The following is a 57,671-nucleotide window of genomic DNA, read 5'->3' as shown; positions in this document are numbered from 1 at the left end:
ATTGCTCCACGATCACGGATGGTCTGCTCGGCGATAGCGTCGAGCTCAAGGGTGCTTACTCCAACGGCTGCCGCGGCGCGCACCGCTTGGAGTGCCTCGCCGACGATTTCACCTGCTGCCTGCATGGCGTCGAGCTCACCTGGTGTTTTTGCTGGGATTACTTTTCGCTTAGACCTAAAGCCCATGGCTGTGTTTTCTTTCTGTTGTGTTCATAAAAAATCCGAGGATCGTTCCCCTGTGTGGTGTCACGGAAAACGCCTCGGATTTCAACGATATGTGGAGCTATATAAGAGCTAGATTACTTGCCCAGTGCTCCGAGGGTGCGAGCATTGATGTCCTCGATGCTGCCCTCTGCATTGATGGTGATGATGTCGTCACCATAGTGGCGGATAAGTGGTGCGGTTTCGTCGCGGTAAACCTGCAAACGGGTGCGGATGGTGTCTTCATTGTCGTCCGCACGGCCACGAGCAAGCATGCGCTCAACCACTACATCTTCAGCGACTTCGTAGTTAATAACACCGTTGAGCTCAACGCCGAATCCTTCCAGCATTTCCTTGAGGATCTCAGCCTGCTCAACAGTGCGTGGGAAGCCGTCAAGAAGGAATCCAACCTCTGCGTCGTCTTCTTGGAGGCGAGCCTTCACCATGCGCGCGGTGACGTCGGTAGGCACAAGCTTGCCGGCATCAATATAAGATTTTGCTTCCTTACCCAGTGGGGTGCCCTCGCCAATGTTGGCACGGAATAGGTCACCGGTAGAGATGTGAGGAATGCGCAGCTTTTCGGAGAGGATAGCCGCTTGGGTGCCTTTGCCAGCACCGGGAGGTCCAAGAAGTACGAGTCGCATTATTTAAGAAGTCCTTCGTAGTTGCTTTGCAGTAGCTGGCTTTCGATCTGCTTGACGGTTGTCAAAGCCACGGAAACCATAATCAAAATTGCAGTACCGCCGAATGGTGTTGATCCAGCAGAGCTTGCCCCAACGCCCAAGTCGAGAGCGATGTTAGGCAAAACAGCGATGATGCCAAGATACAGCGCACCGACGAACAGGAGTCGGTTCATCACATATCCAAGATACTCCGCCGTAGGACGGCCTGGGCGGATTCCTGGAATGAAACCACCGTACTTCTTCATGTTGTCCGCTTGCTCATTGGGGTCATATTGCACAGAAACGTAGAAGTAAGAGAAGAAGATGATAAGCGCAAAGTACAACACGATGTACTGCCATGAGGATGGCGTTTGCAGGTATTGAATAACGTTGCGCTGCCACCAGTTATCGGAAACTTCGTGGGAGCCGGAGTTGATGATCTGCGTGATCAGCACTGGCATGTAGATCAAAGAGGATGCGAAGATCACGGGGATAACGCCGGCCTGGTTGACCTTAAGAGGCAGGTAGGTAGAAGAGCCACCGTACTGACGACGTCCCACCATGCGCTTTGCGTACTGCACTGGGATACGGCGCTGGCCTTGCTCAACGAAGACCACGCCCACGACCAAGACGATCACAGCAACAAGAACCACAGCGAACACAACGCCGCCAGAAGAACTCAAGATGTTGGCGCCATCAGAAGGAATGCGAGTTGCGATACCCGCGAAGATCAGTAGGGACATGCCGTTACCGATACCGCGCTCAGTGATGATCTCACCGAGCCACATCACCAAGATGGCGCCAGCGGACATGACCAACACCAGCATGACCAAGGTCCACAGGTTACGATCTTCCTTCAGCACCGAAACACCACTGCCCAACAGCTGCTCACGGTCAGCAAGAGCAACGATGCCCGAGGACTGCAGCAGCGCAAGACCCAAGGTGAGGTAACGCGTGTACTGATCCATCTTTGCTTGGCCGGATTGCCCCTCTTTTTTGAGTTCCTCAAACTTAGGGATCACAACCGTTAGCAGCTGCACGATGATCGACGCCGTAATGTATGGCATCACACCGATAGCAAAGATCGACAGCTGCAGCAGGGCTCCGCCCGAAAACAGGTTAATCAGTGAGTAGACGCTCGAAGAGTCCGACGTCAACTCACGAAGCCGACCGCTAATCGACGCGTAATCAACACCCGGAGACGGGATCTGCGCACCGATTCGGTACAAGATGATCAACGCGATGGTGATCAGAATCTTCTTGCGAAGATCCGCATCTCGGAATGCCTGAAAAATCGCAGACACTTAGCCTCCTGGTTCTCCTACCACCCCCAAAGCGATAGGAGATGTGTGTAAACGTATGCCCTAAGCCTTAGAAAATGTGAAGCCACATTCGATATTCCGCCCGCCTACGCGAAGAAAAACCGCAAAAGCCAAGCATAGGAACGTCGTAACGCAACCACCCACCCGCTAAAACCGTGGCTGGATATATTTGACCGGTCTACCCTACCACTGCATTACACAGTTCACTAGTTACCCCACCCACGACTTTTAGGCAGCCCTAACCTAGTTATCTGATAAAATCCTAAAAAGAATTGCACAATAAATGAGATATAGACCTCTCACGGGGTTAGTTCCGTAAAATCTCACGTTTTATCGCGTACTATGTCACTGACGCAAGTACCCAGAACAACGGCTCTTTTCCAAGCCGCGGTTCTCGTAGCGCGCACTTTATTTCTTCTACTCGGATCGTTCGGCACGTACCTGCCGATAAAGAATGGAGTTGCCACTCATGGCTTCAGTAACCTTTGATGCCGCAACGCGCATCTACCCAGGCGCTACTACCCCATCGGTAGACAAATTCACCCTTGACATAGCAGACGGCGAATTTTTGGTTCTCGTCGGACCTTCCGGCTGCGGTAAGTCCACCACCCTGCGCATGCTCGCTGGCCTAGAAGAGGTCAACGACGGTCGCATTTTGATTGGGGAGCGCGACGTTACCGACATGCCACCACGCGACCGCGACATCGCTATGGTGTTTCAGAACTACGCCCTGTACCCCCACATGACAGTGCGCGAGAACATGGGCTTTGCACTCAAGATTGATAAGCGCCCCAAGGAAGAGATCGATCGTCGTGTCGAAGAGGCCGCACGCACCTTGGATCTCACCGCGTTCCTTGATCGCAAGCCAAAGGCACTGTCCGGTGGTCAACGCCAGCGTGTTGCCATGGGCCGCGCTATCGTGCGTAAACCAGAGGTCTTCCTCATGGATGAGCCACTATCTAACTTGGACGCAAAGCTTCGTGTTCAAACCCGTACACAGATTGCAGCGCTGCAGCGCAAGCTCGGCGTGACCACCTTGTACGTCACCCACGACCAGACGGAAGCACTGACCATGGGCGACCGCATCGCCGTTCTCAACTTTGGCAAGCTCCAGCAAGTGGGCACCCCACGCGAGCTCTACGATCGGCCAGCAAATGAGTTCGTCGCTGGCTTCATTGGCTCCCCCGCCATGAACTTGGGCACCTTCACCGTCGAAGGCAACCACGCAGTGCTCGGCAATGCCCGCGTACCACTGAGCGACGCAACCCTCGACGCCATCACCCCAGCCGACAACGGCCAGATCGTGATTGGCTTCCGCCCAGAGGCGCTCGAGATCGTCCCAGAAGGAACCCCGAACACCATTCCGGTAAAACTCCACCTTGTCGAAGAGCTCGGTTCCGATGCCTTCATGTACGGCAAGCTCGTTGGTGGCGGCGAACTCGGCTCCGGCACGGACGCTAACCCAGATGATGTCTCCACCGACCAGATCATCATCCGTACCGCACCTCACGCTGCTCCACCTATTGGTTCGGTTGTTCACGTCCGCATCCGTGAGGGCGCACAGCACAACTTCTCCAAGGCAACCGGCGATCGCCTGCCTGAGTAGTAGCTCACTCCCCGCATTCATAGGCGGTGTCTCAGCACTGCCCTAGCCCAGACTGCTAGGGTGTCTGGACACCGCCTCTTTCCTTATTTCCCCATACCATCCTTGGAGGTTTTGGTGTTTACTCCGCAACCGTCGATGCAGATCACCAACGGAACTATCGCCCCAGCTTTACTGCAACTGCCTTGGAGCGTTCCGCTTGAAGACTGGCCTGATGACGTACTCGCCAGCCTGCCACGCGGTATCTCTCGCCATACCGTGCGCTTTGTCAACGTTGATGGCCACGTTTTTGCCATTAAAGAAATCGGGCAAAAAGCCGCCTACCACGAGTACAAAATGCTGCGCGACCTCAATCGACTCGGAGCCCCCTCCGTTCAACCACTTGCCGTAATCACAGGGCGTGTCGACGCCACCGGTCAGCCACTCACCCCCGCACTAGTCACAGAGCATTTGAGCTTTTCGCTCCCCTATCGCGCTGTGTTTTCTCAAACGAGTGTGTCTCGCTCCATGCGCCCCGAAACAGCCACCCGCATGATCGACTCCATCGCCCTGCTGCTCGTACGCTTACACCTCCTCAACTTCTTCTGGGGTGATGTCAGCCTGTCCAACACTTTGTTCCGTCGTGACGCCGACGCTTTTTCCGGCTACCTCGTCGACGCAGAAACCGGCGATTTACAGCCACAGCTGAGCGAACAACGCCGGCTTTACGACGTAGAAATCGCCCGCGTCAACATCATCGGCGAACTTATGGATCTACAAGCAGGCGGACTTCTCCCCAGCGATGTCGACGCCATCGAAGTAGGAAACCGCATCGCCGAAAAATACGAGCTGTTATGGGAAGAACTCACCGGTGAACAAACCATCAATGCCTCCGAAGCTTGGCGAGTACAACAACGCATTGAGCGTCTCAACGACCTCGGATTTGATGTCAGCGAATTAAAGCTCAAGCCCGCCCAAGTAGAAGGCACCGAAATGCTGCAGATGCGTCCCCGCGTTGTTGACGCAGGCCACCATCACCGCGCCCTCATGCGGATGACCGGGCTGGATGTTCAAGAACGCCAAGCCCGCAGAATTATCAACGCGATTGAGACATATCGCGCGGTTAATCACAAAGAGCACATTCCGCTCAACCAGGTGGCACACGAGTGGCTCACCAATGTTTTTGAGCCCACGCTTGCCTCCATCCCCGCAGAATTCGCGTCACGCCTGCAACCGGCACAGCTATTTCATGAGATTGTGGAACACCGGTGGTATCTCTCAGAGGAATGCGGCCACGAAGTCCCCCTCCACGAGGCCACGCAAGCCTATATTCAGACAATCTTGCCCAACCGCCCCGATGAAAAACACGTGTTAGACAACAACGTCAGCTAAATAACAGCACTGAGCGCCGCCGCTACCGCCAAAAGTACTGGATAAGCCACCGCAAGCCCCAGCTGCGGTAGCGGATCAAGCGTTTCGGTAAGGGAACGTCGATAGTGCAACACCACCACGCCCAGCGCAGGCGTGATAAACATGGCTGCTCCCACGCCACCAGCGCTAAACATCATACGGTTTTCCGAACCCCACAACGCATAAAACACCAATGTAAAAGCTAAGTATCCAAAACCTAACGGAATAACACCTAACCGTGTTCCAAGGCTAAAACCAAAAATCCAGATCAAGGCTGCAATAACAACTGCAACCGCCAGCAGAATCCGAAGCCGGGACTGCGGCAACCGTTGGAAAGCCTGTATAACAATCCACGATATGAGCAACGCCCACGCAGGGTTTTGAGACTCAGCCGTCCACAATGTTTGGTGCGTTAGTACGTCATGGGGCACCTCGCTTACGACAGCGATGACGAGAATACCTACTCCGATAAAAGGCACCCCGCGTTTGATAAGTACGACTAGGAGCCAACAAACAATAGGTGCTGCAGCCCACGATACGGTTTCTAAGAGCATGCCCACTGTGAGCTTCCCCAAACTGGCATCCAGATAGCCATCATGTGTGGGTTGCACAATAACATTGCCCAGCATTCCTAATGCCAGCAGCACCAATGCTATGGCTGCAAGCGCTGTCAGGCTTAAGCCTTTACGTTTCGTTTCCACCTAATCACGCCTTTTTCACACAACAACGCCGTACCCGAGGACTTCTAGGTAGAAGCCAAGTACGGCGTTGATGAAGCTAGTTTTTATCCCTTGACAGAGCCTGCCATGGATTCTTGGTAGTACCGCTGCATCACGATAAACAGAATTGTAATCGGAATGGAAACGCAGACAGCACCCGCAGCGAATCGAGCAAACCAGTCGTAGATGTATTCCTTCTCTAGCATCTTCCACAAACCAAGGGAAACGGTGTAGTTCTCCTGAGTGCGGGCGATGGCCTTAGCAAGAACGAAGTCGAGCCATGGGGTCAGGAAAGCCACGATGGATTGATACACGATCATTGGCTTGGAGATCGGAAGGATGATCTTGGTAAAGACCTGCCACCTCGTGCAGCCGTCGAGAAGCGCTGCTTCGTCGAGGGAGATCGGGATGGTATCCATGAAGCCCTTCATCACATAGAAGCCCATGCCGGCACCAGCCGAGTACACGATGATCAGAGCAAGGTTGGTGGTCCAACCTTGGGTAAGACCCACAGCCTTCAAGATGAAGTAAATTGCAACAACGGCCATGATGCCTGGGAACATTCCCAAGACGAGGGCGATGTTCATGTACACCTTGCGGAAGCGGAAGCGCAGACGGCTCAAGGAGTACGAGACGAACAGAACAAAGACCACACTGATAACACAGGTAAAGCACGCAATGATCAAGGTGTTCATGAACATCTTGGGGAAGTTCAGCACCGAGTGATCAGTAAAGAGTTTGATGTAGTTATCAAAGCCGTATTCCTCGGGGAAGAACGTCGAGGTGTAGGGAGCGCTGTTTTTGTTAAAGCTCTCGGCTACCACCCAGATGATCGGGATTACCCACAGGATTGCGAGGATGGAGAGGAAAAGGTGAACAGCAATGTCTGTCAGACGACGGATGCGTCGTTGGCTACCTTTGATTGCAACTTTATGAGTGCTCATCACTGGAATCCTTCCTCGTTACGGTACGAACCGCTTCGGCGGTACGTGATCAAGGCGACGACAGACAAGACAATGAAGGTGAGGATACCGATCACTGCACCGACGTTGTAGTCACCGCGGTCGACAGTGAGCTTGTACAGCCATGTAATCAAAAGGTCTGTCTTACCTGCGGAAGCACCGATCGGTGATGGGTCGCCACGCGAGAGAAGGTAGATCACGTTGAAGTTGTTCACGTTCGCAGTGAACGTTGTGATGAGGTATGGGGTCATCACGAAGAACATGTACGGCAGAGTCACGTTTCGGTAGGTCTGCCACCATGTTGCGCCGTCGAGACGCGCTGCCTCATAGAGCTCGCCTGGGATGTTCTGCAAAATACCGGTGACCTGCATGATGGTGTACGGAATACCGATCCACAGGTTGATCACGATAACGGTGACACGGGCCCATGTTGCGTCGGTAAAGAATGGCAAACCATGATCAATCAAACCAGCATCGAGCAGCATGCGGTTGATAATGCCCTCTGGCTGCAACATAGAACGAAGAACCAGCAGAGTAACGAACTGCGGAACAGCAACAGAGAGCGAGAAAATTGCACGCCAGAACGCCTTGCCATAAGTGGTTTTACGCTCGATGAGCATAGCCAAGAACATACCGATGAAGTAGTTCAAAAAGGTGGCGAAGAATGCCCACGTCAGCGTCCACACCAGCACACTCGTGAACAACTTAAGGTTTACTTCACCACCATCATTAGCAAAAACTTTGGCAAAGTTTTCTAAACCTACCCAGTCAAATTTTTGAACATGCCCAGAGTCATAACTTGTAAATGCCATGCTGATCATAAAGATAAGCGGCAATATCGTGAAGATGATAATTCCAGCGGTAGGAAGTGTCATTAATAAGATAGGCGCGTCTTCATCGGTGAGAGCATACAAATCTTCTTTTAGACTACGAGCTTTACCGCGTTGTTCGACAAAAGTCTGGGCTTTGTACGCGCTACGCATAGCGAGCGTGGCAAGCCAAAGGACAACGATGAGCAGGAAAACAACGGCGACACCATCGAGGAGCAAAACGACCGAAGGCTCACTCTTCTGGTAGACCCAGAAGCCGTCAACTTTGACCCGTTCTGATTCACCGGTACCTAAACCGGGAAGTTCTTTCAGAGCTTTTACGCCCTTGGTTGCAAAGAAAACAACAGCAGCGATCTCAATGAGAAGAAACGCAATGCCTTTAGCGAACTGCTTGCGCAGTAGGTTGCCTAAACCAAAAACCAGTAACGAAGCTTTGGTAATACCGTCGCCACTATTCCACGCCTTCGACATTGAATAAGGGCTAGGAGCATCTTCGCGTTTCTGAGTCTTTTTTGTTTTCAGTTTTAAACCACCGTGTTGGCTCGCAGCTTTCATGAGCCCGCACTTCCTTCCTGTGGCTGTATATGCCGTGAGCCCAGCACTAGGACTGGGCTCACGATCTAGATGGCTCGTATGACAAAGCGTCATACGTTTCTGGAAAAACCAGAGTTACTACTTCAGAGTGGACGCCCAAGTTTCCGTCTTTTGGGCAGCATTTTCAGGTGCAACCTCTCGATTGGCAAGTCCTTTACCAAAGTTTTCTGCTGGCTCCCAGAAATCAGACATCTTCTTGATAGTTGGCTGCAGGATAGAAGCTTTTGCTACTGTCTCGAACAGTGCACCAGCTACTGGATCAGCGGTAATAGTTGCATCTGTAGAGAGAGTTTTATCTGCTGGGATAACGCCGTTCTTTTCAAAATGGGATTTCTGAGACTGAGAAGAAGCCAAGAATGCTGCGAACTCAGAAGCGATCTTTGGGTTCTTAGTGTTGGGGTTGTAGCCAATTGCTTTAGAACCAGAGAAAGCCTTCATCTGAACATCTTTGCCATCAAGTTTGAAGGTAGGCAAAGATGCCACAGCATAGTTATCGCCGAGAGCTTCTTTGACGTTGTTTGCATCCCATGAACCAGAGAACACAACATCAACAGAGCCGTTCTTCATACCGCCAATACCGGAACCATCAGCATCATTAACAAAATTAGGATTACGAACAACGTTTGCGAGGTACTTGGTTACATCGCCAGCCTTCGCACCCAAATCGATGCCTGCGTCTGCTTTAAGTCCGTCATCACCGAAGAACTTCGCTCCTGCACCAGCATAGAAAGCTGGGAAGTACCAAGAGTTAGAGATTGGGAAAGAGACCTTTGCTTTCTCCAGCATGGTGTCGAAAGACTTGACGTCGTCAGCGCTGAGCTTAGACTTGTTGTAGTACATGAACCAAGTGTTTGGCTCAATCGGTAGACCGTATGCCTTACCGTCTTGGCCGGTCACAGTAGCGGCCATCGTGTCTTCAGCTTGTTCCTTGAGCTGCTTCATACCATCATCTGACAACTCACCAACCGCACCAGAATCGAGCAACGAACCTAGCTGGTCATTGGCATATACGTATACATCAGCTGCGGCACTTGGATCTTGGTTCACCGTCTTGCCTGCATCTGCTGCAGAAACAACCGAATTCTTCCAGGTGATCTTGTAATCAGGATGAGCCTTTTCGAATTCCTTCTGAACTGACTGGAGCCATCCGTCAGCGCCATCCTGATCTTCCTGAGGACCCCAAACGGTCAAAGTTGCCTCGTTGGAGGCGCCAGAACCGGAAGCTTTATTGCTGGAGTCGGACTCGCTGGAACAGCCTGCGAGGACCAGGGTAGATGCAGCAACTACGCTGAGAATTTTCTTGGTGTGGACCATATCCACGACACCGCCTTTACAGTTAGAAAAAAGACTTATGGTTTAGCCAAAAGCCCCTAGCCCAATCCGTTGACCAGCACGGATACGTTTCAAGCTAGGTGGTAATCACCATTCAAGCTGTAAGCTTAATATTGTGTGACTAAGACCGACAAATTTTTATAGAGTTACCTAAGTCACACACTGCACTGGAATTTCATTTTACTACCTGAAAATCGCACTTTTAGCGCAACGAGTGCACCCGAACTGCAACGATATAGTGCAGCCGCATCCCCTACTTCCGATGGATATTAACAGAGCCTTAGCTAGAAATGAACCAATTCGCAGATATTTTTATCCCCACACCACTACCCCCACTACCCCACTGGTAATAACCTCATACCTCACACCGAAAAACACCTCGCGTGAGCTCAGTACGATAGAGAGCATGACGTCGAAAAGCCTTCCAACTCGCACCACGCTAAGCTCGGGAACGTTCTATCAGATTTACCCTCCTAGCTTTGCCGATTCCAATAAAGACGGCATCGGAGATTTCCGTGGAATCATCTCGCGACTCGACTATCTCAGCGACCTTGGCATCACCGGAATCTGGCTCAACGCGTGCTTTGATTCACCTTTTAAAGACGGCGGCTACGATGTGCGCGACTACACAAAGGTGGCTTCTCGGTACGGCACCCATGAGGATTTGGTGGAGCTTTTCCACCAAGCGCATTCCCGCGGAATTGCCATTATCTTGGATCTGGTTCCTGGCCACACCAGCGAACAACACCCCTGGTTTCAACAAAGTGCTGCTAGTGAATACACAGATTTTGATGACCGCTATATTTGGACTTCGCACGCATTTGAGGGTGGTGAGGGGCTAGCTTTTATTGGCGGCGAACACCCCCGCAACGGTGCGTACATTATTAATTTCTTCAAATCTCAACCTGCACTCAATTATGGTTTCGCAGAATTAACCCAGCCATGGCACCAGCCAATAGATGCCCCTGGCCCGCGGGCAAACCAAGACGCGATGGTTGAGATTATGAAGTACTGGTTATCGCAGGGTGCCGATGGTTTCCGCGTGGATATGGCGGATTCGCTTGTGAAAAACGACGGCACCTCAAAGCGGGCCACGATTGGTATTTGGCAGTCTATGTTGAGCCAAGTTCGCGCCGAGTTTCCTAATGCCATCTTTGTCTCGGAGTGGGGCACGCCTACTCAAGCGTTTGAGGCGGGCTTTGACGCTGACTTTTACCTCGATTGGCGCGGCAATGGTTACAACCTTTTGGCACGTAACACGGATACGCCACTGGAGCGGCGCAATGATGCAAGTTTCTTTAACTCTGATTCCGCTACGGGTGCCCAAGAGTTTCTCGATATGTATTTGCCGCAATGGGAGCACACCCATGAGGCAGGGCTGTTTAGTTTTATCAGCGGTAACCATGACTGCCCGCGTCTTGCACCACGCCTAAATGAACAAGAACGCGCGTTGTTCTTCTTGTTCCAGCTCACTATGCCTGGCCTTCCTTTCATTTATTACGGGGATGAAATTGGGCTTCCCTATGCGGAGATCCCTACGAAGGAGGGCGGCTATGCGCGCACGGGGTCGCGCACCCCCATGTGCTGGGATTCCCAGTTGCCTAACGGCGGTTTTTCGCTTGGCGACGCTCCCCTGTACCTCCCCATGACTGATACATCCCAGAATGTGGCGCAGCAGCGTGAGCGTGCGGATTCGTTGTTCCATCACGTACAAAAGCTCATTCAGTTGCGTTCTCAGCTGCCAGCTTTAGATGGCTTTGCTGATCTAGAGTTTGATCTTTCTCTCCTAAAGAAGCACCCCAAGGTTATGGTGTATCGCCGTACTCATCATGGTGGCGACAATGTGCTTATTGCCCTCAATGCAGGTAATAAGCCGATACGCGTCGAGCTTCAGCAGCCCCAAGCACATGAGCTTTTCCGTTGTGGTGATGTGACATATCCCGATCTCTCAGATCACAGCGTGGTTGAGTTGGGTCCTACTTCTGGTGTCATCTTGTCCGTGTAACAATGTTGTCTATGGATACTAGAGACCCCCATGCTTGGTGGCGTGACGCTGCCATTTACCAAATTTACCCCAAGTCCTTCGCTTCGTCGGGTGGACCTATGGGAACGCTTCGGGGAATCACCTCTCGGTTGGATTATGTTCGCGACCTTGGCGTAGACGCCATCTGGTTATCACCGTTTTACACTTCTCCGCAGCGTGATGGCGGTTATGATGTTGCTGATTATTTCAGCGTTGATCCGCTGTTCGGTTCCAACGCCGATGCGGAGGAGCTTATTTCTGAGGCTCATGACCGTGGCCTGCGGGTGATTTTCGATCTCGTTCCTAATCACACTTCCGATCAGCACGTGTGGTTTCGTGAAGCATTACAAGCGGGGCCTAGTTCTCCGGAGCGCAATCATTATTGGTTCCGCGAGGGCAAGGGGCCGCAAGGCTGCGAGCCTCCTAACGATTGGTTGTCTATTTTCGGCGGGAGCGCATGGACTCAGGTATGTGCGCGTGACGACGCCCCCGGTTCCCCGTGGGAGCACGATACCTCGTGGTACCTGCACTTATTTGACTCTTCACAGCCGGATCTTAATTGGTCGAACAACGATGTGGTCGAGTTTTTTGATAGCATTCTTCGTTTTTGGCTTGATCGCGGAGTCGATGGTTTCCGCGTTGATGTAGCCCATGGCCTTGCCAAGGACCCAAAGCTGCCCGACTGGCAGTTCCACTGGACAATGGTTGAAGGTGGGCACGACAGCCCCGAGGACGTTCCGCCACCACCGATGTGGAACCGTGAAGAAGTCCATCAGATCTACCGCCATTGGCGCACGGTTCTGGATGAATACCCAGGTAATCGCGCCTTGGTTGCTGAGGCTTGGGTTGATGCGACAACTGATATTGCTCATTATGTTCAGCCGGATGAGATGAACCAAGCGTTTAATTTTGATTTCCTCATCTGTCCATGGTGTTCCGAGGATCTTGGGCGTGTTATTCATACGTCCTTGGAGGCTCTTGCTCCTACGGGGTCGCCGGCGACCTGGGTGATGTCGAACCATGACGTTGTTCGCGCGTCGTCACGCTTGGGACTTAGTACCCCAGGTGCGCGCCCTAACGGTATCCGCGCTACCGACGAGCAACCCGACGCTGACCTCGGTGCGCGTCGCGCCCGCGCTGCGCATATGCTGATGTATTCGTTGCCAGGTTCGGTGTACATCTATCAGGGCGAGGAACTTAATCTGCCAGAGCACACCACGCTTGACGACGCCCTGCGCCAGGATCCCACGTATTTCCGCACCGAGCACCGCGAAGCCGGCCGTGATGGCTGCCGCATCCCCCTGCCGTGGACGTCGCAACGCCCAGGCCTTGGGTTTTCCCCCACTGGACAAACTTGGTTGCCGCAGCCAGAGGGCTGGGAGAATCGGGCAGTGTCGTCTCAAGAGTCGGATCCTCATTCCGATCTTATGCTTTTTAGGCGCATGCTGCAGGTCCGAAAGTCCTTGAACTTTGGCCGAGGTCGGCTGTCTCCTGTGTGGTTGAAGCAGGATTGTTTGGCGTACATCAATTCTGATGATGGACGTTGTGACGTGATGCTGATCGTCGCTTTTGACCAGGATGTCGCAGTCCCCGAAAGCTGGCACATCGCGTTGTCTACAGAGGAATGCCACGATGTTGTTGCAGCTAATAGTGCTGCTTGGCTGCTGCGTGAAGGAGACTCATGGCACGTATAACTTCGCTGACCGCTGTTGATTCATTCTTTTGCGAAGACGATCAGTGGCAGCATGGCACACGCCAGCGCACTGTGTTAAACGATGAGCAGCTGAGCGTGCTTATCGACGCCACCCCGTACACCACCGTTGATCGCGTCCGCGGGCACGATGTGGAACTTATCCACGGCATGCTGCGGCAACAAGGGGTGATTGTTTCAGCACAGCAGGTTTCTCAAGCATGTTATTGTGCGGGATCGGTAGCGGGGGTAAATCCTTATAACCGGATGGATATTGACATCATCCCTGTCGAGGATTCCCCAGAACCTGTACAAACATCAACGCTTAGGTGCACGCCGGAGCAGATCCAGTCGGCATATCGTAGGTTGCTTAAGCAGGCTGACCTTAGGCGCAAAACAGCGGCAACGCATGCTGCTGGAATTTTCGGCTCTGATGGTGCCGAGATTGTTGTTCGGGAGTGTCTCACGGCTCATCAAGCAGGCTGGAAAGTTCTGGGTGTGGCGATGATGTCCGAAGGTCATGATAACGCCGTCATTTTTGCCACCACAGGGCTTATCGACGCCACCGTGGTTGAGATTGCTCGGCTGTGTGGTTGTAGCACTGTGGTTTCGTCGGCGCCTGCGGTTACTTCCGCGATTGCCGACGCCCACCGTGCGGGCATCACGCTCATTGGAGCACTGGGCGATGCTACCTTCAAGCTCTACGCAGGAGCTGTAGATATGTAATTAATCGCGGTAGTTTTCGCTGCCGCGATTCAGCCATGCATATACGCCGCCGATGCATAGTCCGCCGCCAACGAGGTTGCCGAAGAAGTCGATGCCCCAGTTGTGCAGGATGTAGCCGGCGGTGAAGTATTCACTATGTGCTTCTGAACCAAAGCCTACGAGGGTGACGAGGCTAAAGTTGGCTACTACGTGTTCGAGGCCAAGGCCTACAAACATGCCGATGACGAACATCAGCCAGATAAGTTTTCCGGCGATGTCTTTAATCAGCGCGCAGCCCACGATGGCCATGTTGACCACGAAATTGGCCAGCATTGCTTCTACGAAGAGTCCCATGGAGTGCTTTTCTAATTTGTGGTCGAGCGTGACAGAGACGAATGATTCTGGGGTCAATCCGCTGTAGGCTGTCGATTGTCCGAGCAGGTAGCCGATGATTACGGCACCGACTAAGTTGCCGATGACGCAGACGATGAGCATGAGGGCTGCTTTGTGCCATGGGATCTTTTTACCGACTACGCCATAGGACATGTACATCATGTTGCTGGTCACGAGTTCTGCGTTGAGGATCACGATGGTGGCGAGTCCTACGAAGAAGAACATTGCGAAGGTGACCGAGCCGAGTCCTGGGGCTAGGTTTTCTACTTTTTGGCCAACCTGTGCGGAGAATGCGGTTCCGAGGGTCAGATAAACACCGGCGAGGATGCAGCGGGTGAAGTATCGGAGGAAATTTGTTTTCAGCAGGGCTTCTTTTTTAGCCACGGACCCAAAGATTTTGTCGTTTAGGGTCGGATTGTGCGTTGCCACTAGGGTGTTTACCTCTCATAGCGATAGCGGGGTTAAACCAACCCTTCGATAATAAAGGTCGCAGCTTACATTTCTTTAATTTTGTTATCCCGAGCACATCTTGGCATTGTGGTTTATATACAAGAAAAGCTGGCAGCTACTCATAGTGAGTAACTACCAGCTCGGTGAAGCTTAAAATTAAGCCTCGGTCACGGAGCCGCCAGCGGCTTCGATCTTCTCAACTGCAGACTTGGAGAACTTGGTTGCAGTGACGTTCAGCTTGACGCTGATCTCGCCATTACCAAGAACCTTGACTGGCTGCTTAGGGCGAACGAGGCCCTTTGCAACGATGTCAGCTACAGCAATGTCGCCACCCTGTGGGAAAGCCTTCTCGAGGTCGGAAACGTTGACGACCTGGTAGTAGACCTTTGCAGGGTTCTTGAATCCCTTGAGCTTTGGCAGACGCATGTGCAGCGGCATTTGACCACCCTCGAAAGCAGCGGAAACCTGCTTGCGAGCCTTGGTGCCCTTGGTACCGCGACCTGCGGTCTTACCCTTGGAAGCCTCACCGCGGCCAACGCGGGTCTTTGGCTTGTTTGCACCCTTTGCTGGGCGCAGGTCGTGGAGCTTAATTGGTTCGCTCATTATTACTCCCCTGCCACTTCTTCAACAGACACCATGTGGCGGACCACATTGACCATGCCGCGAACGACTGGGGTGTCCTGGTGTACTACGGAGTGGTTGATGTGCTTCAGGCCAAGAGCAGCCATGTTCTTACGCTGCTTTGGGTTAGCACCAACCAAACCCTTGTGCTGGGTAATCTTCAGGGCCATGGTTTAAGCCTCCTGTCCTGCGCGAGCGCGCAGCATACGAGCTGGAGCAACTTCCTCCAAGGTCTTGCCACGACGTGCGGCGACCTCTTCTGGGCGGTTGAGCTGCTTCAGGCCAGCAACGGTGGCGTGGACCACGTTGATGGCGTTGTCGGAGCCAAGAGACTTGCACAGAATGTCCTGAACGCCTGCGCATTCGAGGACTGGACGTGCAGCACCACCAGCGATAACACCGGTACCAGGAGCAGCTGGGCGCATCATAACGATGCCGGCTGCAGCCTCGCCCTGAACTGGGTGAGTAATGGTGCCAGCAACCATTGGAACGCGGAAGAAGTTCTTACGAGCTTCTTCTGCACCCTTTTGGATTGCAGCTGGAACTTCCTTGGCCTTGCCGTAACCAACACCGACCATTCCCTTGCCGTCGCCAACGATCACGAGAGCGGTGAAGCTGAAGCGACGACCACCCTTCACGACCTTGGACACACGGTTGATGGTCACGACGCGCTCGATGTACTGAGAGCGCTCGTCCTGCTGCTGGTTGCGACGATCATCGCGGCGACCGCCGCGGCGGTCGTTCTTCTTCTGGTTGTCGTCGGCGGAGCGTCCGCCGTCACGCCGTTCACGTCCCGGCATTACGCAATCCTTCCGTTGAGGTTCATGGAGATAGCAGTCATTAGAACTTCAGACCGCCTTCGCGAGCTGCATCAGCCAAAGCTGCAATACGGCCGTGGTACTTGTAGCCACCGCGGTCGAAGACGATAGCGGTGATGCCAGCAGCCTGTGCGCGCTCGGCGATCAGCTGACCGACCTTTGCACCCTTAGCCTTCTTATCGCCCTCAAGTGCGCGTACTTCTGCTTCCAAGGTGGAAGCAGCAGCCAGGGTACGACCAGCGATGTCGTCGATAACCTGAACATGCATGTGGCGAGAAGAGCGGTGCACGACGAGACGTGGGGTCTCGGCGGTGCCACGCAGGTTCTTGCGGATACGGTCGTGACGGCGTGCGCGAGCGATACGACGGCGGGTGGAGATATCCTTGCCCACTGGAAGACGCTTTGCGTTGTTGTTTTCGGTGTTGCTCATGCTTACTTACCCGTCTTTCCGACCTTGCGACGGATCTGCTCGCCTTCGTAGCGAATACCCTTGCCCTTGTAAGGATCATCCTTACGCAGACGACGGATAATGGCGGCGATCTGTCCGACCTTCTGCTTGTCGATACCGGAGACAGACAACTTGGTGTTGCCATCAACGGCGAACGTGATGCCTTCTGGTGCCTCGATCAGCACTGGGTGGGAGTAACCGAGAGAGAACTCAAGGTTCTTGCCCTTCAGAGCAACACGGTAACCAACGCCGAAGATCTCCATCTTGATGGTGTAACCCTCGGTAACGCCAACAACCATGTTGTTAACGAGCGAGCGGGAAAGACCATGCAAAGAACGGTTCTTGCGGTGATCGTCCGGACGAACGACGCTGATCTGGCCGTCTTCAATAGAAGCGACGATTGGCTCTGGGATGGTGAGATCCAAGGTGCCCTTAGGACCCTTGACCTCAACATGCTGGCCGTCGATCTTTACGTCAACGCCGGATGGAATTGCGATAGGTGCCTTACCTACACGTGACATGTTTCGTCTCCTCCCTTACCAGACGTAGGCGAGAACTTCTCCGCCTACACCCTTCTCGGTAGCCTGACGATCGGTCAGCAGACCCTGGGACGTGGAGATGATGGCCACGCCCAAGCCGCCGAGGACCTGTGGCAGGTTGGTGGACTTTGCATACACACGCAGACCTGGCTTAGAAACACGACGAACGCCCTCGATGGAACGCTGACGGTTTGGGCCGTACTTGAGGTCGAGGGTCAAGGTCTTGCCAACCTTTGCGTCCTCAACCTTGTAGTCAGCAATGTAGCCTTCAGACTTCAGAATCTCGGCGATGTTTGCCTTGAGCTTAGAAGAAGGCATCGACACTGCATCGTGGTGCGCATTGTTAGCATTGCGCACGCGCGACAGCATGTCGGCGATTGGATCAGTCATGGTCATAGAAGTGACCTGGCGCCTTTCTCGTTGCGGTTCCTACCCACCTTTAACGGCGTTAACCGCGCTCTTGAGGGCCACTAGCGCTCCCCTAGCTCAGTAGCTGAGGTGCTCGCTGCCTGTTATTCACGCGGTCGCATAAGGCGAGGGGCCTACAACAAAGTAGGTTTGAAAATTTACATGGTGGCCTAGATGTAGTTACCCACAAGACCAAAGAAAGAGGTTACACATCAAAAAAGCAAATCACAAGAAATCAGTCAAAATATTTTTTACACGTCAAAGCGGTCCACATCAGAACTAACCCCACCCCCATGGCGCCATCATTGAGCCGCACTACAACAAGAGCGATGACACGAGTGAGGTCTACTCCTTGGTCAAACTTGTCGATTCCAACAAGCCACCAGCGGTGAAGGAATCCAGCGATGAGTCTGCTTTGGAAAAGCTCAAGAATAAACATGAAGGTTCTGAAGATTCGAACACTTCCGAATCAGGATCATCCGCAGGCGGCTTTTCGTTGTCGAATATTTTGGGCACGCTGTCCACAGTGCTCTCGCTCATGATTGCAGCGTTCGACATTGGCAGCTTGCTGCGTGGATGCATAGAAAAACTCCCCACAATTTGGTTTCTGATTTCTCAGTCCGGATTATGGGGAGCAGTTCAGGAGCGCTCCTTATTCTATGCGATTAGAAGCGTTGCCAGTCTGGCTTATTCTCTAGCGCATAGCGGTAGTACTGAGTGTGCTCAAGTTTTGCTGCCGCTGCCTCATCAACAATCACAGTGGCATGCTCGTGCAGCTGCAAAACAGATGCTGGGCACACGGCGGCGACTGGCCCTTCCACCATTGCTTTGACTGCATCTGCTTTATTCTCGCCAAAGCAGAGCATCAGCAGGTGTCGGGCCTCGCGGATGGTACCGATTCCTTGGGTCATCACGTGGTGTGGAACTTGTGATTCGTCGCCATCAAAGAATCGAGAATTATCGCGTACCGTGTCTGGGTGCAGCGTCTTGATACGCGTACGGCTTGCCATAGACGAGGTTGGCTCGTTAAAAGCAATGTGACCATCGGTTCCGATACCAAGAATCTGAATGTCAACACCGCCTTTTTCTACGATCAGGCGATCGTATTCCTGTGCTGCTTGTCCTGGGTGTTCTGCGGTGCCGTCAGGGTTGAACACCTTCTCGTCTGGGATATCGATATGCGAAGTAAATTCCCGTCGAATGGTGCTGTAGTAGCTTTGTTCGTGTTCGCGAGGCAATCCGACGTATTCGTCGAGAGTAAATGCTTGGCATTCGGCAAACGACAAGCCTTCCTCATTGTGGCGACGAATGAGCTCTTGGTAGGTGCCTAGCGGAGTAGATCCGGTAGCAAGACCCAGGGTCTTTCCTTCACGTGCGTATTCTTCTAGGATGTCGGCGGCGATACGAGCGGCGTCGTCCTTGGTGGGGGTGATTACGATCTCCATGTTTTTCTCTTTCCTTTGAGGAGGCTTGTGGCCTTAGATATCCTCGCCTTTGATGAGCACGTGGTCGACATGGAAGTCGCCGCTGCATAGGACAAGGTCTGCGCGTTTTCCTACTTCGATGGCCCCGCGGTCGTGTAATCCGAGGATTCGGGTTCCTTCGGTTGCGGCTTTGACTACGTCTTCTATGGGGAATCCTGCGGCGACGTGTCGGCGTACTTGGTCGATCACACGTGAGGTGCCGCCTGCGATAGCGCCTTCGCTGCCGTCGGTGGTGGTCAGTCGTGCGACGGAGTCTTTCACGGTGACGGCGAGGGCTCCGAGAACGTAGTCCCCGTCTTCTTTTCCTGCTGCGCCCATCGCGTCGGAGACAAAGCTCACTCGATCCGCACCTACGGAGTCGATGACCATGCGCACTGTGTGGTCATCGAGGTGGATGCCATCGGCGACTAGTTCTACGTGGGCGTTGCCTCGAGCTGCGGCGTCGATAAGCGCTGCGGCTGCACCGGGGTCACGGTGGTGTATTGCTGGCATTGCATTAAATAGGTGCGTTGCGGTCACAGTTGCACCGGCTGCTACTGCGTAGGACAGGGCTTGTTCGGTGACTGAGAAGTCTGCGTCGGTGTGTCCGAGGGAGACGATGATGTTGTTTTCGGCGCAGAGGTCGATGATTTCCTTGGCGTGTGCGGTTTCGGGGGCGAAGGTCATGGATTTGAGCCAGCCGCGTGCCGCTCTGATCATTTTCTTGAACAGTTCTGGGTCGCCTAGGATGATCGCTTCTGGGTCTTGTGCGCCGCAGCGGCACGGGTTAACAAAGGGGCCTTCGGCGTGGATTCCGTCGATTTCACCGGCGTCGGCAAGATCCGCTAGGAGGGATAGTTGCGGCAGTAGGGTGTGCTCGGGCATGGATACTGTCGACGCAAGCAGCGTGGTCGAGCCATGTGCGCGGTGGTGGCGTGCGGCGATCACGCATCCGTCGTAGTCGGAGTTGGGGAAGGACTCCCCTGCTCCACCGTGATTGTGGATGTCGGCAAGACCTGGCAGCACGAGGGGTGGGTTATCTACTTCTGGTGCTGGTGTGATCGCTGCGATCATTCCGTTAGAGTCGATGTCTATCCGATGGTGCGGTAGAACACCGGCTGGAGTGACCAGGTCACCAATGATCTGTTTCATTCCTTGGTACTCCTTGGTTGTGATGTGTGGGGGTGTTAGTTTCCGCGGGCTGCGTTGGCAAACTGGGTGGTAACCCACGCGGTGTCGGTGATCGCGGTGCCGACGATAACGGCATCGACACCTGCAGCGAATCCTTGCTTGACGTGCTCTGGGCTGTGGAAGCGGCCTTCGCCGATCAGGAAGACCTCATCGCCTAGAAGCTCGCGGATTTCCTTGATGAGCTCGATGTCGGGGCCGTGAGTCTTTTCGCGGTGCTCGGTGTATCCGGCCAATGTGGTGGAAATGATGTCGGCACCGTCGCGGTGTGCTTGGACGGCTTCTTCGGCGGTAGCGATGTCAGCCATGGCGAGTTTTCCTTCGGCATGAACGGCATCTACTTGTTCTTTGAAGGTGGATCCGTCTTGGCGGGGGCGCAGGGTGGCGTCGATAGCAACTACGTCTGCACCTGCTTGTGCTACTGCTACTGCGGAGGCAACGGTGGGGGTGATGTACACGCCGGTGTCGCCTTCTTTGGTGAGGCCAATGACAGGCAGGGATACGGCTTCGCGTACTGCGGCGATGTCGTCGAGTCCGCCGTAGCCGCCGCAGCGAATGGCGGTGGATCCACCGTATTCTGCAGCTTTTGCCAGGAAGGCGATGGTGCGGGTGTCGCGCAGTGGGTGGCCTGTTGGGGCTTGTGCTGAGACGATCAGGCTGCCACGTACTTGGCCAATAAATTCGTTACGGTCCATGGTTTTCTCCTTCAATAGTTATTGCGTGTTATTCGATGGCGCTGTAGCCAAGGTGTGCTGCGCCGACGATCGGCGCGTCGGTGCCAAGTTGTGCTTGCCGGATGGGGATCGTGCCCAGCGGTGGAATGGCATGGGCTGCGAATCCGTGGGCAAATGGTTTGATGATGGCGTCGCCGATGTTGCCTACTCCGCCGCCGATGATGATGGCGTCTACGTCGATGGCGCTGGCGAATCCTGCGATGGTTTCGCCAGCTGCTGCAAGTGTTGCGGTGATGTAGTCGCGGGCGTGGATGTCTCCTGCATGGTAGAGCTCCATGATGAATCGCAGGTCACGGCCTGCGTGTTCGGGGTAGCGTTCACCGAATCTTTGTGCCAAGCCGGGTCCTGCGGCGAAGTTTTCTAGGAGGTCTGCGCGGCCGTCGGGAAGCCTGCCGATGAGTGCCCGTAGTTCGCCTGCAGTGTGGTGCGGGGATGCTACGAGGCGCCCGTCGCGAACAATGGCGCCGCCGACACCGGTCCCAAGGCTGACAAAGAGTACGTTGGTGTAGTCGCGTCCGGCGCCGTAGATGGATTCGCCGAGCCCCATGACGCGGACGTCGTTATGCACGGCGACGGGTAGCGAAAATTCCGCGGCGATAGTATCCGCGATGCGTGTGCCAGCCCAGCCTTGCATGGTGGGACCGGAGGAGACGACTACGCCTGTGGTTTCGTCGATAACACCCGGCGCGCCGATGCCAATGCTGGTTACTTCTGGGGTGATGATGTGGGCGATCGCGTCGCGTACGTGGTCGATCACGTCGTTGTCGGGTGTGGGTACGATGTGTCGGCTGATTACGGTGGTGGGGTCGGTGGTGTCTACGATTCCGACTGCGATTTTGGTACCGCCGATGTCGACACCGAGTGCGTGTGTCATAGGTGGGGGTGCCTTTCTATGATTCGGCTGCGTGCGCTGTTTGTTCGACGTATTGTCGGTTCTTTTCTAGGATGCTGAGCAGTGGCTGATAGTGCTCGTCGATGGTTTCTAGCAGCTTGTCGACGTCTCCTGCGCGCAGTGCTTCTACCATGTGTGCGTGTGCTTGGACGGTGTTGGAGATGTCTTCTGGGTTGGGTAGTCCTAGCCGTGGCACGACGCGGGTGTGAATTTCCCACAGTGCCATGGAGAATTCCTGCATGAGTGGGTTGGAGAGATGGTTGTTGAGTAGTTGGTGGAAGAGGAAGTCTTGGCGTTCGAAGGATTCTCCGCGCTCAAACTGGATTTTCATTTCTTCCACGATTTGGTCGAGCTTAGGGGTTTCGCGCCCTTTGTAATAGGCGGCGAGTTCTTGGGCGTTGCTGCGGTCGAGGGCGATGCGCATGCCTACTACGTGTTGGAGGTTTTCGATCGCGGATTTTTCGTTGAGTGTCAACCTGAGAACCATGCCGTTGACGAGTGGGGCCATGGACATTTTTCCGACGTAGGTGCCGTGTCCGTGGCGGATTTCTACCACGTCAAGGGAGGCGAGTGTCCTCATTGCTTCTCGTACTGAGGAGCGGGATACGCTCAGGTGCTCGCAGATTGCGGCCTCTGAGGGGAGTACGTCTCCTGGTGTGAGTCCGTTTTCGCGTATGTAGTTTTCGATAGCTAAGACGGTGGGGTTTTTGCCGAAGCTGGTCCCAGAATGGTCCTTCACGGTGACTCCTTGGTTCCGTACAGGGGTACTTTGTTGCTGACTTTGAGGAGAGATAAATCACTGGTTTTGGGGGGCTTTTGTGATGTTTACCCCTAGTAATCGGTGAGAATCACTTTCAAAAGTGCTGTGTCGCAGACCGTTGGCCTCCCATTTCTCCATGTCACCGCTGTGCTTGGACATGCCGAACCGCAATGGAATGGGGGTTGAGAAAGCGCGATCCGTGGCTTTCAGGTGTGATGTTAACACATTTTCACCCCTGACATCAGACGTCTGATGTAGGATGCTTTGTAGATCGACTCTCGATGCTAATTCCTCACTTGGGAAAGGAAACTCCTATGAGCATGGATTCACAGCGCCGCTACTCTCGCCGCGATTTCTTTAAGATCTCCGGCGCAGTCGGACTCGCAGCAGGCTTCGCCGCCACCCTCTCGGCGTGTGCCCCCGATAACAGCGGTTCTTCCGCATCCGGCAGCCAAGCAGCAGCCGGATCTGCCAATAATGATGGCACCATTAACGCAGCAATCTCTTACGAGTTGGGCACCAATGGTTACGACCCAATGTCTACCACCGCAGCCCTGACAGTTGCTGCTAACTGGCATACCCTCGAGGGTCTGACCGAAATCGACCCAGCCACGGGCGAAACTTACGCAGCTTTGGCTAAGGAAATGCCAAAGGCTTCCGGCACCGAGGTAGAGGTCACGCTTCGCGACGGCGCCAAGTTCCACGATGGCAGCGCAGTCACCGCCGATGACGTTGTCTTCTCCTTCGAGCGCGTATTAGATAAGGCCAACAAGAGTCTGTACGCCTCCTTCATTCCATTCATCACCAGTGTTGAGAAGAAGGACGACAAGACTGTCGTCTTCAAGCTCTCCACCGAGACTGGCGTTTTTGCGAGCCGCCTTGCTGTGGTCAAGATCGTTCCTAAGGCAGCTGTTGAGAAGGACGTTGACGCATTCTCCGCTAACCCAATCGGTTCCGGCCCTTACAAGATGACCGACAACGGCGGTACCTCTAAGACCGTGAAGTTCGAGCGCTTCGAGGACTACAACGGCCCTAAGCCAGCTCGCGCAAAGAACATGGTCTGGCAGATCATCCCAGACGCTTCGACCCGTACCAATGCTTTGCAGTCCAAGTCCGTTCAGGCTATCGACTCGGTTCCTTACCTCTCCATCGATCAGCTCAAGGGCACCCACACTGTGGAATCCGTTCAGGGCTTCGGCTTGCTGTTCGCAATGTTCAACAACGACAAGTCCAACCCATTCAGCGACTTGAAGAACCGCCAAGCATTCCTCTACGGCATCGACATGGACAAGGTCATCAAGACCGCTCTGCTCGGCCAAGCAACCGCACCTACCTCCTTCCTCCACAAGGAGCACCCTCAGTACCACGAGGCCAAGGTTGTTTACTCGCACGATGCAGAAAAGGCAAAGGCTTTGTTCAAGGAGACTGGCCTGACCAAGCTGCGCATGCTGTGCACCGACCACGACTGGGTTAAGAAGTGCACCCCATTGATCCAGGAATCCCTGACCGCCTTGGGTATTCAGGTCGACTTCACCGAGAAGAAGTCTTCGGATGTGTACAACACCATCGACGGCAAGCCAGAGGCTTACGACGTTGTGATCGCACCTGGCGACCCATCTGTATTCGGCACCGACCCTGACCTGCTCATGCGCTGGTGGTACTCCGGAGACACCTGGACCGACACCCGTATGCACTGGAAGGGTACCGAGGCTTACACCAAGCTTCAGGAGGTTCTCGACGCAGGCCTTGCGGCTACCAGCGAGTCCGAGCAGAAGAACAAGTGGCACGAGGCTCTCGACATCATCTCCGAGAACGTTCCTCTCTACCCACTGTTACACCGCAAGGCTCCAACCGCGTGGGATGCAAGCACGCTGGTTGACTTCAAGCCGATCTCCCTGACCGGCCTGAGCTTCTCGGGTGTTGGCACCACTCAGTAGCACTCAATCTTCCCCCTAGCTCCCAATCTTTTTCCACACATCGCCTAGAGCGGGTCCTAGGGGGAACCCCGCCACCTTTTATCTCTTTGCCGGTGGCATAAATAGCACAGCCACCGGCAAACATTTTTCGTCCAGCAAGCGCTGAATAAGATATTCCAACCCCCTCAATTGGTTGCACGCAATGTACGTGGTTCAGCGGTTTTAGCTGTAGATAACAGTTCCGATAGTCAGGATTACGCACATGTCTAACCTTCTCCGTCTGATTGGTAGGCGCCTCGTCGCGTTGCCGATCATGATTCTCGGTGTGACGTTCCTCGTATTCTTCATCATGTCCTTCAGCCCAGCCGACCCAGCGCGTTTGGCGCTCGGAGAGACGGCATCGCTTGAAGCTCTCGAAGAGTATCGGGAATCCCACGGCCTTAACGATCCCCTCCTTGTCCGTTATTTCCACTTCCTCGGCGACATGTTGCACGGCGACTTGGGTACCACCACTGGTAACACCCCCGTCACCGACGTTGTAGCCCGCGCATTCCCTATCACCTTGCAGCTGACTATGTGGGGCCTGCTCATCGCAGTTGTCTTCGCCCTCGTCTTCGGCGTTATCGCTGCACTGTACCGCGATCGCTGGCCTGACCAGGTCATCCGTATCGTCTCCATCGCAGCACTTGCTACCCCCTCCTTCTGGTTGGCTATCTTGCTCATCCAGTGGCTGGGTACGATCCCCGGCGCGTGGGGCCTATTCCCGGCCCTTGTTACCGGCTGGACCAAGATGACGGAAAACCCTCAGATCTACTTCAACAACATCTTCCTTCCAGCATTCGCGCTCGGCGTTCCTGTTGCCGGTTCGTTGACTCGTGTTGTGCGTACCGCCATGGTGGAAGAACTCGACAAAGACTATGTCCGTACCGCTATCGGTTCGGGTATTCCGAAGTCAGAAGTTATTTCTCGAAATGTTTTGCGCAATGCTTTGATTACCCCTATTACGGTTCTCGGCCTTCGCGTCGGTTACCTCATGGGTGGTGCCGTGATCATCGAGATCATCTTCAACATCCAGGCTATGGGTCAGCTGATCCTCGACGGTGTGACGCGTAACGACGTCTTCCTCGTCCAGGGCGTCACACTTACCGTGGCCGTGGCCTTCATCATCATTAACATCATCGTTGACATGCTGTACGTGCTCGTCAACCCACGCATCAGGAGCATCTAATGCGACGCAACCTGACAGAAAACCTCGAAACCAAAGCCGGCCACCGCTTTACCGGCCTAAGGTCCCTGCCTGTAGCCTCTAAGATCGCTTTGATCTTCCTCGCTCTCATCGCTGCAATGGCAATCTTTGCGCCATTGATCTCCAGCTATGACCCTCTCGCCTCTTCTACCCCAGTTCAGCCACCAAGTGGTGAGCACTGGTTCGGTACTGACGCCATCGGTCGTGACATTTTCGCTCGTGTCGCCTTCGGCGCCCGTTCCTCACTCGTCATCGGCTTGTGCGCTACCGCAGCAGCTCTCGCGGCTGCCGCTGTTCTGGGCTCCGTTGCTGCTACTGGCGGCAAGGTTGTCTCCGAAGTTTTGATGCGCATTTTGGACATCATTATGTCCTTCCCAGGCATCGCTTTGGCAGCCGTGTTCGTCGCAGTTTTTGGCACCTCGCTTCCTGTGCTGGTGTTTGCCATCGGCTTCCTGTACGTCCCACAGTTGTCTCGTGTGGTTCGCGCTAATATCTTGAGCGAGTTTGGCGAAGACTACGTTGCTGCCGCCAAGGTGATGGGCGCTCGTATTCCTCACATCCTCCTCAAGCACGTTGCACGCAATACAATTGCTCCTATCGCCGTGTTCGCTACCGTGCTGGTTGCAGACGCCATCGTCTTCGAAGCTTCCTTGTCCTTCATTAACGCTGGTGTGAAGCCACCAGAGCCTTCATGGGGCAACATCTTGGCCGACGGCAAGCAGCTTCTGCTCTCCGGTGCATGGTGGCCTACGTTCTTCCCAGGTTTGATGATTCTGCTGACAGTGCTCGCTTTGAACATTCTGTCCGAGGGCCTGACCGATGCCATGGCTTCGCCTCGTATCAAGCGCACCGCAGCTGTTTCCGACAACGATCCTACGATCGACAAGCGCAACACCTTGGGTCATACCACTGAGGAAGAAGCAGCCAAGGCTTTGAACACCTCGCTGGCTAAGCTGCATGATGCGGAAATGTCGGAGGATCGTCGCCTCAATTACACCCGTGGCGAAGAACCTCTGATCGTGGTCAAAGACCTCAGCATTGCGTTCCCTAATGCCCACGGCGATGTCAAGATCGTGGACAAGGTCAACTTCACGGTATCGCCAGGCGAAACCATGGGTCTGGTTGGCGAGTCCGGCTGTGGTAAGTCCTTGATCGCTATGACCATCATGGGTCTGTTGCCTCCAACCGCTGTTATCACCGGTGAGATTCTCTACGGCGGCAAGAACCTGCTGGAAATGTCCGCTGACGAGCGCAACGCACTGCGCGGCCACGACATGGCCATGATCTACCAAGATGCTTTGAGCTCCTTGAACCCCTCAATGCTGATTAGCACTCAGCTCAACCAGCTGATTCGCCGCGGCGGCAAGCGCACTGCAGAAGAGCTTATGGAGCTCGTGGGCTTGGATCCAGTTCGTACCTTGAAGTCTTACCCTCACGAGCTTTCCGGTGGCCAGCGCCAGCGCGTGCTTATCGCTATGGCGTTGACCCGCAACCCTCGCTTGCTCATTGCCGACGAGCCCACCACGGCTCTCGACGTCACCGTGCAGCACCAAGTGGTGGACCTGCTCAACGAGCTACGTGAAAAACTCGGCTTCTCCATGATCTTCGTCAGCCACGACCTAGCACTGGTTGCTAAGCTCGCGCACAAGATCACCGTCATGTACGCAGGTCAGGTTGTCGAGCAGGGTCATACCCGCGAGCTTCTTGCCGATCCACACCACGAATACACCCGCGGCCTCCTCGGCGCTGTGTTGTCCATTGAATCCGGCGCATCTCGCCTCTACCAGGTGCCTGGTACAGTTCCAAGCCCTCGCGAGTTTGTTGCAGGCGACCGCTTCGCACCACGTTCTAGCCACCCACAGCTTGGTCTCAACCAGAAGCCAGTCATGCGTGCTATCGACGGAACGTCCACCCACCGCTGGGCTGCTACCGATGAGCTCCTAGCAGCGATGCAGAGCAAAGGAGAATAGTCATCATGTCGAACCATGTGAAACAGTCTCGAGAACGTCTCACCGGACGCAGCTCCGATGCCCCCCTAATTGAGCTCAAAGACGTCAACGTTATTCACAAGACTCGTACCGGCAAACTGTTTCGCCCCGATACGGTTCACGCCAACAAGAACGTGAACTTCCACGTCGATCGTGGCGAGGTCGTCGGCATTGTGGGCGAATCCGGCTGCGGTAAGTCCACGTTGGCCCGCGTGATGGTTGGTTTGCAAAAGCCAACCAGCGGCGAAGTATTCTTCAATGGAACCAAGATGACCGGCAGCGGCCATCAGCGCAAGGAACTCGGCCGTGCGATCTCCGTGGTGTTCCAGGATCCAGCTACTGCTTTGAACCCTCGTATGACGGTGAAGGAACAGCTCCTTGATCCGCTGCGCGTGCACAAGATCGGCACCGAGGCAGAACGCCTTACCCGCGTGCAGGTGTTGTTAAGCCTCGTTGGTTTGCCGCAATCGGCGCTCGACGTTTTGCCTCGTCAGATTTCTGGTGGTCAGCGCCAGCGTGTTGCTATCGCTCGTGCGTTAGCGCTCGAACCTGATCTCATCATCGCCGACGAGCCCACCTCCGCATTGGACGTCTCCGTTCGCGCCCAGGTGCTCAACCTGCTCTCTGACCTACGCACCGAGCTTGGCCTCGGCTTGGTCTTCATCTCTCACGACATCAACACCGTCCGCTACATTTCAGACCGCATGTGCGTTATGTATAAAGGTGAGATTTTGGAAGAACAACCCACTGAGCAGCTCTTTGCCGCCCCTAAGACGGATTACACTCGCACGTTGCTCGCAGCTACCCCGTCATTCCTCTAAAACTTACGCTTTTGTTGAAAGGATTTTTCCTATCATGTCTTCCATCGTTAAGGGCATCATCCCACCAGTACTCACCCCCATGAAGTCCGATCGCAGCATCGATTTCGAAGCTCTCGAGCGCCTCGTTGAGCACCTCATTGCTGGTGGTGTTGACGGCCTGTTCGCTCTGGGTTCTTCCGGCGAGGTTGCCTTCTTGTCTGACGAAGACCGCGCAACTGTCATCCGCGAAATTGTCCGTATCGCAGCTGGTCGTGTGCCTGTCTACGCCGGTGTGATCGATATGCAGGTCAACCGCATGCTCGGCCACATCAAGGCTGCTGAAGAAGCAGGTGTAGACGCCATCGTTGCCACCGCCCCCTTCTACGCCATCTGCGGACCTGCAGAGGTAGAGGCTCACTTCCGCGCGGTAGCTGCAGCAACGTCTCTTCCTGTCATCGCTTACGATATCCCAGTGTGCGTACACACTAAGCTCTCCCCTGAGCTGCTGGTCAAGTTGGGCTCTGAGGGGGTTCTGGCAGGCGTTAAGGATTCCTCTGGCGACGACGTCTCCTTCCGTCGCCTTGTCATGCTGAACAAGAAGGCAGGTTCCCCACTAACCTTGCTCACCGGCCACGAGGCAGTAGTCGACGGCGCATTCATCGCAGGTGCCGACGGCTGTGTCCCAGGTCTTGGCAACGTCGATCCCGCCGGCTACGTCCGCATGTGGAAGGCTGCGGAGGCCGGCGACTGGGCTACCGTCCAGAAGGAACAAGAACGCCTCGCTGCCCTGTTTGAGATCGTCTTCCAGCCTATCGGCAAGGTTGGCCCAGCAGCAGGTGTCGGGTCCTTCAAGACCGCCCTCGAACTCATGGGTATTTTCTCCTCGAACCTGATGTCCATGCCTTTGGCACCTATCGACGACGCCCCATCCCGCGATGCAATCGCTGAGATTCTGAAGGCCACCGAGGTCCTCTAAAAATCCTTTTCCCTCCCTACTTGTCACTCTCACGATAAGCAAGGGAGGGTTTTGGTTTATCAACTACAACTTGGGTTCTAGGAGCAAAGCGCAGGGTCGCATGTGTACACACCAGAATCGGATCAGGCCCTTGCAAAAACTTGATAAATGCATCGACCTTACTTGCCGAGGCTCCCAGTGTGCACAGATTGTTATAATCCTCGACTTCCTAATCCGCGAAGACCCCGTTCGCCATCAGCTTTGTACTAGCGAACGATGCACCAATGGAGCGCTCCGGCACGGCAACGATTATCTTCTTACGCCCCTGATTGAACAACTTATCCAACGACACAAACATCAGAGCACGCGACTTTCCGGATGCCGGCGGCGCCTTAATCTGCAGATACTGGGCTGCGCGCTCTTCAAAGACGCGGCGCTGCATCTCGCGCATACCCATTCCATCAGTGTTAACTGACGTACCCGACTGTGCATATTCAACGGTGACAACGTTTTCTACCGCCTGACTAAAGCTCTTCGCGCTCACTTCTTCCGCTTAACTTTCGCTCCCACAGCTTCTTCCACTTCAACTGCCTCTTTATACATAGCAAAGAGCATCGACAATCGAGCCTCATCACTTTCGAACGGGCGAGCGGAGTAGAGCTTATCGACGGCATCGTCCACCTCAGCATGCGCTTGCCGTAGATTATCCGGCATTTTATCTGGGTCATAAAGTTCGGCAAGCTTGAATTCACTGTGGTACTCACGAACATCGAGCACTCGGAGAGCGCGCCGTTGTAAGGTCCGCCTTCGTTCGGATCGATAACTCCGGAACAGGAAAGTTGTTGTACACGATCGTATTGGAATATCGGTAGTCAGTCTTCATCTTGCCGCCAACGGCTCGGACCCAAACCATGTGCATCTTCGACGTAAGCAGCGCAAACAGCCAGGGTTCTGCATCGTAAACGGCAAATGCAGCGTCTGAAATCACCGTATCTGGCCCAAGATATCCGATTGGAATGTATTCACGACGTTCTGAAGAGACCCTAGGCACAATAATTGAATTGGTCGGCTTATAAGCCCGCTGCACAAACTCCCCAGGGCGTTGCGCATACTTCACCGTTGATGGTGCTTTACTAGTCAAGCGAAACGCGGCAACTTGCTCGAGCCGCTGCTTGATAAAGGAAATTGCGCATGCTTCCTCTTGTTTGGATTCCGATATCCAGAAGCAATATCGCTCAATACTATTAATAAATTCAGCAGATCCAACAAATCGTTTCACAAATTGTTCCGCTTCAGGATGCTCACCCAGAATCAAGTCTCGCTCCGCCGACGTTAAAGAAAGATGTCCCCCATCCCTCGGCATGCTGCCAAAAGACATTTGCGGGAGATCACCAAACGGCTTCTTACGCCGCTCAACAAAAACATCAGGAGCCGCCGACAAATATCCATTCAAGTGTCCTACTTCTTGCCGTACACCTTCCTTATAAAGGTATTTTTTCCGATTACTTCTGTTTCTAAAACCAACAACAACAACCGTCACACCCGCGTTAAACTTCGCGTTATTTTCCCATTTGAATGATGTATAGGCATATCCGATTTCAATCCCCAGTTCGAAGATCATGGGGAACATCAAGGCAAACATGCTCACCCTGGACTACAGAATTTGTAGAAACAAATGCAAGTGAAGCACGAGAGTTGGCCAGATAGTCTGCCCCCTTCACAAACCAAAGCGCAATGTAGTCCAAATTTTTTGAGTACGGCCGTCCCCCAAATACGTATGAATAATCTTCCCTCTGCCCTTCCGACAGCTTCTTAGCTCCTCCGTACGGGGGTTACCAATCACATAGATTTCGTCTGTTCCATTGTTGGGGCATACCGAACCCCAATCGAGACGCGCAGCGTTCCCTGATCTAATTCGGTCAGTCTCTTTAAGAGGAATCAATGGAATAGAGTTACCAAATTTCTTCCAGAATTCAGTATTCATTTGATGCTTAGCAATCCACATCGAAAGGATTGCAATCTCAACAGCAAAGTCATCGATTTCGATACCGTAAAAATTTTCAATATTTATACGCGAGTCAGACCAAAGCACGCTGTACTTTTGGTCAAGGACTGCCATTCGCTCAAGAATCGAATGCTCCAACCGGCACAACTCTTTATAGGCAATAACAAGGAAATTTCCGGATCCACAAGCCGGATCGAACACTTTGATACTTGCGATACGATCATAAAGTTTGTTCAGGCGCTTAACACTATCGAAGGCTGCATCAAATTCTTCTTTAAGTTCATCAAGGAACAGCGGCTCAATAGTTTTCAGGATATTTGGCACCGAGGTGTAATGCTGCCCCATGTCCGAGCGTTGGCCAGGGGTAACAACCGCTTGGAACATCGAACCAAAAATGTCCGGGTTGATATCTTTCCAGTTCAAAGTACCGAGCTCAATCAGGTGCTGGCGAGCCTTTCCTGTGAATTTTGGAACAGATATGTCAGCTGTTTCGCTAAATAAGCGACCATTGACATATGGGAAGTCCCTCAAATTGGCAGGCTTATCGCCGGCATTAGCAGTATCTAATGCATGGAAAATTGCGATGAGGAAATCACGCATATCGCTGCCATCGGCCTGAGTCTGCGAACCAATTGCAGTCGTAAACACGTCCGGTGCAAAGACGCCGGTATCTTCCGCAAAGAAGCAGAATAAAAGACGAGTAAAGAATACGTTAAGACTGTGAACGCCAGCCTTTCCGTCTGCAAGGTTCGGATTTGCCTCGAGAAGCTCATCGAAGAGCTTGCCCATCTTCTCTGCGGCACGGACATCAGCATGCGAATCGCTGACATACTGGACCTTCTCCATGCCCGCCCACGGAAGGAAGAACGTGAAGTGCTGATCAATCTGACCAATCGGAGTCTTGAGATTCTCCTAGGTCTTCATATCAAGCGCAACAAGCTCTGAGTAATCCGTGGCGATGACGAAGCGCGGAGCGTACCGAGTGACGTGAGCCGCAGTCGACAACCGAACAAGATCATCGAAAGCCTGCCCCGGCTCTGATTCATGGAAGTAAACAACGTTCTTCTGCGCTACTTCTCGCGATGGATCCTGCGCGACATCGAGATTGCCCGACCGCAGTCGCGTAATTGAGGATTTGGCGCGGCCATAGGCCTCAAGCAAATCGAACAAGAACTCGCGATCATATTCGGCACGGCCGCCTAGTTTCGACGTTCGTTCCTCGACTGCGCGCAGGTTCAACTTTGCCATTGTGCCGCCTCTATTCCCATTACCCATTTACCAATATTTGCAGCTCAACTGGGCAAGACCACGATCAAGGGCAACCACAGACAAACCTTCGATAAGCATAACAAGGCTTACTTGGCGTAATGCCGGATTCTCGGAGCCTTCCTGTTCCAAGTCTGGTGCCGACCACAAAGAAGAATATCCTTTAGCAATCAGTCGTCCCCGTTTACGCAAGACTTCGAGGTTATATCCGGCTTCTGCCCCGTCAGCAAAGCATTGAAGCATCTTACCGGTTACTGGAACTCCGTTAATCTTTTCCGCTCATCCAGTGTCTTACGAAGCATCGTTCTGTTTCCAATAGTCTTTAACAAAGCAGTGACTCACGATAAGAGTTATCTGGCGCATTGCGCTCGCAGTCCACCGGGATAACAGCTATCCCAGTAAACTAAGATATCAATCTACCGGGATAAGTCTTATCCCCAATGCATCGAGCGGGAGATTCACAATCTTGGGAGGAGAGACAATACCCACTCCCTTGAAGGAGTTGCGCGACTCCTGCTCCGTTCTGAGGCCGTCGCTTCCTCCCGGATCGAGGGAATCGCTCCCAACTCCGACAAAGTGGCCATGGCGATCCTCGCGCGTGAATCAGATTCCGAAATTCGGGGTTTCAAAGAATCCGCAACAGCTGTCGCCCGCAATGTCGCCATCCTCGACACCATCAATACGGACTTGGCTTACAAAGACGAGCTGGTCCTGGATGACATTGTTGCAATGCAGACTGCGCTCGTTGCAGAAAAGCCTTTACAAGGAGTACGTACTACTCAAAACTGGATTGGCGGGTCTGACTATCACCCCCTCGATGCGGCTTTTGTCCCCCCGCCTCCTGCACAAGTCCCAAGACTCCTCGACGATCTCATTGAATACTTCAACGGGGCAGACCACGCCGCGCTTGTTCAAGCAGCGCTCGTTCATGCACAGTTCGAGACCATCCACCCATTCCCGGATGGGAATGGACGCGTGGGGCGAGCCATGATTCACGCGCTTTTGCAACGCAGAGGGCTCACCGATGCTGCGATTCTCCCCGTCAGTATGGTTCTGGCAACGCTCGGTGACCGTTACGTCGACGGACTCACGAAATTCCGCGAGGGTGACGTGCTGGCATGGATCTCTTTCTTCGTCGAGGCTGCACAAGTCGCCACTACCAAAGCAGCTGAACTTGCGGATAGCGTCGCCGCCCTAGAAGCAGAATGGATGGACAAGGTCAATCACCACCGCACTGCGCAAGGAAGCACGCGCGCATTGAAATCGAATTCGACGGAGTTCCAACTGCTCAAGAAGCTTCCTGCAATGCCTTTGGTCACGGTGCCCATCGTGAAGTCCGAACTGGGGATTTCATCGACAAGCACGGCCCGAGATGCTCTCGATTCACTCACCGACGCTGGCATTCTACGTAAGAAAGTAATCGGTGTGGGCGGGCTTCTCGGTTACTTCGCTGACGACGTTTTCATGTTGGTCGACGATGCTGAACGCCAACTCGCCTCGACGCAGTTTAATACTCGACTTTCCCCTCCGACCGGCCGAGCAGTTCCAGCCCTTCGCGATAAATAAGCAGTAACCAATAGTGGTCACGCACTTCGTTTCCTTGCATAAGGCAAAGCGTCGTGCTGGTGCGACGCTGCAGGAGGGGGCGTCGCAAAGCTCACAAGGGACCGCCACTAAAAGTGACGGTCCCATCATGGCGCAGGTTAGGTGCCCTTGACGTTGAGGATCTGGCGCAGGGTGTGCTTGACCTCGACGAGCTGGGCGGCATCGGCCATCACGCGGTCGATGTCCTTGTAGGCGTCCGGAATCTCATCGACGAACTCGGCGCCGGAACGATAGACGATGCCTTCCATGCGTGCGGCAAGATCCGCCTCGGTGAAGCGGGCCTTGGCCTGGGTGCGAGACATGACGCGGCCGGCGCCGTGCGGCGCAGACTTGAGGCCCGGCGCGTAGCCCTTGCCTTCCACGACGTAGCTAGCGGTGCCCATCGAGCCGGGGATGAGGCCGCGGTTGCCTTCGTCCGCCTTGATGGCGCCCTTGCGTGTGAGCCACACGTTCTTACCGTAGTGGTTCTCACGCTGGGTGTAGTTGTGGTGGCAGTTGATGCGCTCGAGCTCGAGGGTCTCGCGATCCGCGCCGGACCAGGTGGCGACGCAGTCGAGGAAGCGGTCCATCATCTCATCGCGGTTGAGCAGCGCAAAGTGCTGTGCCCAGTGGAGATCCGCAATGTAGGAGTCGAACTCGGGCGTACCCTCGACGAGGTAGGCCAGGTCCTTGTCCGCGAGCTGGATCCAGTGCTTCTCGCAGTGGCGCTGCGCGGCCTTGATGTGCTTCTGTGCAATCTTGTTACCCACGCCGCGCGAGCCAGAATGCAGAAACAGCCAGACGCGGTCATCTTCGTCGAGACACAGCTCGATGAAGTGGTTGCCGCCGCCCAAGCTGCCCAGCTGCTGACGCCAGTTTTTGGAGTGGCCGAGATCCACGCCGGTGTCCTGGGCCAACTGCGCGAGCTCGCGTGTGCGGGCCTCGGTGCGCGGGTCCATGATCCAGCCGTTGTAGTTTCCGGGCGAGAGCGGAATGGAATCTTCGACCGCGGTGCGCAGGTCCTCGAGAGCGAAGTCCTGGATATCCGCGTGCGTGAGGTGGGTCCGCACGGCGATCATGCCGCAGCCGATGTCCACGCCGACAGCCGCCGGGATGACGGCGCGCAGCGTGCCGAAGACGGTGCCGACCGAAGAGCCTTTGCCAAAGTGGGCATCAGGCATGAGCGCCACGTGTGGGTAGACGAAGGGCAGGTCAGCGACGAGTTGTGCCTGCGCCACCGTCTTGTCTTCAACAATGGAGGCGAAGTTGTGCAGGCGCATAAGAGAGCCTTTCTCTGCGTTTGCGTAACGCAGTTCGTGAGAAAGGGCCTGCTTGGGCGGCTGACTTGTGAGTTGTGCGCGGGTCGCGCGGCTCGCACCAACGTCCGAGATAAGCAGGGCCGCTTTCCCGGGAAATGGTCAAGTCAGCCTGTTAGAAGAGTTGCTTAAAGAGGCGTCCTAGCGGCTGATTGTTATGGGTCATCATCGCGGTTCGCCTCCTTTATGCTTTCTTGTTCTTCTTTCGGGCTATTAGTGCTGCGTGTGCGCCTACACGATGTGCGCGATTTCTACATGCGATTGATGATGCAAGGAAATTCACCCCGCCACGAAAACGAGGATGCTTGGTGGAAGATTCTTGTTCCCGCTGCAGTAATCGGGGTCGGAGTTGCCCTTTTGCCGATCATTGCGGGATCTTCCTCGATTAGTGCGCACTCACCAGAGTCTCAAACGCCGACTGCTGCTAAATCTGAAGTACCAAAAGAGACATCGAATAAAGCGGTGCCCGAAAAGAAAATGCTCGCAGCAACTGGTGCAAGCGTTATGGGACTGGTTCTCGCTGCATCGTTGTTGATGCTTCTTGGATTAGTTTTGGTATTAAAGCGTCGCAAAGAAAGCTAGCTTCGTAGTTTGGCTTGAATTATAAGTTGTAGAAAAGCAAGGACCTCACATCATGAACTAGCCCCCGGAAGTTGGACTGGTTTAATTCTAGATGGTCAGGCCCTTGAACCGTTGTTGAAGCCGTGCGCTGTTATACCAGAAGATGTAATCATCTACGACCCTATAAAACTCATCAACACTGGCGAAGTACTCGCCGTAGTACATTTCGGTCTTGAGATGACCGAAGAAGTTCTTTCATCACCACGTTGTCGTAACAGTTGACCTCACGCGACATCGACTGCACACCACCAATAGACTCAATTAACTAACGCCAACTGGAATGCTGGTACTAGAACCCTTGGTCAGTGTGCACCATCAATCCTTTGCCATGTTTATGCCACGTGATCGCATTCTTTAACGAAGTAGACATCAACTTCGTTGACGGGGATGTCGACAACTCGTGTGCCAGAATACTCCGGTCGCTTAAATCCATGATCTATGAAAGATAAACCCTTGATGCCAGCCACCTAAAAACTCGGTGACATCACTAACACATACTGTGTTGGGTTGTTCTGGCGTGACGTTGCAGTCCAAGAGTTTGTAGACGAGCTTGTGGTTTATCTCCCAACCTCGTTGACGCAAGTTCACTGTGGACCCGACGGTAGCCACAGTAGTGCTTCATCTTCAAATACAGCCGTGATGACGTCCCTTAAGCTCGGCATGTACGTCTGGCTAGTCTAGGCGTTGCTGGTGGTAGAAGTACGTCGACCTTGCTAAGCCTGCTGCTTCTAATAGATCATCGAGTCGATGCTCTGATGTGAGGATGACGATGACTTTGGTCTTTAGCCTCGCCGTTGGTTTTTCAAGTCCCGCAATTTTTTTAGGTAGGCATTTTCCGCCCGAAGTTTCTCCACAAGACATAGCCTGCCATGGAGAAGTCGGTGATGGTACAGACTACGAACTGGGGCGCGCCGGACCCCAATCCGACGTGCCGCAGCCGTAAAACCCAAGTCTTGCTCACATAGGCCAACGAGCTGTTCTCGTTGTTCCTCTGACAGAGAACTTCGTGTGCTCAAAAGAAACACCCCCTATTAGTCGGTGTCTGATTTCTCAGTCCAACTAAAGGGGAGCAGTTCAAACCCGATTTGCGGACGCGACCAATCTTCCACCATACGCACGACGCTATCCGTGCTCACGTGACGGTTGTGATGGCGGCTTTAGCCATGCCAAACCACATATACCTCACAAGTGGTGTGACCGCGCCGAAACTAGTGGAGCGTCTTAAAAGTCTGTGCCACGCCGCCGTTGATACCGGCACCGGCACACACTGCTATGACATCCCACCCGAGATCAACGAAGAAACCGCGAGCCTCATCGCCACAATCCTTGAGGCTTAAGCCGAAACTCGCGGACTAAACCAAATTGTGAAAGTCAGGGGTACTTCTTCTTAGCTAGCATAGGAAACATCCTTCCGTTACTTCCTACCCTCTATCAAACTCGGGCTAGCTCAACCCTCTTGAAACGGGACGCTTGCTTCCGAGGTCAAACCCCGGTAAGATCATAAACGAGTGGCGGCGTTGCAACACACGTTTCGCGCTAATTCCGGTGGCCAAATCGCTTTAAGTGATTTGGCCACTGAGCATATCACGAGGACGCTCATACTTATTGCTTATCTCGACGAATTTGGACACCAAGGCCCCTACATCCGCCACGCTCATCCGAAGTTCAACACCCATCCTTGTTTTGGCTACGCAGGATACATTTTGCCTGCTGAGAACGTCCGCAAGATGGGCGGCTACTTCAAATATATTAAGGAAAATCTCCTCGCCTGGGAGCTGTCGCGATCAGAAGTTCCTGCAGATCAGTGGGAAAAGAAGGGTTCCGCGCTTCTCACGTCCAATAATTTCCGAAACTATGAGGACGAGATGGTGCCGGCTCTGCGCCGCATCTATGGCAAACTCGGGAAGCTCGAGGGGCAACTCTTCTTTTACGGACAGCAGAAGCCGGTCGGTCCCGTAAGCGAAACCCACGAGACGTCGCAGGACCGAGAAAGCCACTGCTTGATCCAAGCAATCAACCGACTAGGAACGATTGCTCACGATCGTAACGAGAAGATGCTTGTCATCATGGACGCAACAGATACGGATAACCGCGAACGCGCCGTTGCGACTTTGGGCGCCACGATTTACACGCGTAACAACTCGACAAACAAAAGCATTATCGAAGTGCCCCTCCAAACTGAGAGCCATCTCTACAACACCGTGCAGCTCGCGGATTGGACGTGTGCTCTACTCGGACGATTGACGGATTATCATTTCGCTGAGTATTCAGACTTTTCGTGGGCCGTCGATGTCGGCCGCGACATTTTCAATCGTGCTAAGCCAACAGAAAATTCAATCATCTGGTCAAACGCCACATCGATGCATTCTCGTTGTTTTCCCAATGGGCTCGTCGTGGCACAACGCTTTTGGGAAAGGGAGCAGCGCAAAGAAGTCCGAGACGCCAGGAACAAGGAAAAGAACTCCCAGATGTTTCAACGGCTTATCGACGCTGGCTCTGACGAGCTCAAAGCCAAACTGGAACAAATCCGACATGGCTCACCCGATACCAGCAACGATAGAAAAACCATAGGGTGACCACAGTTTTTGTGGTAGCGGCTCTTTGGCAAGAGCCCTAGGAGACTGCTGAAGAATTGGTTGGGATGGGTCTTATTCCGGCATTTGTTCGGGACAAGGCCCGTTTCGGGTTAGGGATATCGCATCCGGTCTGGGTGCGGGTTAGTCCTAAGGCTAGGAGCCGGTTGAGGTTTAGCTCGGTGGCTCTCAGATGAAGCCAAGCATCGTTTTTGACGGTGCCGATGTAGCGCAAACGCCTCACTCCGCGAGTCAGCCATGCGACCTGACTTTCACAACAAATCCGAGGTTTTCTCAGTCGTAGCACTATGGCCTAGGGTTATGCTGTGCTGGAAGGGGCGTTTTCACGGACTAAGGCCGTGGTAGACAGGGCCGGCAGGATCGAAGTTCTCAAACACTTCGGTACCGCCCACAATGGCTTGTCGTTGGATCATCTCATCGACCAAGCCGAAGATTTCCTTGATACACATGCCCAGCTAACATTGGATATCGGTGTTGAACCACCGGCACGGTCTCGTCCACGTATGGGGGATATCAGCAACTATCACAACACGGCTAACTCAGACCAAAGCGCCCTCGATTTCACCACTACAGGTGCATCGACTACCGATAGTTCTAGGGCACATTCTAGTTCACCGGCTGCTCGCAGTCCCCAGGTTGTTGCCTGACCAGCATGCCTTGTCTGGGATGTCCTTGACGGTGTTTACCGCAAGCTTGGGTTTGATGAAATCAGTGATCCCCGCATCATCGGCGAATTAGGACGGGTGCCGATGCACTACAACACGGTCTACAACAGCTTTAAAAGGTGCATCGAACACGACTACTACCAGCACACTTCCCGTCAATGTCACGCCTATGTTCGCCAGCACCACCACGTGACTATGGTCCTCTATGACGTGACGACACTGTATTTCGAAACCCCGAAGGAAGACGAGCTCCGCGCAATCGGGATGCGTAAAAAACGCCGCGTTGACCCACAGATCATTGTTGGCCTAGTCACCGACAACAATGGTTTCCCACTCCACATCGACTTCTTCCACGGGCGTACGGCAGAGACCACCACGCTTATCCCGATGATGCCCACGTACCAACACGCCCACGATCTACAGGGCCTTACTGTGGTTGCAGACGCTGCGATGTTATCGGCTAGGAACTTGGATGCACTCGATGCTGCTGGCATTGACTACATCGTCGCCGACCGGTTGAAGAAAGCCCCGCACATGGTCACGATGAGCGATGATGACCTGGAAGAATGGTCGAAACGCACCGACACCTACGAAGTCGTGGAATCTACTAAGGCCATGGGTCCGAAAGATGCTCCTAGGAGCAGTTGTCTGGTCGAGATGTCATTATTTTTACCACGAGCTCTACCACATCAAAAACGCCTTGATGTTGTCAAAGAGATACTTTCTTCATACTCAATAGCAGCGGATGACTCCCTTTGTTTCGGCCACGTTTCTATGCAACTAGGAAAGCCACAAGGCTGCGCACAGATCGACTCGACGACCATTCTGTGCCTCCCTGGAAATCCAGTGAGCTCGCCAGTCTTCCCACGTCCTCGTCCTCGTGGGATGCTCTTCAGGTCGAAGATCATAGTGGCCTCCCAGCATCTGGGGCACGGGAAAATTTTGTACCGGTGTTTTTGAGTCTCACGCCGCATGCTCAAATTACCGCTGCCCCCCTTTGCTTCGCATTTTGATTAGTATCATAATTCGTACCAACGCATTAGCTCGGATACCTGCGGATTCTTGTCCGACCGCAGTGTCTGTTATTCTCTTCCGCCCATAAGCCCCCGCTTCCTCATATCACTAGGAGTAAATTCATGAAATTCTTGCGAATCACTGCCGCTATGTGTTGCATAGCACTGGCAACAGGTTGCTCACCTGCACCCCGATCCACTGACCAGACTCACGTCCATATCTTTGGAGCAGCGTCTTCTCGGGTGATCAATGATGATCTCGCAGCATTGATCAAAGATGAGAATCTGAATGTGATGCTCGATTTTGTCAACGCTGGCTCATCAACGCTCGTCCAGCAGCTGCACGATCAGGCACCGGGTGATGTTTTTATTTCAGCTGATCAACGCAGTATGGATGCAGCTGTTGCTCAAGGGAGCGTCAGCGACCCCATTGCTATTGCCCGCAACCATATGGTGATGGTCGTTCCAAAACAGAACCGTGCAGGTATCACGAGTATTCACAACATCGACGACGCCAAAGTTGTGCTCTGTGATAAACAAGTGCCCTGCGGGAAGATTAGCCAGGAGCTTCTACGTGCTAACCATCTCTCATTGTCGCCGGTATCTCTAGAAAATTCAGTGTCTGATGTTTTGGGCAAGGTCGTCTCAGGTGAAGCAGACGCAGGGTGGGTGTACCGTACGGATGCAATTGCTGCTAAGGATTCGGTGACAATAGTAGACATCCCAGAATCGGATAGTTATGCTAACACTCTATATGCAGCAGTAGTAACTCATTCAGAGCACCCCGACGAGGCTCGCCGTATCACTGAGCTTTTGGCCTCCAAGAATATGGCACCGATATGGCGAGATCATGGTTTTATCGCTCTACAGTAGCTTCTTATCTACAACATTTTAACCGAATCCGTCCCCCTGCTGTTAGAGTCGTTTTAGTCTTGTTTACTACGTTCTGAGTGAATCACGAAATGCTAGGTTGATATCTTCATGCTTTCTGCGCATAATCCCAGCCCTCGCTCGGCCGTTCCTTCCGTACAACTTCCTTCTTATGAACTTGTAGATGAATTCGGACGTCAAGCCACTGATCTGCGTGTATCACTCACGGATAAATGTAATCTCCGGTGTACTTATTGCATGCCAGAAGAGGGCTTGCATTGGATGCCAACCCCAGATGTATTGACAGATGACGAGGTCATTCGGCTAGTTACTATCGCTGTGACTCGACTTAGTGTGCGTTCCATTCGTTTTACTGGCGGCGAGCCATTGTTACGGAAGTCCTTGGAAGACATTATTTCTGCCACCAGTTCTTTAACAGCTTCTGATGGATCGCGTCCTAGTATCGCACTAACGACCAATGGTCTTGGACTAGATAAGCGGATGCACGCATTAGTCGAAGCAGGACTTGATCGAATCAACATTTCCTTGGATTCTTTACATCCTCAAACATATTTCTCACTTAGCAGGCGAGATCGACTAGACAGTGTCTTAGCAGGAATAGATGCTGCCATTGCGAGCGGTATTTCGCCCATCAAGATCAACACGGTGATTATGCCAGGTATTAACGAAGATGAGATTGTTCCTCTTGCCAAGTTCTGTTTATCGCGTGGACTCCAGCTACGTTTCATCGAGCAAATGCCCATTGGTGCAGGTCGCAATTGGGATAAAAAAGAAATGATCACTGCCGAAGACATTATCGGCGCTTTATCTAAAGAAATATCGCTCACGGCGTCCTCACAACCACGCGGCCATGCACCGGCAGAGCTGTGGAAGGCATCCTACGATGATTTCCATGGGCACATCGGTGTGATTGCCGCGGTAACAAAGCCGTTCTGTGCTGGCTGTGATCGCACTCGTTTGACGGCCGACGGTGCGGTACGCAATTGTTTGTTCGCCAACGAGGAAGTCTCGTTACGTGATCTCATGCGTCATGGTGCAACTGACGATGATATTGTGGCGGCGTGGCGGCTGAATGCTTGGGATAAAAAACGCGGTCATGGAATTAACCAGACAGACTTCATCCAACCTACACGCACGATGTCTGCTATCGGCGGTTAATTAGCTTCTCACTAAGGACTCATGATGATGATCACCCCTACAGAGCACCGTGATGCATGTATCGAGCTAGCGACTACTGCAGTAACGCGTCGACGTACTCAAAAGTTCCGCGTGCAAGACTGTAATACCGTAGCTACTCTCCCTGTTTTAGCTTCAGACGTTGAAGCTCAACTCCCGATTCCACCGATGAATAACTCGGCAATGGATGGTTTTCTAGTTCACACCCAGGATCTTCGTGGCTCTGGTCCTTGGACATTGCCTGTGGCAGGTGATGTTCCTGCTGGTGCACCTCCAGTCGAGGTGCCAGCTGGGCATGCTGTGAGAATCATGACTGGTTCAGCCATCATCGGTTCCGGTTTGACCGTCGTACCGGTGGAAAAGACTGATATACCTGCCGGCCCTATAGAATGCCCGCAGTACGTCACGATTGACAGCTCGGTGCCTTCCGAAGAGGAAAATATTCGTTACCGTGGAGAAAACGTTGGGGTCGGTGATCGCATTGCTTCCGCGCATTCGCTTATCGACGCAGGCACGCTGGCAGCCTTGATATCGGGAGGTGTCCACGAAGTAGAGGTTTTCCCAACGGTACGGGTGACCGTCATTGCTACGGGTAACGAATTAACTGATCCCACCTGCTCTGATACGTTAGATGAGTCTCAGATTCCGGATTCCAACTCATCAATGTTGGCTCACATGGTTAACGACACTCGCCTTGCCACAGCGCGCGTGTTAAGGGTCTCTGATGATCCGGACGCGTTCTCCCTCGCGGTAGCAGAGGCTGCTGCTACTTCAGATCTCATCATTACCAGTGGCGGAATCTCAGCAGGTGCTTTTGACGTCGTTAAAGAATCGCTTTCCAGTGATCGCACTCAAGAAACCTCTTCTATGTGGTTCGGAAAAGTGTTGATGAAACCCGGTAAACCTCAAGGTAGAGGGACTGTGGGCAATGCCATCGTAATTTGCCTACCTGGAAATCCGGTGAGTTCTTTCGTGTCATTCCATTTGTTCGCTCGACCTGTCATTCAGACATTATCTGGGATGCAACCGCAGCCTCTCACGTCGTTTCAGGCTCCAATCACAGGGACACTTCCGCTCGCTCAGGATAGAGACATTTTTGTGCCGGCTATTTTCGATTTACACAAAAGTGCTTCCGTCACTCCAGTTCCCTACGCTTCACATTTCGTTGGTTCGCTCGCAGGTGTTAATGCCTTCATTCATGTCCCTGTAGCTTCTGATCAAGGACCGAAAATTATTCCACTTAATTTCTAGGAGAAAATATGTTTACTCACCTTAATGATGCCGGAACCGCTTATATGGTTGATGTCACTCAGAAACAGCCCACTGTCCGAAGTGCAACAGCTCAAGGTGAGGTCATTTGCTCGCAGGCAATCCTCGAGGCTTTGATTTCTGGAACCGTTCCCAAAGGGGATGTACTAGCGTGCGCACGTATTGCTGGTATTTCTGCAGCAAAGCAAGTTCCTCAGTTACTTCCCTTAGCTCATACCATTGGGGTCCATGGTTGTGAAGTGAACATTGCAATCGAAAACAACCGGGTTGCTTTGGAGGCAACGGTGCGTACGGCAGACCGTACTGGAGTAGAAATGGAAGCGTTAACAGCAGTTACTGTCGCAGCTTTGACCATCATCGACATGGTGAAGGGGGTCGATCGTAGTGCCTATATCGGAAAGTGCGGCATCGTGGCTAAGTCAGGAGGCCGATCAGGTGATTGGTCTCGCGAACTCTGACAAACCTGCGGTTTCCATCATCATTCTTGCCGGCGGACATAGCCGCCGTATGGGAAGTGACAAAGCTCAAGTTAGGGTCAATGACGAACGGCTTATCGACATGTGCATTCGTGAAGTGCAGACAATAGGTTATGAGCCGATCGTTGTTTCTGGTGCTGATCTCACTCTGCCCCACCATATTCGTCAAGTATCCGAGTATCCAGCTTTTGGTGGCCCAGTAGCAGGGATTGCTGCAGGAGTGGACTCCCTATCGTGCGCATCGGGTTATATCGGCATTGTGGCAGTCGATGCCCCCTTGAGTCCGAAAGAGTGCCCGCAGTTAGTTTCAGTACTCAACAATAACCCCGACGTCGATGTGGCTTATGGGCTATACAAGGGGCATATTCAACCGCTTCTCACGATATGGAGGAACGCTGCGCTACGTCGCTGTTTGGCTGCCTTTGATTCACCTAGAGATCAAGCTGCGAAGGCGCTACTACGTACGCCTTCGCTGTGCTCTCTTGGAGTACCGGTGGGTATTGCTACGCGTGACTACGATACTCCCGCCGAGTTACAAGAACTTGGCAGCATTAGTCTTCAGTAGCCCGTAGCCCTTCAAAGATATTGGGGATTACGGGACCAATGACCGACCAAGTATCTTTGATTCCACCTTGAGAACTTGGCGCGTTAATAATCAAAGCAGCTTGTTCGTCTCTACTGGTTACTCCTACGAGTCCACGAGAAAGACCAGCCAGTGGGGTATTCTGACTCCCACGAACCACGATTTGTTGTTCAAGTCCCTCAAATCGAGTCTGAATAAACTCAGCGGAAGCTTCTGGGGTTTGATTCTTAGTTCTTATCCCAGTTCCACCGACAGTGATAATGACGTGGGCGCCGGATTCAATCGCACGGGTGAGTGCGTTCACCACACTGGTATATCCTTCTGGAATCACCTCATCCATCACGACGTCCATTGGGTATGACGCAGCAGGAGAATTTACTAGGGTGTGCAGCAACGCCGATGCTTTATTGGGTCGTTGGGAGGTAAAAATTCGATCCGATACGACAATAAAAGCCGCTGTGATAGCACATGAAGACATAGGTGGTCCTTTCTTCTCAAGGTTCGCGTGATAGATAAATCACATAGGTTTAATGGTGCATAAATTTCGTTTGACCACTCAACATAGTTAAAATCATCCTAAGGTCTACGGCTACTTGACTTTGTTTGTGACCCACGCCAACCCCCTATCTTTTGCACACTATGCACGTTTCTTTGAACACTCGGCAAAAGAATCTCATTCGGAAAGTACACCATGAGTCACAATCCCCTTCATGATCCCGCTACAACGCCTCACAGTCAGCGTTTACCAATGGGATCAAAATCTGTTCTCATTTTCTCAACATTATCTTTTACGATGATGTTCGCTGTATGGCTCATGTTCGGAATCTTGGGCACACCTATCCAAAAGGAATTCAACCTCAGCGATACTCAACTGTCATGGGTACTAGCGGTGGCTATCTTAAATGGTTCCATGTGGCGACTTCCTGCTGGCATCCTCGCCGATAAAATCGGCGGCCGAAAAGTCATGCTGGGAATTACGCTCTTTTCCGCACTCGCCTCTCTTGGTGTAGCTTTTGCCCAGAATTACACCATGATCCTCTGCCTAGCCTTCCTCGTAGGTTTTTGTGGCAACTCCTTTACTGCTGGCGCAGCATGGACCTCAGCATGGTACCCTAAGAACAAACAGGGCCTCGCCTTGGGTGTGTTCGGCGCCGGTAACGTTGGTGCGTCCGTCACAAAGTTTATTGGTCCTGTCATTATCGCTAGCACAGCTGGGGCAACGTATCTTGGCTTCATTCCTGCTGGTTGGCGCCTCATTCCTATCATTTACAGCGTGCTGCTGCTGATCATCGCTGTCTTGATGATGCTCTGCACTCCTCGTACTGATCGCATATCTGCATCTCATCGAACATTGGCGGATATGCTGACACCTTTGAAGCAAATTCGCGTCTGGCGTTTTAGCCTCTATTACGTCGTGATGTTCGGTGCCTATGTGGCTTTATCTGCAACGTTGCCTAAGTACTATATTTCGAACTACGAGGCGACGTTGGCTGTCGCAGGCTTGCTTACCGCAATCTTTATCTTCCCAGCTTCACTTCTTCGCCCAGTCGGCGGCTGGTTTGCTGATAAATATGGTGCACGACGCGCAATGTATAAAACGTTTGCTGTGATGGCAGCGGTTTCTGGGTTGTTGATCCTCCCCCAGAGCTTTATCAACATTTATTTCTTTACCCTGTTGATTTTTGTACTTGGGTGCGCAATGGGCATCGGCAAAGCTGCTGTTTACAAGCATATTCCAGAATATTTCCCTCACGACGTAGGGGCGGTAGGCGGACTAGTAGGAATGCTCGGCGGCTTAGGCGGCTTCTTCCTTCCTCCACTTTTTGCTTATACAAAGGCATGGACTGGGTGGTCCACGAGTCCTTTTATCGTTCTCTTTGTTTTGGTTGTTGGATCTGCATTATGGATGCATTTCTCTATTCTTCGGATACGTCCGGAGGTAGATTCACACACCGACGAGAATTCCAAGAAGGTTTATCAACATTAGGAATTTAATCTCAATGACTGGCCACACACTCACATATGAGTGTGTGGCCAGTCACATATCCAGTATCACAATATACTGGGGTTAAGTAAAGAAAAGTGTGTCCCGATCCCATGATCACCGCAGGAAAACCCCACTCAATACCGAGTTTCATGCCACCACTGCGCTATGCATCCGTGGTGGTGTTTTTCGGTGAAGAAGAACAACACCACTACTAAAGAAACCACTAGGCACACTCTGCACCACCGACTACACAAAACTGCTGGCCACCATCCAACGATGCACCGTTCACCCACAACGTCGCATTAGACACCTAACCACCTCCAGGCCACGAACCAAGGCCGACAAAGCACCTCTTCAACGACTTCCTAAATGAGAAAACCATCTACAAACCGGAACAACATCCCAAGGCAAACTGTGGGAATGGGCGCACTCGCCAAAGTCACAGCTCTCACCCAACCAGACGAGAACAAAGCAGACCAGGAAACAGGCCGACGAGCTTTCTATGACAACGCTATCTCAACCGAGTACAGTCACAGCGTTGGAATCAAAAAAGGCACCGTCGGCTAGCCCCCACCTCCTTATGCCCGCCACGCCGAGCAGACACACTTTTCTTTACTTAACCCGCACACTGTGACAGAAACCATATCCATACACTTGCAACCTGTCACCTGACGCTCCTTTCAGTTACCTGCGGTTATTGATTTTTCCGAAAAAAAATCAGGAAATAATCACCTCAACTGACGTTATAGAGTTTTTATTTTTGATCACATATATGTAACTATCATTTCATGCAGACATATCTGTAGCCGGAGACACTGCACACCTTAATATGTAATCCAAGTCTCGTGTTATCACGACGAGAAAGAAAAAACTTATGGCAACCGCCAATATTTCTGGGCGCGTTCTTACAAACTGGAATCCAGAAGATTCAAACTCTTGGGACTCAAAAATTGCGTGGCGCACACTAGCGATCACCACTTATTCTCTATTCATTGGTTTTGCGACGTGGTACTTGGTTTCGGCCATCGCGCCTCAGCTCAATCAAATTGGCTTTAACTTCTCAAAATCGCAACTCTACTGGCTGTCATCAGCATCTGGCTTATCAGCTGGTTTTTCCCGCCTAGCCTTTATGTTCTTGCCTCCGATCATCGGAACAAGAAAAATGGTGACCTTCTCTTCCTTCATCCTAGCGCTACCTATGCTGGGATGGTTCTTCGCTGTCATTAACCCCAATACTCCATACTGGTGGATGCTGGTTCTCTCGGTCGCTGGCGGTTTAGGCGGCGGTATCTTCTCCGGTTACATGCCATCGACCGGTTACTTCTTCCCCAAAGCTAAGTCAGGAACCGCTCTCGGTTTACAAGCCGGAATCGGTAACTTCGGTGTTTCTTTCATCCAACTTGTCGCACCGCTGCTCATGGGCCTGTCTCTTTGGGGAGTCAGCGTCAATCCACAATTACGTACCGACGGTAGCGAGATATTTGTTCATACACCTGCTATCTTCATGGTTCCTTGGACAATTCTTGCCGGTGTCCTTGCGTGGATTTACTTAAAGGATGTTCCCGTCAAAGCAAATTTCCGCCAGCAAATGGATATTTTTGGCAACTCCAACACATGGGTCATGACGCTGATTTACCTCGCAACATTCGGTGCATTCTCCGGCTTTGCCGCCCAATTCGCGTTGATGGTCAACAATATTTACGGCGTTAACTCTTCTCTCGCAGAAACATTCGCTGTAGAAGACTTGCCTAAGGGCGCCACCTTCGCCTTCCTTGGCCCACTCATTTCTGCAGCGGTCCGCGCTGCTTGGGGTCCGCTATGCGACCGCTTCGGCGGTGCAGTATGGACGCTTATTTCCTGCATTGGTATGGCAGTTTCTACTGCTGTAGCTGCGTTGTTCCTCCACCCCACAGATCCTAGCCAGTTCTGGTATTTCCTCGCAGCTATGCTCACGATGTTCTTCTTTACTGGTTTGGGGAATGCTGGAACCTTTAAACAGATGCCTATGATTTTCCCCCGTCGTCAAGCAGGCGGAGTGATTGGCTGGACCGCCGCTATCGCAGCATTCGGCCCATTCGTCGTAGGTGTTTTGGTTTCCTCATTCGGAGCTCCAGTCTTTTATTGGGGCTGTGTCGTATTCTTCGCACTTTGTGCAGTTCTAACTTGGGTCTTCTACGCACGCCCGAATGCGCCTTTCCCTGGTTAAACATTTTTCATTCTCACCCATAGAAAATAAGGAATACAGATGACTGACCAGAACTCAGTTAATCCCCTCTTTAATCTTGGCAGCTACGTGCGCAGAGGAGAAACCGGCAAGGAAGGACAACAAATCTTCCTTAAGGGTGGTCGCCAAGCAGACGTTTTCTACCGTAACCGCTGGGCTTTCGACAAAATGGTTCGCTCTACCCACGGCGTCAACTGCACCGGTTCTTGCTCGTGGAAAGTCTACGTAAAAGACGGAGTGATCACATGGGAGTCTCAGGCCGTTGATTACCCCACAACAGCTCCAGACATGCCTGATTATGAACCACGCGGTTGTCCCCGTGGAGCTTCATTTTCTTGGTACACTTACTCGCCTACTCGCGTGCGCTACCCTTACGCTCGAGGCGTTTTGGTCGACATGTACCGCGAGGCCAAAGCGCGTCTTGGCGACCCAGTACTGGCGTGGAAAGAGATACAAGAGACTCCCGAAAAACGCGAAGCTTACATATCTCAGCGCGGTAAGGGCGGGCTCATCCGTATTCCTTATGAAGAAGCCATCGAGATGGCTTCCGCAGCCCATGTTTATACCATTCGGCAGTACGGACCTGATCGCATTGCCGGTTTTACGGTTATCCCTGCGATGTCCCAAGTCTCTTATGGCGCCGGCACACGATTCTTGCAGAACATCGGCGGCGTAGCACTATCGTTCTACGACTGGTACGCAGACCTCCCACCAGCATCTCCACAAACCTTCGGCGATCAAACAGATGTCCCTGAATCCGGTGACTGGTTTAACTCAGCCTATTTGATGATGTGGGGATCTAATATCCCTGTGACCCGTACACCAGACGCTCACTTTATGGCTGAGGTGCGTTACAAGGGAACCAAAATCGTTACCGTTTCCCCTGATTTTGCGGATAACACCAAGTTTGCTGATGAATGGCTTCGTATTGAGCCAGGCACCGACGCTGCCCTCGCATTCGCTATGGGCCATGTCATTCTTAAAGAATTCCACGTAGGTAAACAAGAGCCTTACTTTTTGGATTACATGCGTAAGTTCACCGACTCTGGGTTCCTGATCACTCTGGATCGACGAGAAGACGGTACTTATACCCCTGGTAAGTTTCTCACTGCTTCGAATGTCTCTGAGCCGGCACTCAATACTTCTGAGAATGCAACGCACCGTTATCTGATGATGGAACGTGATGGGCGCGTGATCGATCCTGGTGGCACTGTGGCTGACCACTGGGGCGAGGCCGGAGAAGGTAAGTGGAACCTATCTCTCGACGGTGTAGATCCGGTCATGTCGATCGCAGACACCGATCAATTCACAACTGCAGAGGTCCTATTCCCCCGCTTTGATCTTGATGCCTCACCAGAAGACATCAATGGTTCTGGACCAATCGGTGCAGGTGTGGTTCATCGTGGTGTGCCAGTACGTAACGTTGATGGCAAGCTTGTCACCACCGTGTTTGATATCATGCTGGCTCACTACGGTGTCAACCGCGAAGAGCTCCAGCTGCCAGGATCATGGCCAGCATCCTACGAGGATGCTTCAGAGGTGGGTACTCCAGCATGGCAAGAAGCTATCACTGGTGTGCCGATGGCTGCGGCTATTCGTGTAGGCCGTGAGTTTGCGCAAAGCGCTGCAGATTCTCGTGGTCGGTCCCAGATTCTTATGGGCGCCGGTGTGAACCACTACTTCCACGCAGACAATATCTACCGTACTTTCCTAGCACTGACGAGTATGTGCGGTACACAAGGTGTTAACGGTGGCGGCTGGGCTCACTATGTGGGTCAGGAAAAGCTCCGTCCTATGAACGGATGGCAGCAATACGCCATGGCCACAGACTGGGTACGCCCACCTCGCCAGATGATCACTACTGGCTTCTTCTACTTCGGTACTGAACAGTGGCGTTATGACAACTCACATGCGTCTCGATTGGGTTCCCCTCTCGCATCTCGCAATGTGATTGGTGACAAGATGCTCTCGGACACCATGGTGGAATCGATGAAACGTGGTTGGATGCCTTCCTATCCGCAGTTCAACCGCAATCCGCTTTTGCTTGCCGACGAAGCCAAGGCAGCAGGCAAAGAGGTATCCGATTATGTTGCGGACCAGCTCGAATCCGGCGAGATGAAGTTTGCTTACGAAGACCCGTCAGCACCTGAAAACTGGCCTCGTATTCTCCTCAACTGGCGTACCAATTTGATGGGATCCTCTGCTAAAGGCACCGAATTCTTCCTCCGACATCTTTTGGGTGTGGATTCCGATGCTTCCGCAGAAGAACTCAAGGAAGGTTCTCGACCTCAAAGCATTACGTGGCGCGATGCTCCTCACGGCAAACTCGACTTGATGCTCACCACCGATTTCCGCAATACCTCTACCACTTTGGTATCGGACATCATTTTGCCAGCTGCAACATGGTATGAGAAGAATGACATGTCTTCTACCGACATGCACCCTTATCTGCATTCGTTTAATGCTGCAATTAACCCGCCTTGGGAGGCTCGTACAGATTTCGAAGTTTTCCGGGACCTCTCACACCGGTTCTCAGAACTTGCAGCTACCTGGCTTGGCGTTCAGCATGACGTGGTAACCACACCTAGCCACCATGATTCTCCTGACGAGATGACCATGGTCAACGGTATCGTCCCCGATATCGATAAGACCGGCTATGTACCAGGCGTCACCATGCCAAAACTCGCTGTCGTTGAGCGTGATTATTCCAAGATCTACGAAAAATGGATGCACCTTGGACCACTATCCGCATCTGCGGGAACAGCCGTGCACGGAACAAAATTCAACGTGTCCAAGCAGGTTGAAGAAATTGCTGCGATGAACGGTGTCGAGGAAACGTCGATAGGCCCGCGCCCACGACTAGATACTGCTACCAAGGTGATCTCTGCCATCTTGCACATGTCAGGTGTGTCCAATGGCGAGGTAGCTGCCGAAGGATTCAAATTCCTGTCAAAGAGGACTGGTAAGGATCTTTCGGTTCTCGGTGAGCCGAACAGGGATGCACGCATCTCATGGGATGACATTAAAGAACGCCCCGCTGAGGTACTCACCTCACCGGAATGGACTGCTGATAAGCGCAATGGACGACGCTATACAGCGTTTTCGATCAACATCGAGCACGATAAGCCATTCCATACTTTGACAGGTCGCATGCACTATTACATCGATCATGACTGGTTCATGGATTATGGTGAGTCGCTACCGGTATTCCGTCCGCCACTAGACCGCTTACACCTCAACGGTGAAACACGACCAGGTGAGCTCGTCAACGGAGAAAACGGCGATCCTGAAGTAACCGTTCGATACCTCACCACTCACAACAAGTGGTCAATTCACTCTCAGTACTTCGATAACCTTCACGTGTTGTCCGTCTCTCGCGGCGGCCAAGTGATTTGGATGTCGGATAAAGACGCCGAGAAAATCGGGGTTAAAGATAACGAGTGGATCGAAGCCTACAACCGTAACGGCGTGGTCTCTGCGCGTGCGATTGTCTCGCACCGAATCCCAGAAGGCACGGTCTTTATGAATCATGCCCAAGAGCGCACCGCAGGCACCCCTCTTAACGAAAAAACTGGTCGTCGCGGTGGTACGCACAACTCATTGACACGAATCACCATCAAACCTGTGCACATCGCAGGTGGTTACGGCCAGCTGACCTACCACTTCAATTACATCGGACCTACCGGCAACAACCGTGATGAGGTCACTCGTATTCGCCGTCGTTCTCAGGAGGTTCAGTACTAATGAAGGTCATGGCACAGATCGCAATGATCATGAACCTAGACAAATGTATCGGTTGTCACACCTGCTCAGTGACATGCAAACAAGCATGGACCAACCGAGAAGGCACCGAATACATTTGGTTTAACAACGTGGAAACTCGCCCTGGTGTGGGTTACCCCTACGGCTGGGAAAACCAAGATAAGTGGGAAGGCGGTTGGACCCTCGATAAGAAGGGAAAGCTGAAGCCTCGTGCAGGCGGTCGCCTCAAGAAGTTGGGTTTGCTCTTTCACAATCCTAAGCTGCCAACGATTCAGGATTACTACGAGCCGTGGACATACGAGTACGAAAAGCTTCTCTCTACTCCCGCAGGACAAAAGACTCAGCCAACGGCTCGCCCAATCTCACAACTAGATGGCAAGCCTATTGACACCATCTCTTGGTCTTCCAACTGGGACGATAACCTCGGTGGATCGCATGAAACACTTGATGATGACCCAGTCCTCAAGCAGATGAACCTCGAGGTTAAAAAGGAGATCGAAGATGCCTTCATGTTCTATCTCCCCCGCATCTGCGAGCACTGCCTCAACCCCACATGCGTATCGTCGTGCCCCTCAGGTGCAATGTACAAGCGCACTGAAGACGGCATCGTCCTAGTCGACCAGGATCGCTGCCGCGGTTGGCGCATGTGTGTGTCAGGTTGCCCCTACAAGAAGGTCTACTTCAACCACAAAACAGGCAAAGCCGAAAAATGTACCCTGTGCTACCCACGTATTGAGGTCGGTCAGCCTACGGTCTGCTCCGAAACTTGCGTCGGCCGTATGCGTTACTTGGGCGTACTGCTCTACGACGCAGATAAAGTCGCCAGCGCTGCTCAAACCCCAGACGTGAAGAACTTGTACGCAGCACAGAAGGATCTCCTGCTAGACCCTCATGATCCGCAGGTCATTGAAGCTGCCATGAAGGAAAATATTCCACACGCATGGATTGAGGCTGCTCAGAATTCTCCTATCTGGGATCTCATTGCGCGTTATGAGGTTGCGCTGCCGTTGCACCCCGAATACCGGACGCTTCCCATGGTGTGGTACATTCCGCCACTCAGCCCAGTGGTTGATCGAGTAACCGCAACTGGTAATGACGGTGAAGACCACAAGATTTTGTTAACCGCCATCTCGACTATGCGCATTCCGCTAGATTACCTAGCAGGTCTTTTCACAGCGGGCGATACTGTTCCAGTAGAAAAAGTGCTTCGTAAGCTTGCAGCTATGCGTTCTTATATGAGAGACATCTCTTTGGGGCGCGATGCTAACGAAGAGATCCCGGCCGCAGTCGGCCTAACGGGTGCAGAGATCAAAAACCTCTACCATCTGCTGGGTGTAGCTAAATACGACGATCGCTACGTTATTCCAACGGCTTCTCCGGAAACACCACGAGGAATCGCATCACTGCCTGATTTTTCGGGAATCAATCCGGCAAAATCCATTGAGGAATTCCATAATCTTGGCGTTGGGGCACCCTCGGCTTGCCATGAAGAAGCTGCTCATTCGGCTGGTGGAAAGGTTTCACTTCTCTCATGGGATGTTGATAGTCGCCCTTCCGCCATGTTCCCTCCGCGAAAGAGTTAAGGCATGCGTACTCACACCGGTGTCGTGCCTACTCCTACTCATCGGGTAGTTATGTCAGATGAACAGCGACGGACAGTTTTCATGGCTGCTTCCCTGCTGCTGGACTACCCAGATGAGCGATGGGACAGCATTTGCCGTGCGGTCGCAGATGAATGTGCATCGCTGCCTTCATCGATAAAGCCATTATTCGATTCTTTCCTCACCCACGCTGGTGCTCTCAACCAGCGTGGTATGGAGGAGCACTACGTGGAGTGTTTTGATCAACGGCGTCGCTGCTCACTGTATCTTTCTTACTATGCTGTCGGGGACACTCGGCAACGGGGTGCGGCTATCTTGGCTTTCCAAGAAGCACTAGAGACCCTAGGCTTTTTCTTGGATCGTGAGGAACTGCCTGACCATCTCTGTGTTGTTCTCGAGGTTGCAGCCAAAGCTGCAGGCAAAGCTCATCAAGTAGCGACCGATATGCTAGCGGCGCACCGCGATGGGATTGAAGTATTGCGGGTTGCTCTTGAGCATTCGGGTTCAGTGTACGCATCGATTATTCAAGCGGTCTGTGCTGCACTCCCCGAGATTGATGAGCAGACGCGAGCAAACTTCGTCGATCTGATCACCTCGGGCCCACCTACGGAACTAATCGGTATTGAAACACCACTGCCATTCCCGTTAGCTACCAACGTTTAAGGATAAAATCACATGCATAGCTACGACATGTTTTTATGGGTTGCTTTCCCATGGCTTGCCATCGCAGCTTTCGCCGTCGGAATCTCATGGCGGTGGCGAACCGATCAATTTGGGTGGACCACACGATCAACTCAAATTTACGAGTCCACGTTACTTCGACTGTCATCCCCACTATTCCATTACGGAATGATGTTCGTCATTGTGGGACACATTATGGGGCTAGCTTTTCCAAAATCATGGACTCGCGCCATCGGAATTAATGACCATGCCTACCACCTCATTGCCACCATCCCAGGTGCTATTGCAGGAATCGCTGCTGTGTTAGGTCTTCTCGGCTTGATCTACCGCAGGGTGCGTAACCGGACGGTGTATCTTTCCACGACTAAATCAGATAAGGCGATGTATATTCTCCTTACACTAGCAATTTTGTCTGGATTCATCGCAACTGTTTCTACGCAGGTATTCGGTGGCCCTCACGGCTACGATTATCGTGAAACGATCTCTCCATGGTTACGTCAGCTGTTTATTTTCAATCCCCTACCGGATCTGATGGTGGATGTTCCATGGCAGTTTAAAGTACACGTGCTTTCCGGTTTCACACTGCTAGCTGTATGGCCTTTTACTCGTCTAGTTCACGCGTTCTCGGCGCCGGTTGGTTATGTCAACCGTCCGTACGTTGTCTATCGTTCTCGCGATATCACCACGCAACCTTCCAAACAACACGTAGCGTGGTCTCCAGTCCAGCACGATAAGCATCAGCCTACTGATGAAGCAGGTTGGACAGGCGCTTAAAACTAACCTTTGGGCAAAAGGAGTAATGCATACGGGGCTCGTCATGCATTACTCCTTTTTATATGCGTAGAGCACCATAGCGTTAGGTAGTCAGTCGCTACACTCACCACGCACCCTCTTATTCCGTTGGCTGATAATGCATCCACATATCGCCATGAAATGAAAAATAGGACCAGATGAACAAGACAATTACTAATCCACATTCTGCGGTAATCAAAATGCCCGCACCCATACTTGTTCTCGCAGTAATCGGCGTAGCCATCATTATCGTGCCGCTAGTATCCATCTGGTATCGCATTAACATCACAGACATCCCTCGATTACTCCGGTTACCTGATACTCAACAGTTGTTGGCAATCTCATTGAGCTCCGCCATATGGTCGACGATTATTTCTGTTTCCGTGGGCGTGCCCTTGGCATTGGCAATATCCGGTTTTAAACGTGGCGGTACGGTTATTCGTCTTCTAGTTTTCTTGCCTCTAGCCTTACCCCCTGTTGTCGCTGGTTTAGCATTATCAGCAGCTATTGGCAGACGAGGGATTTTTGCACCAGTTTTAGAGATATTCAATATCGAATTTGCGTTTACATTTTCCGGAGTCGTAGCGTCCCACGTTTTTATTTCATTACCTTTTGTGGTGGTCGCTGTAGATTCGGCATTTCGCCAGTTAAATAAGGAAGTTATATATTCAGCTACCAGTATCGGGATGTCCTATTTTGAGATCATACGCAAGATTATCTTCCCAACATTAATCCCTGCTATCAGTACCGGAGCGGGTTTAGCCTACGCACGATCTTTAGGGGAATTCGGTACTACCCTAACTTTCGCAGGGTCGCTTCCTGGGACAACTCGTACGATGCCGATCGGGATCTATTTAGAACGCGAAATAAACCCTGAGGCAGCCTATGCTCTCGCCGCAATTCTCATATTGTGTGCACTGGGTGCACTATTAATATCAGTGTGCTGCACATTTCTTTTTACTACGCGTAAAAAGTCACCTGATCTCGTGGCTATTGATCCCATCGACATTCCACGATTACGAGAACTAAGTCGCCCTTCGACGAGTTTGTCCTCGCCTCTGTTGCTAAAAACCAACCGAACCACGGTTTCTTTCCAACCTCAAGAAACAACGGCGATTATCGGTCCCAACGGATCAGGTAAAACCACTCTTTTAGGTTTGATCTCTGGAAAACTTCAAGGAGCAGAGCTCTCAGAGGGCACCACAGTATTGTCTGATATGTCGCCGCAGAAACGATCTATCGTGATGTTGACGCAGTCGCCGAGTTTGCCTCCACAGTCCACGGTCTTGGGGGCTGTAACTATGGCTACTCGCGATCGTCATCATGCTATGGAGCTGCTTACTGCTGCGGGTCTGCGCCGATTGGGGTCGGTACGTTGTTGCAATCTCTCCGGTGGCCAAGCTGCCCAGGTAGGTCTGGTACGAGCCCTCGCAGCACGCCCACGAGTCTTATTACTTGATGAGCCCTTGGCAGCTATTGATATCGCACAAGCACATATGTGGCGTAGCTTTTTGC

The 57,671-nt window shown here is 52.8% G+C and carries 50 protein-coding genes and 5 pseudogenes (2 of these 55 cut by a window edge); 29 read left to right on the top strand and 26 right to left on the bottom strand.

What is annotated here, in order from left to right:
* The 3 genes from map to secY form a co-directional block, all read right to left on the bottom strand.
* Positions 1-185, bottom strand: the beginning of a protein-coding gene (gene map, locus AT687_RS02315) for a type I methionyl aminopeptidase (RefSeq protein ID WP_014318692.1). 610 nt of this gene lie to the left of the window's left edge; only the first 185 of its 795 coding nucleotides appear in the window; its start codon is at positions 183-185; its stop codon lies beyond the left edge, outside the window.
* A 113-nt stretch (positions 186-298) separates the two neighbouring features.
* Positions 299-844, bottom strand: coding sequence for an adenylate kinase (locus AT687_RS02310; protein WP_014318691.1), 546 nt, complete (start codon positions 842-844; stop codon positions 299-301).
* Positions 844-2,166 (bottom strand): preprotein translocase subunit SecY, encoded by a 1,323-nt coding sequence (gene secY, locus AT687_RS02305; protein WP_010934368.1) that lies wholly within the window; start codon positions 2,164-2,166, stop codon positions 844-846. Before secY ends, AT687_RS02310 begins: the two co-directional genes overlap by 1 nt.
* 487 nt (positions 2,167-2,653) lie before the next feature.
* Between secY and AT687_RS02300 the strand changes: the two genes are divergently transcribed.
* Both AT687_RS02300 and AT687_RS02295 read left to right on the top strand, forming a co-directional pair.
* Complete coding sequence (locus AT687_RS02300) at positions 2,654-3,790, top strand: ABC transporter ATP-binding protein (RefSeq protein ID WP_014318690.1); 1,137 nt, start codon at positions 2,654-2,656, stop codon at positions 3,788-3,790.
* Between the two features lie 114 nt (positions 3,791-3,904).
* Positions 3,905-5,158: a DUF4032 domain-containing protein gene (locus AT687_RS02295; RefSeq protein ID WP_014318689.1), complete on the top strand. Its 1,254-nt coding sequence runs from the start codon at positions 3,905-3,907 to the stop codon at positions 5,156-5,158.
* Here the strand turns inward: AT687_RS02295 and AT687_RS02290 are convergent.
* The 4 genes from AT687_RS02290 to AT687_RS02275 form a co-directional block, all read right to left on the bottom strand.
* Positions 5,155-5,877, bottom strand: a complete 723-nt coding sequence (locus AT687_RS02290; protein ID WP_014318688.1) for a hypothetical protein — start codon at positions 5,875-5,877, stop codon at positions 5,155-5,157. The genes AT687_RS02295 and AT687_RS02290 overlap by 4 nt on opposite strands.
* 83 nt (positions 5,878-5,960) lie before the next feature.
* Complete coding sequence (locus AT687_RS02285) at positions 5,961-6,839, bottom strand: sugar ABC transporter permease (RefSeq protein WP_004566839.1); 879 nt, start codon at positions 6,837-6,839, stop codon at positions 5,961-5,963.
* On the bottom strand, positions 6,839-8,242 hold the full coding sequence (locus AT687_RS02280; protein WP_014302944.1) for a carbohydrate ABC transporter permease: 1,404 nt from the start codon (positions 8,240-8,242) through the stop codon (positions 6,839-6,841). The genes AT687_RS02285 and AT687_RS02280 overlap by 1 nt, the downstream gene beginning before the upstream one ends.
* A gap of 117 nt (positions 8,243-8,359) precedes the next feature.
* Positions 8,360-9,595, bottom strand: a complete 1,236-nt coding sequence (locus AT687_RS02275; RefSeq protein WP_014302943.1) for an extracellular solute-binding protein — start codon at positions 9,593-9,595, stop codon at positions 8,360-8,362.
* Positions 9,596-9,875: 280 nt separating this feature from the next.
* Between AT687_RS02275 and AT687_RS02270 the strand changes: the two genes are divergently transcribed.
* The 3 genes from AT687_RS02270 to AT687_RS02260 are packed head-to-tail and all read left to right on the top strand — an operon-like array spanning position 9,876 to position 14,052.
* Positions 9,876-11,618, top strand: coding sequence for an alpha-amylase family glycosyl hydrolase (locus tag AT687_RS02270; protein WP_014318687.1), 1,743 nt, complete (start codon positions 9,876-9,878; stop codon positions 11,616-11,618).
* A gap of 2 nt (positions 11,619-11,620) precedes the next feature.
* The gene (locus AT687_RS02265) at positions 11,621-13,330 is read left to right on the top strand and encodes a glycoside hydrolase family 13 protein (RefSeq protein ID WP_014318686.1); all 1,710 of its coding nucleotides are present in this window, start codon (positions 11,621-11,623) and stop codon (positions 13,328-13,330) included.
* Entirely contained in the window at positions 13,318-14,052 is a 735-nt protein-coding gene (locus tag AT687_RS02260) for a formate dehydrogenase accessory sulfurtransferase FdhD (protein WP_014318685.1), read from the top strand. Before AT687_RS02265 ends, AT687_RS02260 begins: the two co-directional genes overlap by 13 nt.
* Here the strand turns inward: AT687_RS02260 and AT687_RS02255 are convergent, their stop codons facing one another.
* The 7 genes from AT687_RS02255 to rpsH form a co-directional block, all read right to left on the bottom strand.
* Positions 14,053-14,853, bottom strand: a complete 801-nt coding sequence (locus AT687_RS02255) for a formate/nitrite transporter family protein (RefSeq protein WP_014318684.1) — start codon at positions 14,851-14,853, stop codon at positions 14,053-14,055.
* 177 nt (positions 14,854-15,030) lie between these two features.
* Positions 15,031-15,477: a 50S ribosomal protein L15 gene (rplO, locus tag AT687_RS02250; RefSeq protein ID WP_004566828.1), complete on the bottom strand. Its 447-nt coding sequence runs from the start codon at positions 15,475-15,477 to the stop codon at positions 15,031-15,033.
* Positions 15,478-15,479: 2 nt separating this feature from the next.
* Positions 15,480-15,665: a 50S ribosomal protein L30 gene (gene rpmD, locus AT687_RS02245; RefSeq protein ID WP_004566826.1), complete on the bottom strand. Its 186-nt coding sequence runs from the start codon at positions 15,663-15,665 to the stop codon at positions 15,480-15,482.
* A gap of 3 nt (positions 15,666-15,668) precedes the next feature.
* Positions 15,669-16,295 carry a 30S ribosomal protein S5 gene (rpsE, locus tag AT687_RS02240; RefSeq protein WP_004566825.1) on the bottom strand — a complete coding sequence of 209 codons (627 nt, stop codon included), beginning with the start codon at positions 16,293-16,295 and terminating at the stop codon, positions 15,669-15,671.
* Between the two features lie 40 nt (positions 16,296-16,335).
* On the bottom strand, positions 16,336-16,743 hold the full coding sequence (gene rplR, locus AT687_RS02235) for a 50S ribosomal protein L18 (protein WP_014301439.1): 408 nt from the start codon (positions 16,741-16,743) through the stop codon (positions 16,336-16,338).
* A gap of 2 nt (positions 16,744-16,745) precedes the next feature.
* The gene (gene rplF, locus AT687_RS02230) at positions 16,746-17,282 is read right to left on the bottom strand and encodes a 50S ribosomal protein L6 (protein ID WP_004566822.1); all 537 of its coding nucleotides are present in this window, start codon (positions 17,280-17,282) and stop codon (positions 16,746-16,748) included.
* Positions 17,283-17,297: 15 nt separating this feature from the next.
* Positions 17,298-17,696 (bottom strand): 30S ribosomal protein S8, encoded by a 399-nt coding sequence (gene rpsH, locus AT687_RS02225; protein WP_014301438.1) that lies wholly within the window; start codon positions 17,694-17,696, stop codon positions 17,298-17,300.
* 307 nt (positions 17,697-18,003) lie between these two features.
* On the opposite strand from rpsH, the pseudogene AT687_RS13590 reads away from it, so the two are divergent.
* A pseudogene (locus AT687_RS13590) lies at positions 18,004-18,279 on the top strand (HtaA domain-containing protein); the annotation flags it as partial.
* A gap of 94 nt (positions 18,280-18,373) precedes the next feature.
* Here AT687_RS13590 and nagB read toward each other — a convergent pair.
* The 5 genes from nagB to AT687_RS02195 are packed head-to-tail and all read right to left on the bottom strand — an operon-like array spanning position 18,374 to position 22,724.
* Entirely contained in the window at positions 18,374-19,153 is a 780-nt protein-coding gene (gene nagB, locus AT687_RS02215) for a glucosamine-6-phosphate deaminase (protein ID WP_014301436.1), read from the bottom strand.
* Positions 19,154-19,186: 33 nt separating this feature from the next.
* Entirely contained in the window at positions 19,187-20,323 is a 1,137-nt protein-coding gene (locus tag AT687_RS02210) for an N-acetylglucosamine-6-phosphate deacetylase (protein WP_010934354.1), read from the bottom strand.
* Positions 20,324-20,358: 35 nt separating this feature from the next.
* Complete coding sequence (locus AT687_RS02205) at positions 20,359-21,054, bottom strand: N-acetylmannosamine-6-phosphate 2-epimerase (protein WP_014318683.1); 696 nt, start codon at positions 21,052-21,054, stop codon at positions 20,359-20,361.
* A gap of 28 nt (positions 21,055-21,082) precedes the next feature.
* Entirely contained in the window at positions 21,083-21,967 is an 885-nt protein-coding gene (locus tag AT687_RS02200) for an ROK family protein (RefSeq protein ID WP_014318682.1), read from the bottom strand.
* A gap of 16 nt (positions 21,968-21,983) precedes the next feature.
* Entirely contained in the window at positions 21,984-22,724 is a 741-nt protein-coding gene (locus AT687_RS02195) for a FadR/GntR family transcriptional regulator (protein WP_014318681.1), read from the bottom strand.
* 335 nt (positions 22,725-23,059) lie between these two features.
* On the opposite strand from AT687_RS02195, the gene AT687_RS02190 reads away from it, so the two are divergent.
* The 5 genes from AT687_RS02190 (at position 23,060) to AT687_RS02170 (ending at position 29,671) form a co-directional block, all read left to right on the top strand.
* Complete coding sequence (locus AT687_RS02190) at positions 23,060-24,682, top strand: ABC transporter substrate-binding protein (protein ID WP_014318680.1); 1,623 nt, start codon at positions 23,060-23,062, stop codon at positions 24,680-24,682.
* A gap of 241 nt (positions 24,683-24,923) precedes the next feature.
* Positions 24,924-25,889, top strand: coding sequence for an ABC transporter permease (locus AT687_RS02185; RefSeq protein ID WP_004566809.1), 966 nt, complete (start codon positions 24,924-24,926; stop codon positions 25,887-25,889).
* Entirely contained in the window at positions 25,889-27,877 is a 1,989-nt protein-coding gene (locus AT687_RS02180) for a dipeptide/oligopeptide/nickel ABC transporter permease/ATP-binding protein (protein ID WP_014318679.1), read from the top strand. The genes AT687_RS02185 and AT687_RS02180 overlap by 1 nt, the downstream gene beginning before the upstream one ends.
* 5 nt (positions 27,878-27,882) lie before the next feature.
* Complete coding sequence (locus AT687_RS02175) at positions 27,883-28,716, top strand: ABC transporter ATP-binding protein (RefSeq protein ID WP_004566806.1); 834 nt, start codon at positions 27,883-27,885, stop codon at positions 28,714-28,716.
* A gap of 34 nt (positions 28,717-28,750) precedes the next feature.
* Entirely contained in the window at positions 28,751-29,671 is a 921-nt protein-coding gene (locus AT687_RS02170) for a dihydrodipicolinate synthase family protein (RefSeq protein ID WP_014317587.1), read from the top strand.
* Positions 29,672-29,753: 82 nt separating this feature from the next.
* Here the strand turns inward: AT687_RS02170 and AT687_RS02165 are convergent.
* The 3 genes and pseudogenes from AT687_RS02165 to AT687_RS02140 form a co-directional block, all read right to left on the bottom strand.
* Positions 29,754-30,107, bottom strand: a pseudogene (locus AT687_RS02165) (DEAD/DEAH box helicase); the annotation flags it as partial.
* An 83-nt stretch (positions 30,108-30,190) separates the two neighbouring features.
* Positions 30,191-32,903 (bottom strand): annotated as a pseudogene (locus tag AT687_RS13480) (DNA methyltransferase).
* A gap of 27 nt (positions 32,904-32,930) precedes the next feature.
* The gene (locus AT687_RS02140; protein WP_014310021.1) at positions 32,931-33,164 is read right to left on the bottom strand and encodes a hypothetical protein; all 234 of its coding nucleotides are present in this window, start codon (positions 33,162-33,164) and stop codon (positions 32,931-32,933) included.
* Positions 33,165-33,503: 339 nt separating this feature from the next.
* Here AT687_RS02140 and AT687_RS12765 point away from each other — a divergent pair, with 339 nt between their 5' ends.
* Positions 33,504-34,487, top strand: coding sequence for a Fic family protein (locus AT687_RS12765; protein WP_014318674.1), 984 nt, complete (start codon positions 33,504-33,506; stop codon positions 34,485-34,487).
* A 137-nt stretch (positions 34,488-34,624) separates the two neighbouring features.
* Here AT687_RS12765 and AT687_RS02130 read toward each other — a convergent pair whose 3' ends face one another.
* The gene (locus AT687_RS02130) at positions 34,625-35,785 is read right to left on the bottom strand and encodes an RtcB family protein (protein ID WP_014318673.1); all 1,161 of its coding nucleotides are present in this window, start codon (positions 35,783-35,785) and stop codon (positions 34,625-34,627) included.
* A 261-nt stretch (positions 35,786-36,046) separates the two neighbouring features.
* Here AT687_RS02130 and AT687_RS02125 point away from each other — a divergent pair, with 261 nt between their 5' ends.
* Positions 36,047-36,403 (top strand): LPXTG cell wall anchor domain-containing protein, encoded by a 357-nt coding sequence (locus AT687_RS02125; RefSeq protein WP_227889264.1) that lies wholly within the window; start codon positions 36,047-36,049, stop codon positions 36,401-36,403.
* Positions 36,404-36,490: 87 nt separating this feature from the next.
* Here AT687_RS02125 and AT687_RS12355 read toward each other — a convergent pair.
* Positions 36,491-37,296 (bottom strand): annotated as a pseudogene (locus tag AT687_RS12355) (IS3 family transposase); the annotation flags it as partial.
* 309 nt (positions 37,297-37,605) lie between these two features.
* On the opposite strand from AT687_RS12355, the gene AT687_RS02115 reads away from it, so the two are divergent.
* On the top strand, positions 37,606-37,779 hold the full coding sequence (locus AT687_RS02115) for a hypothetical protein (RefSeq protein ID WP_021334867.1): 174 nt from the start codon (positions 37,606-37,608) through the stop codon (positions 37,777-37,779).
* A 171-nt stretch (positions 37,780-37,950) separates the two neighbouring features.
* Positions 37,951-39,018: a DUF3800 domain-containing protein gene (locus AT687_RS02110; RefSeq protein WP_014318668.1), complete on the top strand. Its 1,068-nt coding sequence runs from the start codon at positions 37,951-37,953 to the stop codon at positions 39,016-39,018.
* Between the two features lie 341 nt (positions 39,019-39,359).
* On the opposite strand, the gene AT687_RS13270 is transcribed toward AT687_RS02110, so the two are convergent.
* Positions 39,360-39,485, bottom strand: coding sequence for a hypothetical protein (locus AT687_RS13270; protein WP_014318667.1), 126 nt, complete (start codon positions 39,483-39,485; stop codon positions 39,360-39,362).
* Positions 39,486-39,785: 300 nt separating this feature from the next.
* Between AT687_RS13270 and AT687_RS02100 the strand changes: the two genes are divergently transcribed.
* The 6 genes from AT687_RS02100 to mobA all read left to right on the top strand — a co-directional run bounded on the left by AT687_RS02100 (position 39,786) and on the right by mobA (position 45,091).
* Positions 39,786-40,661: an IS1634 family transposase gene (locus AT687_RS02100; RefSeq protein ID WP_014318666.1), complete on the top strand. Its 876-nt coding sequence runs from the start codon at positions 39,786-39,788 to the stop codon at positions 40,659-40,661.
* Positions 40,662-40,837: 176 nt separating this feature from the next.
* Entirely contained in the window at positions 40,838-41,587 is a 750-nt protein-coding gene (gene modA, locus AT687_RS02095) for a molybdate ABC transporter substrate-binding protein (RefSeq protein WP_014318665.1), read from the top strand.
* 108 nt (positions 41,588-41,695) lie between these two features.
* Complete coding sequence (moaA, locus tag AT687_RS02090; protein ID WP_014318664.1) at positions 41,696-42,763, top strand: GTP 3',8-cyclase MoaA; 1,068 nt, start codon at positions 41,696-41,698, stop codon at positions 42,761-42,763.
* Between the two features lie 24 nt (positions 42,764-42,787).
* Positions 42,788-44,032: a molybdopterin molybdotransferase MoeA gene (locus tag AT687_RS02085; protein WP_014318663.1), complete on the top strand. Its 1,245-nt coding sequence runs from the start codon at positions 42,788-42,790 to the stop codon at positions 44,030-44,032.
* An 8-nt stretch (positions 44,033-44,040) separates the two neighbouring features.
* Positions 44,041-44,508 (top strand): cyclic pyranopterin monophosphate synthase MoaC, encoded by a 468-nt coding sequence (gene moaC, locus AT687_RS02080; RefSeq protein WP_014310008.1) that lies wholly within the window; start codon positions 44,041-44,043, stop codon positions 44,506-44,508.
* Positions 44,486-45,091 carry a molybdenum cofactor guanylyltransferase gene (gene mobA / locus AT687_RS02075; protein WP_021334864.1) on the top strand — a complete coding sequence of 202 codons (606 nt, stop codon included), beginning with the start codon at positions 44,486-44,488 and terminating at the stop codon, positions 45,089-45,091. Before moaC ends, mobA begins: the two co-directional genes overlap by 23 nt.
* Here the strand turns inward: mobA and AT687_RS02070 are convergent.
* The gene (locus AT687_RS02070) at positions 45,078-45,587 is read right to left on the bottom strand and encodes a molybdopterin-binding protein (RefSeq protein WP_014310006.1); all 510 of its coding nucleotides are present in this window, start codon (positions 45,585-45,587) and stop codon (positions 45,078-45,080) included. The genes mobA and AT687_RS02070 overlap by 14 nt on opposite strands.
* Before the next feature lie 213 nt (positions 45,588-45,800).
* Here AT687_RS02070 and AT687_RS02065 point away from each other — a divergent pair, with 213 nt between their 5' ends.
* The 8 genes and pseudogenes from AT687_RS02065 to AT687_RS02035 form a co-directional block, all read left to right on the top strand.
* Entirely contained in the window at positions 45,801-47,096 is a 1,296-nt protein-coding gene (locus AT687_RS02065; RefSeq protein WP_014310005.1) for an MFS transporter, read from the top strand.
* Between the two features lie 417 nt (positions 47,097-47,513).
* Positions 47,514-47,663, top strand: a pseudogene (locus AT687_RS12350) (IS1249 family transposase); the annotation flags it as partial.
* A 307-nt stretch (positions 47,664-47,970) separates the two neighbouring features.
* Positions 47,971-49,302, top strand: a complete 1,332-nt coding sequence (locus AT687_RS02060) for an MFS transporter (protein WP_014318661.1) — start codon at positions 47,971-47,973, stop codon at positions 49,300-49,302.
* A gap of 39 nt (positions 49,303-49,341) precedes the next feature.
* Positions 49,342-53,064, top strand: coding sequence for a nitrate reductase subunit alpha (locus AT687_RS02055; protein ID WP_014318660.1), 3,723 nt, complete (start codon positions 49,342-49,344; stop codon positions 53,062-53,064).
* The gene (narH, locus tag AT687_RS02050) at positions 53,064-54,665 is read left to right on the top strand and encodes a nitrate reductase subunit beta (protein WP_014302923.1); all 1,602 of its coding nucleotides are present in this window, start codon (positions 53,064-53,066) and stop codon (positions 54,663-54,665) included. Before AT687_RS02055 ends, narH begins: the two co-directional genes overlap by 1 nt.
* Before the next feature lie 3 nt (positions 54,666-54,668).
* Positions 54,669-55,346 carry a nitrate reductase molybdenum cofactor assembly chaperone gene (gene narJ, locus AT687_RS02045; protein ID WP_014318659.1) on the top strand — a complete coding sequence of 226 codons (678 nt, stop codon included), beginning with the start codon at positions 54,669-54,671 and terminating at the stop codon, positions 55,344-55,346.
* A 12-nt stretch (positions 55,347-55,358) separates the two neighbouring features.
* Positions 55,359-56,138, top strand: a complete 780-nt coding sequence (gene narI / locus AT687_RS02040) for a respiratory nitrate reductase subunit gamma (protein WP_014302921.1) — start codon at positions 55,359-55,361, stop codon at positions 56,136-56,138.
* A gap of 176 nt (positions 56,139-56,314) precedes the next feature.
* Positions 56,315-57,671 carry the 5' portion of an ATP-binding cassette domain-containing protein gene (locus tag AT687_RS02035; protein ID WP_014318658.1) on the top strand. Its footprint extends 551 nt past the window's final position, so 1,357 of the gene's 1,908 nt are visible here — the first part of the coding sequence; its start codon is at positions 56,315-56,317; its stop codon lies beyond the right edge, outside the window.

Source organism: Corynebacterium diphtheriae (assembly GCF_001457455.1).
In the GTDB taxonomy this organism is placed as follows: Bacteria; Actinomycetota; Actinomycetes; order Mycobacteriales; family Mycobacteriaceae; genus Corynebacterium; species Corynebacterium diphtheriae.
The sequence above is the reverse complement of the archived record's forward strand: the minus strand, read 5'-3'. Positions and strand labels throughout refer to the sequence as shown.

Coding starts and splice junctions, on each gene's coding strand:
- rplR (WP_014301439.1), bottom strand. CDS start 16,743: ATGAGCAACACCGAAAACAACAACGCAAAGCGTCTTCCAGTGGGCAAG.
- rpsH (WP_014301438.1), bottom strand. CDS start 17,696: ATGACCATGACTGATCCAATCGCCGACATGCTGTCGCGCGTGCGCAAT.
- AT687_RS02130 (WP_014318673.1), bottom strand. CDS start 35,785: ATGCGCCTGCACAACTTCGCCTCCATTGTTGAAGACAAGACGGTGGCG.
- AT687_RS02200 (WP_014318682.1), bottom strand. CDS start 21,967: ATGACACACGCACTCGGTGTCGACATCGGCGGTACCAAAATCGCAGTC.
- rplF (WP_004566822.1), bottom strand. CDS start 17,282: ATGTCACGTGTAGGTAAGGCACCTATCGCAATTCCATCCGGCGTTGAC.
- AT687_RS12765 (WP_014318674.1), top strand. CDS start 33,504: ATGGCGATCCTCGCGCGTGAATCAGATTCCGAAATTCGGGGTTTCAAA.
- AT687_RS02275 (WP_014302943.1), bottom strand. CDS start 9,595: ATGGTCCACACCAAGAAAATTCTCAGCGTAGTTGCTGCATCTACCCTG.
- moaA (WP_014318664.1), top strand. CDS start 41,696: ATGCTTTCTGCGCATAATCCCAGCCCTCGCTCGGCCGTTCCTTCCGTA.
- AT687_RS02175 (WP_004566806.1), top strand. CDS start 27,883: ATGTCGAACCATGTGAAACAGTCTCGAGAACGTCTCACCGGACGCAGC.
- modA (WP_014318665.1), top strand. CDS start 40,838: ATGAAATTCTTGCGAATCACTGCCGCTATGTGTTGCATAGCACTGGCA.
- AT687_RS02170 (WP_014317587.1), top strand. CDS start 28,751: ATGTCTTCCATCGTTAAGGGCATCATCCCACCAGTACTCACCCCCATG.
- AT687_RS02300 (WP_014318690.1), top strand. CDS start 2,654: ATGGCTTCAGTAACCTTTGATGCCGCAACGCGCATCTACCCAGGCGCT.
- AT687_RS13270 (WP_014318667.1), bottom strand. CDS start 39,485: ATGTGTATCAAGGAAATCTTCGGCTTGGTCGATGAGATGATCCAACGA.
- AT687_RS02140 (WP_014310021.1), bottom strand. CDS start 33,164: ATGCTTCAATGCTTTGCTGACGGGGCAGAAGCCGGATATAACCTCGAA.
- AT687_RS02085 (WP_014318663.1), top strand. CDS start 42,788: ATGATGATCACCCCTACAGAGCACCGTGATGCATGTATCGAGCTAGCG.
- AT687_RS02270 (WP_014318687.1), top strand. CDS start 9,876: ATGGATATTAACAGAGCCTTAGCTAGAAATGAACCAATTCGCAGATAT.
- AT687_RS02205 (WP_014318683.1), bottom strand. CDS start 21,054: ATGGACCGTAACGAATTTATTGGCCAAGTACGTGGCAGCCTGATCGTC.
- rpmD (WP_004566826.1), bottom strand. CDS start 15,665: ATGGCCCTGAAGATTACCCAGCACAAGGGTTTGGTTGGTGCTAACCCA.
- AT687_RS02285 (WP_004566839.1), bottom strand. CDS start 6,839: ATGAGCACTCATAAAGTTGCAATCAAAGGTAGCCAACGACGCATCCGT.
- AT687_RS02190 (WP_014318680.1), top strand. CDS start 23,060: ATGAGCATGGATTCACAGCGCCGCTACTCTCGCCGCGATTTCTTTAAG.
- narJ (WP_014318659.1), top strand. CDS start 54,669: ATGCGTACTCACACCGGTGTCGTGCCTACTCCTACTCATCGGGTAGTT.
- moaC (WP_014310008.1), top strand. CDS start 44,041: ATGTTTACTCACCTTAATGATGCCGGAACCGCTTATATGGTTGATGTC.
- AT687_RS02310 (WP_014318691.1), bottom strand. CDS start 844: ATGCGACTCGTACTTCTTGGACCTCCCGGTGCTGGCAAAGGCACCCAA.
- rpsE (WP_004566825.1), bottom strand. CDS start 16,295: ATGCCGGGACGTGAACGGCGTGACGGCGGACGCTCCGCCGACGACAAC.
- AT687_RS02210 (WP_010934354.1), bottom strand. CDS start 20,323: ATGAAACAGATCATTGGTGACCTGGTCACTCCAGCCGGTGTTCTACCG.
- AT687_RS02100 (WP_014318666.1), top strand. CDS start 39,786: ATGCACTACAACACGGTCTACAACAGCTTTAAAAGGTGCATCGAACAC.
- AT687_RS02280 (WP_014302944.1), bottom strand. CDS start 8,242: ATGAAAGCTGCGAGCCAACACGGTGGTTTAAAACTGAAAACAAAAAAG.
- AT687_RS02180 (WP_014318679.1), top strand. CDS start 25,889: ATGCGACGCAACCTGACAGAAAACCTCGAAACCAAAGCCGGCCACCGC.
- AT687_RS02260 (WP_014318685.1), top strand. CDS start 13,318: ATGGCACGTATAACTTCGCTGACCGCTGTTGATTCATTCTTTTGCGAA.
- AT687_RS02115 (WP_021334867.1), top strand. CDS start 37,606: ATGCCAAACCACATATACCTCACAAGTGGTGTGACCGCGCCGAAACTA.
- AT687_RS02070 (WP_014310006.1), bottom strand. CDS start 45,587: ATGTCTTCATGTGCTATCACAGCGGCTTTTATTGTCGTATCGGATCGA.
- AT687_RS02060 (WP_014318661.1), top strand. CDS start 47,971: ATGGCAACCGCCAATATTTCTGGGCGCGTTCTTACAAACTGGAATCCA.
- narI (WP_014302921.1), top strand. CDS start 55,359: ATGCATAGCTACGACATGTTTTTATGGGTTGCTTTCCCATGGCTTGCC.
- AT687_RS02055 (WP_014318660.1), top strand. CDS start 49,342: ATGACTGACCAGAACTCAGTTAATCCCCTCTTTAATCTTGGCAGCTAC.
- nagB (WP_014301436.1), bottom strand. CDS start 19,153: ATGGAGATCGTAATCACCCCCACCAAGGACGACGCCGCTCGTATCGCC.
- AT687_RS02265 (WP_014318686.1), top strand. CDS start 11,621: ATGTTGTCTATGGATACTAGAGACCCCCATGCTTGGTGGCGTGACGCT.
- rplO (WP_004566828.1), bottom strand. CDS start 15,477: ATGAGCGAACCAATTAAGCTCCACGACCTGCGCCCAGCAAAGGGTGCA.
- AT687_RS02065 (WP_014310005.1), top strand. CDS start 45,801: ATGAGTCACAATCCCCTTCATGATCCCGCTACAACGCCTCACAGTCAG.
- AT687_RS02185 (WP_004566809.1), top strand. CDS start 24,924: ATGTCTAACCTTCTCCGTCTGATTGGTAGGCGCCTCGTCGCGTTGCCG.
- narH (WP_014302923.1), top strand. CDS start 53,064: ATGAAGGTCATGGCACAGATCGCAATGATCATGAACCTAGACAAATGT.